General features: G+C 61.7%; 50 protein-coding genes and 2 pseudogenes (2 of these 52 cut by a window edge). 25 read left to right on the top strand and 27 right to left on the bottom strand.

Going from position 1 to position 57671, the window contains the following annotated elements:
• From IEW81_RS05465 to IEW81_RS05485, 5 genes are all read left to right on the top strand, one after another.
• Positions 1-283, top strand: partial view of a YkvA family protein gene (locus IEW81_RS05465; RefSeq protein WP_097060092.1) — the 3' portion only. It extends 146 nt beyond the left edge of the window; only the last 283 of its 429 coding nucleotides appear in the window; the start codon falls outside the window, past its left edge; it ends in the stop codon at positions 281-283.
• Between the two features lie 115 nt (positions 284-398).
• A complete protein-coding gene (locus IEW81_RS05470; RefSeq protein WP_097060091.1) occupies positions 399-764 on the top strand; it encodes an ArsR/SmtB family transcription factor in 366 nt (121 codons plus the stop codon).
• Positions 765-970: 206 nt separating this feature from the next.
• Positions 971-1870, top strand: a complete 900-nt coding sequence (locus IEW81_RS05475; RefSeq protein WP_373285381.1) for a cation diffusion facilitator family transporter — start codon at positions 971-973, stop codon at positions 1868-1870.
• Positions 1871-1935: 65 nt separating this feature from the next.
• Positions 1936-2289 carry a Cd(II)/Pb(II)-sensing metalloregulatory transcriptional regulator CmtR gene (gene cmtR, locus IEW81_RS05480; protein WP_097060089.1) on the top strand — a complete coding sequence of 118 codons (354 nt, stop codon included), beginning with the start codon at positions 1936-1938 and terminating at the stop codon, positions 2287-2289.
• Positions 2286-2972, top strand: a complete 687-nt coding sequence (locus IEW81_RS05485) for a cation efflux transmembrane domain-containing protein (protein WP_097060388.1) — start codon at positions 2286-2288, stop codon at positions 2970-2972. The genes cmtR and IEW81_RS05485 overlap by 4 nt, the downstream gene beginning before the upstream one ends.
• A 15-nt stretch (positions 2973-2987) precedes the next feature.
• Here the strand turns inward: IEW81_RS05485 and IEW81_RS05490 are convergent, their stop codons facing one another.
• Entirely contained in the window at positions 2988-3893 is a 906-nt protein-coding gene (locus tag IEW81_RS05490; protein WP_097060088.1) for a WD40/YVTN/BNR-like repeat-containing protein, read from the bottom strand.
• 541 nt (positions 3894-4434) lie between these two features.
• Positions 4435-4686, bottom strand: coding sequence for an SHOCT domain-containing protein (locus IEW81_RS05495; protein ID WP_097060087.1), 252 nt, complete (start codon positions 4684-4686; stop codon positions 4435-4437).
• A 524-nt stretch (positions 4687-5210) separates the two neighbouring features.
• On the opposite strand from IEW81_RS05495, the gene IEW81_RS05500 reads away from it, so the two are divergent.
• Positions 5211-6101 (top strand): hypothetical protein, encoded by an 891-nt coding sequence (locus tag IEW81_RS05500; RefSeq protein WP_097060086.1) that lies wholly within the window; start codon positions 5211-5213, stop codon positions 6099-6101.
• A 226-nt stretch (positions 6102-6327) separates the two neighbouring features.
• A complete protein-coding gene (locus tag IEW81_RS05505; protein WP_179691793.1) occupies positions 6328-6753 on the top strand; it encodes a sortase family protein in 426 nt (141 codons plus the stop codon).
• A 248-nt stretch (positions 6754-7001) separates the two neighbouring features.
• Here IEW81_RS05505 and IEW81_RS05510 read toward each other — a convergent pair whose 3' ends face one another.
• Complete coding sequence (locus IEW81_RS05510; RefSeq protein WP_097060084.1) at positions 7002-7586, bottom strand: helix-turn-helix domain-containing protein; 585 nt, start codon at positions 7584-7586, stop codon at positions 7002-7004.
• 128 nt (positions 7587-7714) lie between these two features.
• On the opposite strand from IEW81_RS05510, the gene speB reads away from it, so the two are divergent.
• The 7 genes from speB (at position 7715) to hxlA (ending at position 14954) form a co-directional block, all read left to right on the top strand.
• A complete protein-coding gene (speB, locus tag IEW81_RS05515; protein WP_097060083.1) occupies positions 7715-8674 on the top strand; it encodes an agmatinase in 960 nt (319 codons plus the stop codon).
• Positions 8675-8717: 43 nt separating this feature from the next.
• Complete coding sequence (locus IEW81_RS05520) at positions 8718-10166, top strand: purine-cytosine permease family protein (RefSeq protein ID WP_097060387.1); 1449 nt, start codon at positions 8718-8720, stop codon at positions 10164-10166.
• The gene (locus tag IEW81_RS05525) at positions 10163-10987 is read left to right on the top strand and encodes a nitrilase family protein (protein ID WP_097060082.1); all 825 of its coding nucleotides are present in this window, start codon (positions 10163-10165) and stop codon (positions 10985-10987) included. Before IEW81_RS05520 ends, IEW81_RS05525 begins: the two co-directional genes overlap by 4 nt.
• A 289-nt stretch (positions 10988-11276) precedes the next feature.
• Positions 11277-12068: an SDR family NAD(P)-dependent oxidoreductase gene (locus IEW81_RS05530; protein ID WP_097060386.1), complete on the top strand. Its 792-nt coding sequence runs from the start codon at positions 11277-11279 to the stop codon at positions 12066-12068.
• 194 nt (positions 12069-12262) lie between these two features.
• The gene (locus tag IEW81_RS05535) at positions 12263-13555 is read left to right on the top strand and encodes a helix-turn-helix transcriptional regulator (protein ID WP_097060081.1); all 1293 of its coding nucleotides are present in this window, start codon (positions 12263-12265) and stop codon (positions 13553-13555) included.
• Positions 13556-13678: 123 nt separating this feature from the next.
• Entirely contained in the window at positions 13679-14260 is a 582-nt protein-coding gene (gene hxlB / locus IEW81_RS05540) for a 6-phospho-3-hexuloisomerase (RefSeq protein ID WP_097060080.1), read from the top strand.
• A 70-nt stretch (positions 14261-14330) separates the two neighbouring features.
• Positions 14331-14954, top strand: a complete 624-nt coding sequence (hxlA, locus tag IEW81_RS05545) for a 3-hexulose-6-phosphate synthase (protein WP_097060079.1) — start codon at positions 14331-14333, stop codon at positions 14952-14954.
• Positions 14955-17025: 2071 nt separating this feature from the next.
• On the opposite strand, the gene IEW81_RS05550 is transcribed toward hxlA, so the two are convergent.
• Positions 17026-18495 carry a purine-cytosine permease family protein gene (locus IEW81_RS05550; protein WP_097060076.1) on the bottom strand — a complete coding sequence of 490 codons (1470 nt, stop codon included), beginning with the start codon at positions 18493-18495 and terminating at the stop codon, positions 17026-17028.
• Positions 18496-18656: 161 nt separating this feature from the next.
• Here IEW81_RS05550 and IEW81_RS05555 point away from each other — a divergent pair, with 161 nt between their 5' ends.
• Positions 18657-19505 (top strand): nitrilase-related carbon-nitrogen hydrolase, encoded by an 849-nt coding sequence (locus IEW81_RS05555; RefSeq protein ID WP_097060075.1) that lies wholly within the window; start codon positions 18657-18659, stop codon positions 19503-19505.
• On the opposite strand, the gene IEW81_RS05560 is transcribed toward IEW81_RS05555, so the two are convergent.
• Positions 19506-20414, bottom strand: a complete 909-nt coding sequence (locus IEW81_RS05560; protein ID WP_097060074.1) for a LysR family transcriptional regulator — start codon at positions 20412-20414, stop codon at positions 19506-19508.
• Between the two features lie 98 nt (positions 20415-20512).
• On the opposite strand from IEW81_RS05560, the gene hisD reads away from it, so the two are divergent.
• From hisD to IEW81_RS05580, 4 genes are all read left to right on the top strand, one after another.
• Positions 20513-21841, top strand: a complete 1329-nt coding sequence (gene hisD / locus IEW81_RS05565; protein ID WP_097060073.1) for a histidinol dehydrogenase — start codon at positions 20513-20515, stop codon at positions 21839-21841.
• A gap of 410 nt (positions 21842-22251) precedes the next feature.
• A complete protein-coding gene (locus tag IEW81_RS14755; protein ID WP_143544640.1) occupies positions 22252-22380 on the top strand; it encodes a LysR family transcriptional regulator in 129 nt (42 codons plus the stop codon).
• Positions 22381-23193: 813 nt separating this feature from the next.
• The gene (locus IEW81_RS05575) at positions 23194-23553 is read left to right on the top strand and encodes a hypothetical protein (RefSeq protein WP_097060070.1); all 360 of its coding nucleotides are present in this window, start codon (positions 23194-23196) and stop codon (positions 23551-23553) included.
• Positions 23554-23960: 407 nt separating this feature from the next.
• A complete protein-coding gene (locus IEW81_RS05580) occupies positions 23961-24239 on the top strand; it encodes a helix-turn-helix domain-containing protein (protein WP_097060069.1) in 279 nt (92 codons plus the stop codon).
• Here IEW81_RS05580 and IEW81_RS05585 read toward each other — a convergent pair.
• The 4 genes from IEW81_RS05585 to IEW81_RS05600 all read right to left on the bottom strand — a co-directional run bounded on the left by IEW81_RS05585 (position 24236) and on the right by IEW81_RS05600 (position 29099).
• Positions 24236-24514, bottom strand: a complete 279-nt coding sequence (locus tag IEW81_RS05585) for a cupin domain-containing protein (RefSeq protein WP_097060068.1) — start codon at positions 24512-24514, stop codon at positions 24236-24238. The two genes, IEW81_RS05580 and IEW81_RS05585, sit on opposite strands and share 4 nt — an antisense overlap.
• 486 nt (positions 24515-25000) lie before the next feature.
• A complete protein-coding gene (locus tag IEW81_RS05590) occupies positions 25001-26179 on the bottom strand; it encodes an acyl-CoA dehydrogenase family protein (protein ID WP_097060067.1) in 1179 nt (392 codons plus the stop codon).
• Positions 26176-27726: an aldehyde dehydrogenase family protein gene (locus IEW81_RS05595; protein WP_097060066.1), complete on the bottom strand. Its 1551-nt coding sequence runs from the start codon at positions 27724-27726 to the stop codon at positions 26176-26178. The genes IEW81_RS05590 and IEW81_RS05595 overlap by 4 nt, the downstream gene beginning before the upstream one ends.
• Positions 27723-29099, bottom strand: coding sequence for an aminotransferase class III-fold pyridoxal phosphate-dependent enzyme (locus tag IEW81_RS05600; protein ID WP_229671247.1), 1377 nt, complete (start codon positions 29097-29099; stop codon positions 27723-27725). Before IEW81_RS05600 ends, IEW81_RS05595 begins: the two co-directional genes overlap by 4 nt.
• A 148-nt stretch (positions 29100-29247) precedes the next feature.
• Between IEW81_RS05600 and IEW81_RS05605 the strand changes: the two genes are divergently transcribed.
• The gene (locus tag IEW81_RS05605) at positions 29248-30738 is read left to right on the top strand and encodes a PucR family transcriptional regulator (protein WP_143544639.1); all 1491 of its coding nucleotides are present in this window, start codon (positions 29248-29250) and stop codon (positions 30736-30738) included.
• Here IEW81_RS05605 and IEW81_RS05610 read toward each other — a convergent pair.
• The 10 genes from IEW81_RS05610 to IEW81_RS05655 form a co-directional block, all read right to left on the bottom strand.
• Positions 30735-31934, bottom strand: a complete 1200-nt coding sequence (locus tag IEW81_RS05610) for a CaiB/BaiF CoA transferase family protein (RefSeq protein WP_097060063.1) — start codon at positions 31932-31934, stop codon at positions 30735-30737. The two genes, IEW81_RS05605 and IEW81_RS05610, sit on opposite strands and share 4 nt — an antisense overlap.
• Positions 31935-34203: 2269 nt before the next feature.
• A complete protein-coding gene (locus tag IEW81_RS05615) occupies positions 34204-35073 on the bottom strand; it encodes an SMP-30/gluconolactonase/LRE family protein (RefSeq protein WP_097060062.1) in 870 nt (289 codons plus the stop codon).
• 122 nt (positions 35074-35195) lie between these two features.
• Positions 35196-35348, bottom strand: coding sequence for a phosphoenolpyruvate carboxykinase domain-containing protein (locus tag IEW81_RS14465; protein WP_229671248.1), 153 nt, complete (start codon positions 35346-35348; stop codon positions 35196-35198).
• A 73-nt stretch (positions 35349-35421) separates the two neighbouring features.
• The gene (locus IEW81_RS05625) at positions 35422-36372 is read right to left on the bottom strand and encodes a sugar kinase (protein ID WP_097060061.1); all 951 of its coding nucleotides are present in this window, start codon (positions 36370-36372) and stop codon (positions 35422-35424) included.
• Positions 36369-37004 carry a bifunctional 4-hydroxy-2-oxoglutarate aldolase/2-dehydro-3-deoxy-phosphogluconate aldolase gene (locus tag IEW81_RS05630; RefSeq protein WP_097060060.1) on the bottom strand — a complete coding sequence of 212 codons (636 nt, stop codon included), beginning with the start codon at positions 37002-37004 and terminating at the stop codon, positions 36369-36371. The genes IEW81_RS05625 and IEW81_RS05630 overlap by 4 nt, the downstream gene beginning before the upstream one ends.
• A complete protein-coding gene (locus IEW81_RS05635; RefSeq protein ID WP_179691792.1) occupies positions 36997-38037 on the bottom strand; it encodes a zinc-dependent alcohol dehydrogenase in 1041 nt (346 codons plus the stop codon). Before IEW81_RS05635 ends, IEW81_RS05630 begins: the two co-directional genes overlap by 8 nt.
• A gap of 25 nt (positions 38038-38062) precedes the next feature.
• Positions 38063-39322, bottom strand: a complete 1260-nt coding sequence (locus IEW81_RS05640) for a mandelate racemase/muconate lactonizing enzyme family protein (protein WP_097060058.1) — start codon at positions 39320-39322, stop codon at positions 38063-38065.
• Complete coding sequence (locus IEW81_RS05645; RefSeq protein ID WP_143544638.1) at positions 39319-40401, bottom strand: ABC transporter permease; 1083 nt, start codon at positions 40399-40401, stop codon at positions 39319-39321. Before IEW81_RS05645 ends, IEW81_RS05640 begins: the two co-directional genes overlap by 4 nt.
• Entirely contained in the window at positions 40401-41204 is an 804-nt protein-coding gene (locus tag IEW81_RS05650; protein ID WP_097060056.1) for an ATP-binding cassette domain-containing protein, read from the bottom strand. The genes IEW81_RS05645 and IEW81_RS05650 overlap by 1 nt, the downstream gene beginning before the upstream one ends.
• Positions 41205-41232: 28 nt before the next feature.
• The gene (locus IEW81_RS05655; protein WP_179691791.1) at positions 41233-42225 is read right to left on the bottom strand and encodes a sugar ABC transporter substrate-binding protein; all 993 of its coding nucleotides are present in this window, start codon (positions 42223-42225) and stop codon (positions 41233-41235) included.
• A gap of 304 nt (positions 42226-42529) precedes the next feature.
• Between IEW81_RS05655 and IEW81_RS05660 the strand changes: the two genes are divergently transcribed.
• Both IEW81_RS05660 and IEW81_RS05665 read left to right on the top strand, forming a co-directional pair.
• Positions 42530-43324, top strand: coding sequence for an SDR family NAD(P)-dependent oxidoreductase (locus IEW81_RS05660; RefSeq protein WP_179691790.1), 795 nt, complete (start codon positions 42530-42532; stop codon positions 43322-43324).
• Positions 43325-43451: 127 nt separating this feature from the next.
• Positions 43452-44168 carry a FadR/GntR family transcriptional regulator gene (locus IEW81_RS05665; protein ID WP_097060053.1) on the top strand — a complete coding sequence of 239 codons (717 nt, stop codon included), beginning with the start codon at positions 43452-43454 and terminating at the stop codon, positions 44166-44168.
• A 620-nt stretch (positions 44169-44788) separates the two neighbouring features.
• On the opposite strand, the pseudogene IEW81_RS05670 reads toward IEW81_RS05665, so the two are convergent.
• The 3 genes and pseudogenes from IEW81_RS05670 to IEW81_RS05680 form a co-directional block, all read right to left on the bottom strand.
• Positions 44789-45993, bottom strand: a pseudogene (locus IEW81_RS05670) (DDE-type integrase/transposase/recombinase).
• Between the two features lie 86 nt (positions 45994-46079).
• Positions 46080-47513, bottom strand: coding sequence for an L-fucose/L-arabinose isomerase family protein (locus IEW81_RS05675; protein WP_097060052.1), 1434 nt, complete (start codon positions 47511-47513; stop codon positions 46080-46082).
• 150 nt (positions 47514-47663) lie between these two features.
• On the bottom strand, positions 47664-48623 hold the full coding sequence (locus IEW81_RS05680; protein WP_097060051.1) for an aldo/keto reductase: 960 nt from the start codon (positions 48621-48623) through the stop codon (positions 47664-47666).
• Between the two features lie 48 nt (positions 48624-48671).
• On the opposite strand from IEW81_RS05680, the gene IEW81_RS05685 reads away from it, so the two are divergent.
• Positions 48672-49358 (top strand): FadR/GntR family transcriptional regulator, encoded by a 687-nt coding sequence (locus IEW81_RS05685; RefSeq protein WP_097060050.1) that lies wholly within the window; start codon positions 48672-48674, stop codon positions 49356-49358.
• Positions 49359-49362: 4 nt separating this feature from the next.
• On the opposite strand, the gene IEW81_RS05690 is transcribed toward IEW81_RS05685, so the two are convergent.
• Positions 49363-49971: a carbohydrate ABC transporter permease gene (locus IEW81_RS05690; protein ID WP_218839984.1), complete on the bottom strand. Its 609-nt coding sequence runs from the start codon at positions 49969-49971 to the stop codon at positions 49363-49365.
• Positions 49972-50230: 259 nt separating this feature from the next.
• Positions 50231-50599, bottom strand: a pseudogene (locus IEW81_RS05695) (carbohydrate ABC transporter permease); the annotation flags it as partial.
• Positions 50600-50651: 52 nt separating this feature from the next.
• Here IEW81_RS05695 and IEW81_RS05700 point away from each other — a divergent pair.
• On the top strand, positions 50652-50852 hold the full coding sequence (locus IEW81_RS05700) for a hypothetical protein (RefSeq protein ID WP_097060048.1): 201 nt from the start codon (positions 50652-50654) through the stop codon (positions 50850-50852).
• Between the two features lie 321 nt (positions 50853-51173).
• Here IEW81_RS05700 and IEW81_RS05705 read toward each other — a convergent pair whose 3' ends face one another.
• Together IEW81_RS05705 and IEW81_RS05710 are read right to left on the bottom strand one after the other, a co-directional pair.
• On the bottom strand, positions 51174-51422 hold the full coding sequence (locus tag IEW81_RS05705) for a hypothetical protein (RefSeq protein ID WP_097060047.1): 249 nt from the start codon (positions 51420-51422) through the stop codon (positions 51174-51176).
• A 20-nt stretch (positions 51423-51442) separates the two neighbouring features.
• A complete protein-coding gene (locus tag IEW81_RS05710; protein WP_188732675.1) occupies positions 51443-52678 on the bottom strand; it encodes an ABC transporter substrate-binding protein in 1236 nt (411 codons plus the stop codon).
• 1 nt (position 52679) lies between these two features.
• On the opposite strand from IEW81_RS05710, the gene IEW81_RS05715 reads away from it, so the two are divergent.
• Positions 52680-56156 carry a glycosyl hydrolase gene (locus IEW81_RS05715; RefSeq protein WP_097060045.1) on the top strand — a complete coding sequence of 1159 codons (3477 nt, stop codon included), beginning with the start codon at positions 52680-52682 and terminating at the stop codon, positions 56154-56156.
• Between the two features lie 348 nt (positions 56157-56504).
• On the opposite strand, the gene IEW81_RS05720 is transcribed toward IEW81_RS05715, so the two are convergent.
• Positions 56505-57671, bottom strand: the 3' portion of a protein-coding gene (locus tag IEW81_RS05720) for an L-fuconate dehydratase (RefSeq protein WP_097060044.1). 243 nt of this gene lie beyond the right edge of the window; only the last 1167 of its 1410 coding nucleotides appear in the window; its start codon lies beyond the right edge, outside the window; its stop codon occupies positions 56505-56507.

Consider the following 57671-nt stretch of genomic DNA (forward strand, 5'->3'; position numbering starts at 1 on the left):
CGCCCGCCTGCTCAAGCGCCTCGCTAGTGATCGTTCCGTCCCGATCTCAGTCCGGATAGCCCTTTTTGCGCTCCTCGTGTACCTGCTGTCGCCAATCGACCTGATTCCTGATTTCATCCCCGTGATCGGGTTCATTGACGATGCGCTTATCGTCGCGCTCGCGTTGCGTATCGTGACCCGACATGCCGGGGGTGAAGCAATCGAACGCCATTGGCCGGGTACACCCGAAGGACTCGCCGCCGTGCTCCGTCTTGCTGGACTGCCCCCACATTCAGGAATGTAACCAATCAACCATCCGAAGGGATTTAGCGCCTCGCGGGAGGTCGTGCCTGGAGCGAATATCCTGACTGCTCAGTTCATACCCAGCTACCCCTGATGCCCTATGCAATAATCTGCGTATGAATGCAGATGAGAAGATTTGCGGATTAGACCCCGACAGCCAGTTCGTCGAACTCGCCGTCGAAGTCTTCGCGATGCTCGCCGACGCGACGAGAGTGCGCCTGATCCTCGCGCTCAGGGATGGTGAGATGTCTGTAAACCACCTGGCCGGCATCGTGGACAAATCACCTGCATCCGTTTCTCAACATCTCGCCAAGTTGCGACTCGCACGCCTCGTCTCAAGCAGGCAAGAGGGCACACGGGTCTTCTACCGACTGCAAAACGAGCACGCTGGCCGACTGGTCACAGACGCGATCTTCCAGGCCGAACACTCCGTAGACGGAAACCCGCGCCACCACCACCAGGACGAACAGGACAAGCAGTGAGCACGCCACACGACCACACGCTCGAGCAGCACGAGCACGAGCACGAGCACGAGCAGCAGCATCACCAGGGTCATGACCATGACCATGACCATGACCATGAGGATCACGGTCACGAAGGGCACTCGCACCCGACCGGAATAAGGGGCTTCTTCTACGGCTTGTTCGTGCCGCACTCGCACGACGCGGCCGACTCGATCGACGACGCTATGGAGGCAAGCAAAGAAGGGGTCAGGGCGCTGAAGATCAGTCTCGTGATCCTACTGGTGACCACCGTTCTTCAGTTTGTCGTCGTGGTGATCAGTGGATCGGTCGCGTTATTGGCGGACACGATCCACAATTTCTCGGATGCGCTGACCGCTGTGCCGCTGTGGATCGCATTCATCCTCGGCCGGCGGGCGGCAACCCGTCGCTACACCTATGGTTTCGGTCGCGCTGAGGACCTGGCCGGTCTGTTCATTGTTGTCGTCATCGCGGCATCCGCGATCGTCGCGGCCTGGCAGTCCGTCGACCGCCTCATCAATCCGCAGCCGCTGTCCAACCTGTGGTGGGTTCTCGCCGCCGGCGTGATCGGCTTCCTCGGCAATGAGATCGTCGCGATTTACCGAATCCGGGTCGGACGGAAGATCGGCTCGGCAGCTCTCGTTGCCGACGGGGTGCACGCGCGCACCGACGGCTTCACATCCCTCGCCGTCGTCGTGGGTGCCATCGGCGTCATGCTCGGCTTCCCACTGGCCGACCCCATCGTCGGCCTCGTCATCTCGGCCGCGATCATTGTGCTGCTGTGGGGCACGGTTCGAAGCATTGGCCGCCGACTCATGGACGGGATCGAGCCCGAACTGGTCGACAAAGCCCGAGCCGCGCTCGAGAACACTTCCGGGGTGATCGACGTGCCGCGACTGCAGCTGCGCTGGGTTGGACACAGGCTTCAGGGGACCGCGACTCTCGTCGTCGCCGACCGCCCCCTCTCCGAAGTCGAGACGATCCTGCATGAAGCGGATCACCAGCTGGGACACGCCCTCCCGAACCTCGATGACATGGTTTTGCGAACCACGACCGCGAACACTGATGCCATTTCACACCCACATCCACACCCACACGATCACTAGTCGGCAGGAGCGGAGGGCTTTCGTCGCCGATCGCCACTAGACAGCCATCACTGTATAGTCAGCCTGTGCTGACTATTGCGAACCGTCTTGACGTGATGAACCGCCTCGGCCGCGCGATGGCTGACCCGACCCGCGCGCGCATCCTGATGAGTCTGCTCGAGAAGCCCGGATACCCGGCCGTGCTTGCCCGCGACCTCGATCTCACTCGCTCGAATGTCTCCAACCACCTCACCTGCCTCCGAGGCTGTGGCATCATCGCCGCCGCGCCAGAAGGTCGCCAAACCCGATACGAGATCGCGGATCCGCGCCTCACCCGGGCCCTCAGCTCCCTGGTGGATGTGGTGCTCGCCGTCGATGACGGAACCACGTGTATCGACGACAACTGCAACGACCTATGGTGCTGCGGGAGCTCCTCATGACCGATACCACGAGCGGGCCCCCGCGCATCCTCGGACCGATTCGCACGCGCGTTTTGCAGCGACGCATTCGAATCATCGTCGCGATCACAATCACCTATAACGTCATTGAGGCGATCATCGCTCTCGCTGCCGGCACTGCCGCATCCTCGGCTGCCCTGATCGGGTTTGGGCTCGATTCGATCGTCGAGGTGCTCTCCGCGGCGGCCATCGCCTGGCAGTTCGCGGCACCTGACCCGCAGAGGCGCGAAAAGGTAGCGCTGCGCGTGATCGCTTTCTCATTCTTCGGACTCGCCGCCTACGTGGTCGTCGACGCGGCTGTCTCGCTGCTGGGTTTCCGCGCAGCCGAGCACAGCCCGGTTGGCATCGCCCTCGCGGCGGTGAGCCTCGCGATCATGCCATTCCTGAGTTGGTTCGAGCGCCGTACCGGGCGCGAACTCGGGTCGGCATCGGCCGTCGCCGACTCCAGGCAGACCCTGCTCTGCAGCTACCTCTCCGCGGCCCTTCTCGTCGGTTTACTGCTGAACAGCCTCCTCGGTTGGGCATGGGCCGACTCGATCGCTGCCCTTTTTATCGCGGGATTCGCCATCAAAGAAGGGCTCGAAGCATGGAAGGGCGACACCTGCGCCGTTCCCGTCTCGGCACTGACGGGCGAACGCGAGGCCGTAGCCTGCGGCTGCTGCTAGCACGGCCCGGCTGGCCTACTGGGTCTTCAACACATCCCAGGTAGCGCCGTCGTCGTCGGTGAACGCGATCCCTCGATCGTCCGCGACATAGACGCGGCCATCGTGACTGGTAAACGCTTGCGCTACGCCGGTGACGGTTCCCCCGCGAATCCACGTATCGGTTGCGCGACGCCATACGCTGCCGCTGGCATCAACTCCGACGAGTTGCTGTTGTGCGGTGTCGATATCTATCAGGTACAGGTTCGGTGCTGCCGCGTCGAGGTGGAAGGTGACCGCATCATCTTCGCTTACGAGAACACCGGCTTCGGTGGTCGCGTAGAGCTTTCCCGGCACGATGGGGTCAGCAAGGATGTCTCGCGCGACGAGATCGGCACCGTCGGCCCAGGTCACTCCGCCGTCGGAGCTGCGCTGGATCGCCGGCTTGCTCGTATCGATGCCATATACGAGCGCCGCACCACCCTCACTGGATGGCGGACCGACAGCCAACGCGTGGAAGTCCGTCTGCCCGGTGAGGGAGATATTGGTCCACGTCATCCCATTGTCGGTACTCGAAATCAAGCCGAGGTTAGGCGTTCCGAAAGAGCCCGGCGTCGTCGGACCGGGATGTCCCGATGCGTACGTGGTATCCCCAGCGATGACGAAGCCCATGGGGTCGAAGTCGAGTCCAGCACGCGGACCCGTGAATGTCGCGGCTGCGTCAGATGCGATCGAGACGTCGTAGATTCCCTCGTGCGTGGCCACCACAAGAACGCCACTGCTGGCATCGACGGTCAACTCATGGATGTGCTCGATCGGCGTCGGACCCGCTGGCTGGGCCGGCTGATTCACTTGCGGGGTGGCGGAGCATCCGACCAGAACCGCTGCCGTGCCGAGCAGGGTGCCGACTGAGAGTAGGCCAGGTCGGCGATGGGAGGGTCTCATAGGTGGTGTCCTCAATTCTGGGTGGGCGCGGGTTCGAAGCGATGCTGTGGTGTCGGGGCGCACGCGCAATGATCACGACGTGCAGCCCGGCAGAGTTACCCGTCTTCTGCGGCTGGTTGCCCGGCACGTCGGCCATTTCCGTGTTCTCGACCGCGAAAGATGGTGCCGGTGAGATGCCGCGGTTCATCCCGCCTATCGTCGTGGTTGACGAGCATGCAGACAGGGCTATCGTGGTGGCGAGGACGCCGATCATTGCCGAGGTGAAACGTAATTGTTACATACGTACTTTCCGATTAGCCCGGGCGTTTTTGAGCGCACGGGAACGCGCAGAACGTCGGCTGGCTGAATTAAGTCCTGCCACCGTCGTCACCGACCGCGGTCACGCGCATGCGATGCGCACACAGCGGGCACGCAGCAGGCATCGCTGCTCGCGACAATACTCACGACAACGTGGGATCCGAGGCTGCAACTGGCTGACTTTGTACCCCTCAGGGGGAAGCAGGGAGGGCATCAGCAATCGAGATAGCCCGCCCGACGTGGATCATGCCGAACCCAGATGCTTGCCGCGCTCGAGGTACTCCTCGGTGGTGAGGTCGCCCCTCGCGTAGCGCTCATCCAGAATCTGGCGCGGAGTCGGACCGGTAGCCGCCGCCGACAACGGAACCGCCGCGGGCTGCCTCATCCGTCCCGGGATCAGAAGAAGAGCCACGACCACTGCGACGATCAACAGCAGCACAATCGCCGCCCCGATGAGCCATCCCCAGCCCATCATGTTGTATCCGTATCCCCACATGACCGCATCTCCTCGCTCTCGAAGCGCGCCCTGCGCGCCCTGAATCCCATGCTTCCATTCAGTCAGGCGAAGCCCCAGAGTCTTTGGTCCCAACATCAGACTGCCCACCTGCGGCAGGATCGGCTGACTCGACGCGTCCGATTGGCCCAACGACGGGAGGTCGATAGGTCAACTGCGACCGGTGAACCACAGCTTGGACTGACACTGGCTGCGACGAGTTGCAGAGGCGGCAACTCGACCCGAATTCAGCCGGATGCTTTTCGAAGTGTCGGCAGCGCCACCGGGTCAACCATCGACGCCTTTACCGCCAACTCGGACGCATCCCGCCCGTCGAAGCGGAGCAAACTTTTCGTGCACAACAATCTGCTTTTACGCAAGCTGACCGAGCCCAACCGAGTCGTCACCGAGCCCGAGGGCTTGCCAGGTGGGTGCAGCAAAACCCAGGGGCGACGCTGGATCCCCGATCACCGAGGCCCCACCAGGCCTCGAACTGTGATTATATGAAGAGCTAACAGAGGAGTGACATGGACATCGCTATAACTCACGGCGTGCGTACCAACGCTACCCATTTCGGCACTTCGCTGAAAAAATTTTTTGTCCTGCTTGCCGCACTACTGCTTGCGGTACTGGCACTGACTTTCGCCGCCCCGGCAAGCTCTGCTTCGGCCGCTGAAGTCGGCCAGTGCAACGGCATCGCGGAGGGCGGAGGACAAGGCGTCAACTGTGACGTGACTGTAGTCAACAATCTGGACATCACCACCGGGGTGGCGAGTTCCACGGTCACCACCAAAGTGTGCATCGGCCCGGCCAACACGGTGATACCAGGCTGCGACCCCGTGACGACATCGTACGATTCGCTTGTCACGTCGGTAAATCAGTGCAACGCCTCGGCAAACGGCCCCGGCTCCAGCGTGACCTGCAATGTTTTCGTCACCAACAACATCACCGGCGGTTCGTCAACGGGCGTCACCGCCGCAACAGTCAACCAGTGCAACAACACCGCAGGCGGAGGCGGCGAGTTCCTCAACTGCAGCCCACGCCCCGCCAATACGACGAACGCCACGATCACGCAGTGCAACTACTCCACCAACGGTGGCGGGGCTACGGTCGAGTGCTCTGTTTCCCCGTCTTTTGCGAGCGCGGAACTCCCGGTCCTCATCAACCAGTGCAACGACTCCACTAACGAAGGTGGAGGAACGATGCGCTGCACCGCCTCACTGACGAACAACGTGCTCGCTGCAACGGCACCGACACCACCCCCCGCAAAAAACGTCCTGAATGATGCCAGGACCGACGGCTTCACTCACCCGGCCTGGAACGACGGCTCTTCTGACTTCCTGGGAGTCGGCGTGCTTCTGGTCGCCGGTCTGTTGACGGCGGCATTCGTCACGCGTCGAATGCGTGCTCATCGCTAAGAAGGCGCTGCTCGGCGGCCTAGCAGCACTCGTTTGCGCGCTGTCATTCGGATGGGTCGTTCTTGCGCCAGTCCCAACCACGGCCCCACCAGCGACACCGAAGGCCACAATTCAACGGGCGGCACCGGCGGCGGCTCCTCCGTCGCCGGCGCCTGTCGCCGACCTCGTGGTCCCGGCATCCGCACCACTTCAACTAAGAGTCGCATCGATCGGACTCGATGGCGCGGTGTCTGAATACACGCAGGAGATGATCGACGAACGCGGCGGATTCGATCCGTCCGAACCCACGACGATCTCCTGGGACACGACCATCCCGGATGGGCTGGCCGGGACCGATGCGGCCAACACGGTTTACCTTTACGGCCATACCTGGATTGATATGGCCGTCTTCAACGGCCTCAGAGACCTGCAGCCCGGAGCCGTCGCGAGCATTGACACGGCAAACGGCACGCTCTGCTACGTCACACAGAAAACCCTTCTACTGGACAAGGCGGAATACAAGACCAACGATGAACTCACTAACGTCATCCCCAACCGTCTGGTCCTCGTGAGCTGTTCCCGACCCGTGGGTTACGATCCGGGAATTGCCACCGTGCAAAACATTGCCGTCGTGCTTCAACTGGATCAAGAACAGACGAACGCAGGCTGCTGACTGTCAGCGTAGGCGCCTCAACCCCGTGCGGGTGTGAGGATCGGTGCCAGATGCAGGGTTGAACGGCTGACGTGGCGGAGGGTGCTGGCGAACGGTATTCCACGGCCTCAAAACCGGACTGGTCCGGGTTGCAGACGTAACTCGTAACAGAATACTTCCGGCTGGGTTCACGCGGCGTTCATCGGTGATGTGCTCTCTCGCAGCATCGCGGGCTGGCAGCTGTCGGCGATTCTTGACGCCGGTCGGGATCAGGCTGAGCCGCTCCACGCGGCCGGCACGATTGTCCACATGACGTCGGCCTCCTGGGTTGATGTGTTTTCCCAATTGTGCGGCTCGCGTCCAGAAAATGTCAGGGTGTCCCCGGTCTTCATATCGACCTTCCGGTCGAAGAAAAGCATTGAAATAGTTCCCGCAACAACATGGACTACTTCAACAGCGCAGTTGATGGTGTACAGCGCGTCTCCGCCTGTGGACTGTGGAGCAAGGTGTGACCTGAGTACCTGCACCCCCGACTGGCTGCGTGGGGTGAGAAGCCGCTCGGTGGCTCCCCGGCCGCCCATGTTGATCAGAGGGGCGAGTGCCAATTCCACGACATCTGTGGTGATTTCTTCGAATAGAGAGCCGATGGGCAGCGAGAGAACCTGACATAACGAAACAAGAGTCGACACGCTCGGCGACGTTTCATCCCGCTCCACCCTGCTGACGAATCCGGTGGTCACGTGCGCGGCCTGAGCGAGTTGCGCGATCGTGAGGCCCTGCGCTTTCCGGCTCGCACGCAGTCGCGCCCCCACGCGGAGCTGGTTCTGGGACGCTGTTGGATTGATCGGTCGCATCGGGCCCTTCCTGGCTGGGGTCGCGCCTAGCTTGACAGAGTTCGATCGTCCACAGATACTGAGGTCAGTTCGTTTTACAATTAGGCAAACATTTATGATCATCGGTCATTCTTTCGAAGGCGAATAATATGTCGGACCAGCACGAGCCCGTGGGACCGCCGGATGCGAGCATCAACCCTCGATACTCCGGGTTCGCGACTTTCGCCCGGTTGCCTCGCCTTGACGAGGTGGTAACTGCCGACATCACCGTGGTGGGAGTTCCGTTCGACAGCGGGGTGAGTTTTCGGCCTGGCGCCCGGTTCGGTCCGGCCCATGTGCGCGAGGCATCCCGTCTCCTACGGCCATACAACCCGGCACAGGATGTCGAGCCATTCACGACGCAACAAGTCGCCGACGCCGGTGACATCGTTGCCAACCCATTTGATCTCGACGAAGCCATCAGCCAGATCGAAAGCGCTGCCACGGGCCTCACCGACGGCGGCAGCCGCCTCGTCACTATCGGCGGCGACCACACCATCGCATTGCCCCTGCTGAGGGCTGTAGCTAAAAAGCATGGGCCGGTGACCGTGTTGCATTTCGACGCGCACCTCGACACCTGGGATACCTACTTCGGAGCCCCGGTGACCCATGGAACACCGTTCCGACGCGCATCGGAAGAAGGTCTCATCGACCTGACCACCAGCCTGCACGTGGGCATCCGCGGCCCCCTCTACAGCCGACAGGATCTTCACGACGATGCGCGTCTCGGCTTCGCGATCATCAGCAGCGCCGAGATTGAATCGGAGGGCCTTGCCCATTCGATATCGCGGATGCTGGGCCGACTCAAGAACAGCCCGCTCTACATATCTGTTGACATCGACGTTCTCGATCCCGCGCACGCACCCGGCACGGGAACACCAGAGGCCGGTGGCATGACCAGCCGTGAGCTTCTGGCCATGATCAGGGCACTTCGCGGCCTGAACATCGTGGGAGCCGACATCGTCGAGGTGGCTCCGGCCTACGATCACGCACAGATCACCGCTGTGGCCGCCGCTCACGTGGCCTACGAGATCATCTCTGCCATGACCCCATCCACGCAATCCCGCTGATTTTTACCCTCGCCGCACCAGCTGCCATCAGAAAAGGACAATGATGTCTCATCCCGGTACATCCGAACGCGATTCGGTCATTGAACAGCATTCGATTGACTACGTGCCCGGTTCCGAAAGACACGGGAAGGTGTGGCACCAGGCTCCGTTCTGGTTCACCGGAAACTTTGTGTTGCCCACTATGGTGACCGGTTTCGTTGGTCCCGCAATGGGGCTGAGCGTCGGGTTCAGCGTGCTCGCTATCGTGGTGGGGGTGCTGTTCGGCACATTCTTCATGGCCTTCCATGCCAATCAGGGGCCGCGCATGGGCCTGCCGCAGATGATCCAGTCCAGAGCGCAATTCGGTAGCCGCGGAGCGGTTGTTCCCTTTGCCGCTACCGTGTTCGTCTACGTCGGATTCCTCGTTTTCGACACCATTTTGGCAACCCAGGGAATCCAGCTGGTTCTCTCCGGCGGGAAGTTGTTTTGGTACCCCGTCCTCATCGTGTTGGCCATCGTCATCGCGGTGGTCGGCCACGATCTACTTCACTTCATCCAACGCTGGTTGACCTACCTCCTGATCCTCGTGTTCGCCATCGTCACGATCGTTGCCGTTGTGCACTTCGCTACCGTCCCGATGGTCGAGGCTGCTGCTGCGGCAACGTCGGGATGGAACTGGACGGCATTTCTCGTGCAGTTCTCGCTCGCGGCCGGATACAACATCAGTTACGCGGTCTATGTCTCGGACTACACGCGATACCTACCAGCAAAATCCTCCGCACCGAAGCTCATCACCGCCGTCTATCTCGGCGCTGGCGTTTCTGCTATCTGGTTGATGTCGCTCGGCTCGCTCCTCGCCAGTTACATCCCTAACGCCGACCCGATCACGTCTCTCCAACAAATCGGTGACCTGCTGGTGCCCGGCTTCGGCACCTTCGCCGTGCTCGTCTCGGTCGTCGCGCTTGTGTCGATCATGGGAGTCAACGCCTACGGCGCGATGCTCACGGGAACCAGCGCGGTCGACGGATTCAGGGAAGTACGACCGACAGTTCGCCTGCGTGTTATCGGATTGGCAATCGTGGGACTCGTCTGCCTGGCGATCGCATTGGTCATCCCCGACGACTACCTGGCCAGCTTCAACAACTTCGTTCTACTGATGTTGTACTTCCTGGTGCCGTGGACCGCTGTCAACCTCGTGGACTTTTACCTCGTGCGCCACGGCAAATACGCCATCGCCGAAATCGTCAAACCCGGCGGCCTGTACGGCCGATGGGCCTGGCGCGGCGTCACCGCATACTTCATAGGTTTTGCGGCCATGATCCCGTTCTTCTCCACCAGCTTCTACGTGGGCCCCGTCGCCGAATTGCTGGGAGGGGCGGACATCTCCTTCATCTTCGGGTTGGTTGTTTCCGGCGGTCTTTACCTCCTGTTCTGCCGAAACCTCAACCGGTCGGCCGAGGCAACCGCCGAGGCGAAAAGCAACCAGGAGCTCGAAGGAGTAGCCCACCCGTGACCAACTCCGGCACTATCGTCGCCTGCTGCCAGATCGCGTTGCAGATCGGTGACCGGGCCGGGAATCGTGCCAAAATACATGCCGCCGTCAGTCGAGCAGCTGATGGTGGCGCGCAGGTCATCGTCCTGCCCGAACTTGCCAACACCGGGTATATGTTCTCGTCCCCGCAAGAATTGCACGCCCTCGCGGAGCCCGTCGACGGACCGACCATAGCCGGGTGGCAACAGCTCGCCGAGCAGCGCAAAGTGATCATCGTTGGGGGCTTTGCCGAAAATGGACACGATGGCAAGATCTACAATTCCGCCGTCATCGTCGACGAGACCGGACTGCGAGCTACCTATCGAAAAGCACACCTGTGGGACGGTGAAAAGTTGGGCCTGTTCACCGCAGGATCTGATTCGCCTCCGGTCGTCGACACAGCAGTGGGCCCAATCGGCCTGGTCATTTGCTACGACCTCGAATTCCCCGAATGGGTACGACACGTCGCCGAAGCTGGGGCAGCCCTGCTCTGCGCCCCGGTGAACTGGCCGCTGTACCCACGCCCCGCCGGTGAGAGACCCAGTGAAATTGTCCGCGCACAAGCCGCGGCGAGCAGCAACCGAATATTCGTGGCCATCGCCGACAGGGCAGGGACGGAACGCGATCAGGCCTGGCTCGGAGGGAGCGTGATTATCGACCCGGACGGCTACCCGACAACCACCCTCCGCCTCGATGAAGAGACGATAATTTACGCAACACTCAATCTGCCGGAAGCGACTGATAAGTCGATAAGCGCCGGCAATGACGTCCACAAAGATCGACGCCCAGACCTCTATACGTAACGCACGGGACTGCTCGAGCGCCGTGCGTCATCAGGTCATCGGGCATCCGGGCATCCGGGCAGTCGGGCAATCGCAAGACGGACACGACGATCAACGGGCTGACGTGAGTTCATCCCGCCAACATCGAGCAGAGGTCTCACCGCCACGAGTGCGGGAACTGTCAGCAATGTCGTGACGCAAAAGTGCTGTCGATGTCCTGAGACAGGACAAGGATCAGCCAACCTGCGCAAGCGGGGAAGCTCAGATCCGACTCGTGCCACCAGCACTCTGGCGGGTTAGCATGATCTGCATGACACTCCCCGCGGCATGGGATCTCACCGGTCGCACAGCTTTGATTACCGGGGCGGGAAGCCCGACCGGAATTGGCTTCGCTTCGGCCCGATCCCTCGGGCAACTGGGAGCCACCGTTGCGATCACCGGCACAACCGCGCGAATCCATGATCGAGTCGACGAGCTGCGTGAGCTCGGCATCGATGCCCATGGGTTTGTTGCCCGACTGGAGTCGGCGAGGCTCGCGGGCGAGTTGGGCGATGCACTGATGGGGGCATCCGTGGTGCCGAGCATCCTGGTGAACAACGCGGGTATGGTCTCAACGGGCGACACCGAAATGCTGTCGGGTGACGCGCTGATGAATCCGGATGATTGGGATCGCAGCATCGCCCTGAACCTGTCGAGCGCGTTCTACATGACTCGCCTCGTTCTCCCTCGGATGCGTGCTGCACGCTGGGGTCGCATTGTCACGGTAGCGAGCGTGACCGGGCCGGTGATGGCGTCACGTGGAGACATCTCCTACGCCGCAGCAAAAGCCGGGCTCGTCGGGCTCACCCGGGCCCTGGCCGTCGACGAAGCAGGTGCTGCGATCACGGCGAACGCGGTCGCTCCCGGCTGGATTTCGACCGGATCCCAGCTGCCGTCCGAAGCACTCGAAGGTGCGCATGTACCGGCGGGCAGAAGCGGGACGGCGGATGAGGTGGCCGCGGCGATCGTCTGGCTGGCGACCCCGGGTGCATCGTACGTGACCGGACAGGTAATCGTCGTCGACGGCGGGAACAGCGTCGCGGAACAGCGACTCGCTCCCTGATAAGGCGGCGTCCCCAGCCGACGGTGTCATGGGTCTCGGGAGGTGATGAACCGGGTCCACCGGGAAATGCCGCCATCGCAGCGGGCCGAGTGGGTTGTCTGACAGCTCGGCGTCGAGCCCTGCCCGCCGCCGTGGAGTGAAGCGAGGACTACTCGTTGGAGTGGGATTCATCGCCGCCCAATTATGTTAGGACTATGACATTGCCCAACCAACCCTCGTCGACCGCACTGGTGCGTGACCTGCACACCGTGTTGTCGAACCCACTTCTGGGCATCGCGCCCGCTCTCGCCGAGCTCCTGAGCCCGCTTGTCGGTCATTCCGCCCTCGTGATCTTCACCGAGGACTGCACCGGTCGTCCGCAAAAGCGCGCGGGCGAGCCGTCGATCGCCGATCACGTCACAGTCGCCGAATTGGACGTCATCAGAGAGACAGTGCGATCCGATAATGGAGCGAGTTGGGCAGCGTCCGGCATCATCGCCGGCAGTGATCGGCTCTTCGCTGGTTGGATCGCCTCCAGCGGTGCGCTGATGGTCCTGACAGACCCGATACTCGTTGCGTCAACAGCAGAGAAGCTGGACGAGGTGATGATCATCATCACGGGCCTGTGGGATCTGGTCGCGTTGAGCATCCGCCATCAGGTTGCGGCCGCAACTCCCGCCTACCTGTTCGATTCCCGGACGATGTCAGTGGAACGCGCGGCCATCATCGCAGAGCTATCGGACGCCCACTCCACCACGCTGGAGATGCTGCTGGCCGTTCTGCGTTCGCGTGAAGCCTCGGACGCAGCCGTCCGTCAGGCAGCCACAGACATTGCCGCCACCGCAATGGTCAAACTTCGTGCGGTGTCGGATCGGGATCGAAAGCTCTCCAAAGAGCCGGTTTCCCGGGCGTTTGAGAGCTTGCAGAACGAACTTCGCCCGCTCGCCCGCTTTGGCGATCTCGACATCCAGTTCATCGAGCCCCCGGTAAATGGACGAGCGCTTCCCGGAGAGGTCGCGCATGCGGGCCGCGCGATCGTTCGGGGTGCGGTTTTGGCGCTCGTCGAACAGTCCGGTGTGAGTCGTGTGCGTGTGCAGTGGGATTGCGACGGGAGCAACCTGTTGATCAACATTCGCGATGACGGACCGGGTGACCTCACGGTGGACACCGCCAATGTGTGGCAGCTCAGTTCGCGGGTGACCGCCCTCGACGGCACACTTCGAGTCGAAGCAACCGGCGGGTGGGGATCGGAAATCCTTGTTTCTCTGCCCCTGGATCCCGTCACGACTCACCTGAACATGGCTCCCCTGTGGGCACTGACACCGCAGGAAAGACGAGTACTCGAGCTCGTTGCCTCCGGTACTCGAAATCGAGCCATCGGGGATGCGTTGAACATCACCGAGAACACGGTCAAGTTCCATGTCGCGAACGTTCTCAAAAAAGTCGGCGCTTCCAACCGTGCCGAACTCGCCTCGATTGTCAATATCCGGAGCCTGAACGCCACGTAGTCGCCTGCACATCATTGATAAATGCCTTTATGGCCCCGGAAAATCAAAAACTGCTCTTTCGAGTAGCAGCTTCCATCCCTGCGACCAGTGACTGGAACGCTGTTACTGGTGTTCCGTTAAAAGATGGCAGTTGTTAATACGTTTCCTGTGCTCGACGCCCTGAACATCATCGCCCGCGAGGACGCGACTCTGGTTGATGCACTCGCGGATCTCAATCCGCTTTCGCTTGAGCGTGCCGTCGACGAGCTCCGCCAAGCCAAAAGCATCTTCGTTCTCGGAGCGGGACGTTCTGGTCTTGCCCTTCGCATGACCGCGATGAGACTGATGCACCTCGGGCTCACCGTGCACATCGTTGGGGAGGTTACGACGCCTGCAATCGGTCGTGAAGACCTGCTCCTGGTGGCGAGCGGCTCCGGCACAACAGAAGCCCTCGTGCGCTCGGCCCGGACTGCTATCGACGTCGGAGCAACTGTCATCACCCTGACTACCGCCACAAAATCTCCGCTCGCGAATATCTCATCGGTTCTTATTGAGGTTCCCGCTGCCGAAAAACTTGATCGCGCCGCCACCAAGTCTGTGCAGTACGCAGGATCCCTCTTCGAACAGGCTGTCGTCACGATCGGTGACGCCTTTTTCCACTCGCTGTGGATGAGGTCCGGGCAAAGCGCCGATGACCTGTGGCCCCGGCACGCAAACCTCGAATAGCCGCAGACCCCACACCTGTACTCACCCTGACTCGATCTCCCTTCCCCACCAACGAAAGAATGGAAACACCATGCAACTCCAAGTAGCCATTGACTTCCTCACGACCGAGGATGCCCTCGCTCTCGCGGCGAAGGTCGCCGACAGCGTCGACATCATCGAGCTGGGCACGCCGCTGATCAAGGCCGCCGGCCTTTCGGTCGTCACCGCGATGAAAGACGCCCACCCTGACAAGATCGTCTTCGCCGACCTCAAGACGATGGATGCCGGCGAGCTCGAAGCCGACATCGCCTTCACGGCCGGTGCAGATTTGGTCACTATCCTCGGCGTCGCCGGAGATTCGACCATCGCCGGTGCGGTGAAGGCAGCCCGCGCGCACGGTAAGGGAATCGTCGTCGACCTCATCGGCGTCAAAGACAAAGCCGCTCGCGCGAAAGAGGTGACCGCCCTCGGCGCCACCTTCGTCGAAATGCACGCCGGCCTTGACGAGCAGGTCGAAGCTGGATTCACCTTCGGCACGCTGCTCGAAGCCGGATCGACCTCCGGGGTACCATTCTCGGTCGCTGGAGGCGTGACGATCGCAACCATCGGTGCGGTTCAGGAAGCCGGGGCGCGTGTCGCCGTGGCAGGCGCCGCGATCTATGGTGCCGCAGACCCCGCTGCAGCTGCAGCTGAGCTTCGGGCGGCAATCAAGTAGTTCGATGCTGTCGAGAAGCCGGGCACTGAATGACAGTGCCCGGCTTCACCCGTTTCCCACTGAGGAACAGTGAGTTTTCAGAACGCGCTCCATCACTGTTCTTGTTTGTGGCTGTGTTCCAGCACGTTTTTGGCGCATCGAGACTCGACGGTCCGGCCCGAGAACTTGGTGTTTACATAGGGGCGTGGGTCATACGTAGGCAGATGAGAGTCGCGGCAACGCGGCGCCAACTGAAGCGTCGTACTTTGCCACCAAAAACCCCTGGCTGACCGAGGGTTACGAATCTCATTCGGTTGAGAGTCATCGGTGCGCACGAAGGGATTCGAACCCCCGGCCTATTGATCCGTGGCGAGCGCCGATCCCCCGGACTCATGCGGACGTCGCCGAAATTCCGCCAAAATGCTCGTGACTGGGCGTGACCTCGATGACGCATGCTGACCTCGATGTTCCCCACGTGTCGGTGAAGAGCGGGCAGACGCTCGTAGTTGTGCTGGTGCGACAGCAGCGATTGACCGGCTCCGACGGCTTTGGCGTCTCGAGAGTACCGGTGAAGAGAATCGTCGAAACTATTGCCACGGCTCGTGAATCGGGCCACTACCCGGATAGAAATCCCGCAGAAATCTCCGGCTTCGTCCAGTGTCGCGGTCTCGCACAAGCTCAGTAGCAGACGAATGTCGCGGGTATTGCGGCCGGGTCGGTTCGCACGCAATTTCATCGCCAATAATGCGTCCTTGGATGCGACCTGAATAACGATGCCGTCACTGGCGTAGGTCGTGTCCCACTTAACGGCGCGCCAGTGCGTGTGCAGAGCATCCGCCGTCGTGACCTCGAAGTTAGGCCAGGCTGAGTCCCAATCATGCCGCTGCGCAACTCGGGCCGCCGCTGCGGTGACCGCCTCGTCGCTTCCAGGGCGAACGTAAAAGGGGTCAAGTCCCTGCGCCGTCCCGCGATCAAAGAAGCGCAACGACAGGGCAACCCCACCGACTAAACGGATTCCTGCCACATCACCTGCCGCCCGAAGCTCGGCTATAAGTTCGCGGAGGTCAGGATGAGCCGCTGCCGCGGTCGAGGAGGGTTGGCGCGATCACACGCTTTCAAACGTTGCACGCCACGCCAGAACGCGCCGTTTGGCGAACTCCGCCGGCACCTCGGACAGCGGCGGCACAGGATCGGCCGCATCAGTTTCGGGAGTTCGTGGTCCAGCCAGAAATCGATCGGGGAGATCAACCGAGGTACGCGAAGGGATTCCCTCCTCGCCGATTCGCCAAGCCACGAGCGCTGCGAGCGCCGCATCCCAGACAAGGTCTCGAGTTGACTCCGGCTCGGCGAACCGGAGAATTCTACGCACGAGTCCGTTCTCGGCTACAAGATTGTCGTTCATCTGCAGTAGCGTGCGCAGTGTCCGGTCCGTGTCCCCCGCTGTCAGTTGTCGACGAATCTCCGCAGCTACGGTTGCGGCGTCGTCCCGCGTCGTCGGTGCCGAATATAGTCGGTGACCGGCTCCGCCGGGCAGTCGATCGACGATCTCAAAACTCGCATCGCGTCCACGCTCGGAGCGAGAGACACTGCCATGGTCGATGCGGGTGTCGCGAGCTGCTGGTGGGTGACTTGGCGACTTTTGCGGGCGGCGCCGATCAGCGTAGACGCATGTGTCATGGGTCTACTATCCCGTCATTCCGTGAAGTATGGCTTCCACGTCATATCCAGCATGCCCAGCCGCCAATAAGCGATCAGCTCGCCGCAACCCGGCCGTGCGGCATGCCGAGGTCACTGATCTCCATGAACTCGCGACGCAACACATCGACAGCGAGCTCATCGAGGCTGCCGAATTGGACATAAAGCGTATGCGGGCACGGTGTGCGAGGTTTTCGGGCTGATCCTGATCCTGATCCTGATCCTGATGGCCACAGTGGGTGTGTGCCGGAGATCTTCGCCACCAACATGTGCACTTCTCGGACTGTGTCCGCAAAATCGGGTCTCCCCAGGGCCATAAAGCTCGACATTGAGCATCCCCAGTGCCTGACCCCCGCAAGCGCCGGCGTTCTTGGCGACGCTCGCGAGACCGTGCCGACTACCGGGTGGTCGTTAGTCGACCAAACGCCACAGCTTCGTGCCCGGTTTCGATGCGATCCTGTGCTGCAACTGCGCGCTCGCGGGCGGTATCGAGCGAGTGGCTGAACAACAGGTACGCGATGGCGGAGGCCGCGAGACCGATAAACAGAGCGATGTCAGCGCCACCCAGGGCAGCAGCCACCGGGCCGGTGAACCAGACCGTCACCACAAAGGGGATCATCGCGATGATGCCGATGCCGTATGCGGCGAGGCCGCGCCATCCCCAGCTTCCGTAGACGCCATCCTGCTTGAAAATCTCGCTGACCGCATACTGCCCTCGGCGCACGAAGTAGTAGTCGATCAGGTTGATGGCGGTCCAGGGAACCAGGACGTACAACAGGATGACGAGGAAGCTGCCAAAGTTGCTCAGGAAGTCACCGGTGCTGAGGAGTGAGCCGATCACGGCAGCGGCGGCGATAACCAGGCACGCGACGACGCGTACAGTGCGGGTGGGGCGGATCGGCCGCACGGAATCGACGATGGTGATCAGTTCGAGGGATGCCGCGTAGATGTTGATCGTGATGACGCTGATGAGCCCTGGCAGCGCGGCAACGAGTAGCCAAATTCCGGAACCCGGCAAGAAAGCGTCCGCGGCATCCCTGACACCCTGCAGTGGTGCCGCGCCGACGAAGCCTGCAGCGATGAAAGCACCGAGCGCCATCAGCCAGACCGCGCCGACGAAAACTCCGCCGTAGGTGAACCCGAGAGCACGCGCCGGGCTGGTCTGGGGCGGGAGATAGCGCGAGTAGTCGGAGACATAGGGAGCCCAGCCGAGAGCGTAGGCGGCGGCCCCTCCGAATTGCACAAGGAAAGCGACCCAGTTGATGTTCGCGAGCGACAGCGCGTCGGCCGGCAGCGGCACGACGAAGGGCGCCACGACGGTGAAGACGCCAAAAGTCAGGAGAAAGAGACCAGTCAACCAGGTCTGCGTGCGATGAATCCATGAGTAGCCGAAGATGGCCAGAAGCACCGCGATACCGCTGATAAGGATGTACCAGCCGCCGCCAGCATCCAGCCCCGTCGATGTGGTGAGGATTTCAGCAGCCAGCATCTGGTTGAACATGTTGAAGCCGACCAGGCTGAAAACAACGATCGCGCAGATCAGAATCACGCCGCGATACCCGAACTGCGCGCGTGACTGGATCATCTGCGGCAGGCCGAGCTGCGGGCCCTGGGCTGAGTGAAATGCCGTGAAGACGGTGCCGACGGCAACACCCAGCACGATGGCCAAAAGGGATGCGCCGAACGTCGCCCCCAGGGCCGCGCCGAGCATTCCTGTGGTGAGGGTGGTCACATTCGCGTTCGACATGAACCAGAGCGGAAACAAGGTCCACGGCCGGCCGTGACGCTCATTGAGCGGAACCCAGTCAATGGAACGAGACTCCACAAGTCCCTTCGCGGGGGTGTGGCTGCTGGTCGATGTCGACATGAGGCTCCCATTGGGGATCGAGGCGGAAAGCTGGCGGGGACATCTGGATGATGTTGGTGAACGATAACGGCCACCGGAGTCGGGGATCAATCGCCTCCGGGCTATTGCTGGTATCGGAGAATCCAATGCCAGGCCCGAAACTGCGTCCGTAAGATCGCTGTATGTTCGCATCAACTGCTCCTGACGCACCGCGAGACCTCGTGGTGCGCGCTGTCGAGCTCGCTCCCATCCTCGGTGACCTCAGCGGCAACATCGGCCGGATCACCGAAGCGATTGCGCAGGCGGTCTCGGATGGCGTGCAGCTTCTGGTGCTGCCGGAGCTAGCCACCACCGGATATTACCTTGTAAGCCGTGAAGCCGCACTCGCGGCATCCCTTCGCACAGATGCCCCCCAATTCACGCGGTGGGCGGCTATGCTCGCGCCCGACACGGTCGTCGTGGTCGGCTTCGCCGAGCGTCGCGGCGACATCGCTTACAACAGCGCTGCGGTACTCAGTTCGGGAGGGCTGCTCGCGTTGTATCGGAAGGTTCACTTGTGGGACGAGGAGAAGTCGATTTTCGCCGCCGGGGACGAGACCCAACCCGTCGTTGAAACTCCGCTTGGTCGAATCGGCGTTCTGATCTGCTACGACCTGGAATTTCCCGAGGTGCCGCGCAGTCTTGCCCTCCGCGGGGCGGAATTGTTGGTAGTGCCGACAAACTGGCCATTGCTCGCACGGCCGGAGGGCGAGCATCCACCCGAAGTAATCCAGGCTATGGCCGCGGCCAGAGCGTCTGCAATTCCGGTCGTTTGCTGCGATCGGTGTGGCATCGAAGCTGGGAAGCTCTGGACGGAAGGCACAACCATCATCGGGTCGGACGGCTGGGCTGCAGGCGTGAGAAACTCCCACGTCGTCACGGCCACCGTTACCCTGAACGCTGGAGCCGGGCAGATCGGTCCACGAAACCATGTAATAGCGGACCGGCGTCCCAACCATTACGCAGCGCTTGTCACCGGCGACGAACAGTGATCAAGCCGGCTCGAGCCCTGAGTCAATAAGCATGCGGGTGGCCATCATCGCCAGCTCCTTTGTGACAGGCGACATCGCGCCGCCCTCCCGCTGGATCAGTGCGATGGTGTCGAACAGTGGCTCTTCGAAGCCGACGGTGTGAATCTCGGGCGGGAAGGTTTCGTGGCGAGCGACGGCGCCAGACACGATGGTTTCACCGATGCCCTGTGCGACCAGGGCCAGCGCAGAATCCACGTTCTCGACCTCAATGGATGGCGCGAGGTTGAGACCATGTCGCTGGGCAAGATCCCTGAGCTGGCTGCGGGTGGGGTCCTCCCAGCCGTAGTGTGCATCGTAAAGGATGAGGGGTCGTTGGGCCACATCGACGATGTCGAACGGTGTCGACACGCGTGCAGGCTCGGAACTGCCCCACAACACCTCATCGCGCACGATCGGATAAACGTCGAGGCCATCGGTGCGCACGGGGAGCACGACCAGTCCCGCCTCAAGTTCACCCGAACGGACGGCAGCAGCGACCTCAACTGAATTTTGCCCGACCAGCCGAATCTGCACGCCGGGCCGCTCGCGGTGAAATCTCATTGCGAGCTCCGACAGGAAGTAGAACGAGGCATTTCTCAGGAGCCCGAAGGAGGCCGTGCCACCGGTAACGCCGCGGAGTTCGTCCATGGCCCGCTGCGCATTGTCCAGGTCGTCGCGAATACGCTCCGCCCACGGCCAGAGAGTCTGGCCTGCCGCGGTCAGCACCAGATGACGGCCGGCGCGAACGAAAAGTTCGAGCCCGACATCGACCTCAAGCCGTTTAACGAGCTCAGAAACACTGGGCTGGCTCATTCCCAGCTCGTGAGCGGCCGCGGTGAACGATCCGGCACGAGCAGCCCAGTAGAAAGCAAGCACCTGTGAGTTTCTCATGAGCGGCACCCTATCGCGTTGGCAAAGGGTAAGCCTATGAGCCACTATGGATACGCCCTTGTTGTGCGATATAGGTTCAATTCCTACGATCGATGATTATGCGCTTTACTCCCTCCGTCCTGGCCAAGCACCGCGGCAACTTCCACTTCATCAAAGCCCCGAGCACCAGCCCGTCCGCACAGCGCGACCCCGAGGTCATGCGGACTGTCAGCGAGATGCTGCTCGACATCGAGCGATACGGGCTGGACGCGGTCAAGCGGTACGCCAGGAAGTTAGATCGGTGGGACGGCGCGTCTTTCGAACTGACCGCCGAGCATATTGCGACGAGCGGGTCACGCCTGCCAGACGCTCTTCGCAGCGCCATCGAACTGGGCTCTCAGCGAACCCGTCAGTTCGCTGCCGAATCCCGCCGTCACCTCACCGATTTTGAAGTCGAGCTGGTGCCCGGCGTCATTGCCGGAGTCAAATACGTGCCGGTGAGCAGGGTAGGCGCGTATCTGCCCGCCGGTCGCTTTCCCCTCACCGCGAGCGCGTTTATGACCGTAGGGGTCGCCAAGGAGGCCGATGTACCGAATGTCATCGCCGCGACGCCCCCGCAACCCGACGGCGCAGCCAACGACGCTGTCCTGTACGCAGCCCATCTCTCCGGTGTCGACCGCGTCTTCCTTCTCGGCGGAGTGCAGGCTCTGGCGGCGATGGCGTTCGGCCTCCTCGACGAGCTGCCGGTCAACATGCTCGTGGGCGCCGGAAACGCCTACGTGGCCGAGGCTAAGCGCCAGCTTTTCGGCGCGGTGGCGCTCGACCTCCTCGCCGGCCCCTCCGAGGTAGCCGTTATTGCCGACGAAACCGCCAACCCCGCCATCGTCGCCGCCGACCTTTTGGGCCAAGCCGAGCATGGGCCCAACTCTCCGGCCGCCCTGATCACCACCTCGCAAGCTTTGGCTGACGCCGTGGCGATCGCCATCGACTACCAGCTCACCGGTTTGTCCACTGCGTCTATCTGTGGGCCGGCCTGGCGCGACTACGGATCCATCACGGTCGTCTCCAGTCGCGAGGTTGCCATCGAACTGATGGATGATCTGGCCCCGGAGCATCTCGAGATCATCACGTCGGACGACGATTACTATCACGCCAACCTCACCAATTACGGTTCGCTGTTTCTCGGCCCATGGAGCACGGTCGCGTACTCAGATAAAGGAATGGCAGGCACAAATCACACTCTGCCCACAGCCGGCGGGGCGAAGCACAGCGCCGGCCTTTCGGTATCGCGCTACCTCAAACCCCTCACCTACCAAAAGGTGGCCAGAGAGGGCACTATGGCTCTGGCGCCTGCGGTGCAAGTCATCTCCGACTCAGAGGGGATGTCGGCTCACGCTGCGACAGCCACCATGCGGATGGAGCTGTACCGCGACAGCGAGCACGAGTAGCGCCGTGACGTCGAGCTGATCGCACCGAGCCACACCGCGGAGGCCGCCGAGATGAAGGCTCGCAAGCCGAACGGGTCGAGAAGGAGGGTCATTCGGCCACCAGCGGCCTTTGCGCGGATGCCATCTCCGACTGCGGTGTACCTGCGAAGCAGCATCCGCGTCAGCGGATGATAGGTAGCTTGGTCAGCTATCGCTGGATGCTGGTATCCGTGCCGGGACAAACAGCACGACGGCACGCGCCGCAACCGTCATTGCTCGGAATGGGCTCACCCGCAGGGTCACGACCCCAGACCGCTGTTGCTGCCTTCGGTAACGTCATACCCAGAGCTTGCGTCTCTGAATGGCTCATGCCTCTTCAATTTTTCGTAAAGCGCAAAGATCGCTCTGGTCCAGACATCTGACAGTTGGGCATGCGAGCCGAACTCGATCGTCTGGGCACTATTGCGGCAGCGGGGAAGCCGCTCAACCTCACTCATCCAGGCATATCGGTGCAGCTTTCAAGTCTGGGACGAGAACTCGGCGTCCAACTGACGGCTTGATTGACCACCACCTCGCGTTCAAGAAGACGGCCCGAACCTCGGTGCTTCCCAGCCTTGACGGGTGAATGTGGCGTACTGAACCTTGACGTCTAGAACAGTCGCATTGATGCTCATGAAATGTCCCACTGCTGGCTTGGTAGTTTTCTTCACTGTGAGCGCTTTGGCCGTTGGGCTTGGGGTTCCCGCTCATGCGGATGAGCCCCTGGGCGCGGTCGCGGAGTACGGCATGGAGAGTGTTTCTAACGTCTCGGGCGCCCTTGCCGCGAAGGTAGCTACGGGAGTTAGGGTTGGTTTCTCTGGCCTTGCGGACGCGATTCCTGCGGAGGTATCTAATGTCATCGAGCAACCGCAGGTCGCTGTATCTGACGGGTCGAGATCCCTCCAGCCATTGGAGGTAATGACATGCCGCCGGTGGATCCAGGACAGGAGATTGTGCCGTCGCCTCGATCCAAGGGTCCCGTCATTCAGGTAGCTTCGGCGATTCGCAGGATCGCGCTGCCAGCTCTTCAGCTGGTTTCGGGCCGGTTGAGAACGAGCCCATCTGAGTACATTCCGCACGGAGGGGCATCTCGAAAAACCGAGCGTGGCCGCAGCCTGCGGGTTTCAATGTATGTAGCCGCGAGACCACATGCATTCCCGTCGCCCGGCGTGTAGTAGGAACTACGATCAACCCGAACCAGTTTCGGATCCGGGTCGAGCGGCGCGCCGACACCCGCACAGGAGAGCAAGCGGGACTCCATCAGACCCTCACCGCGACCTGCTTCCCTGCTCGCTGCCTCACACGAAGCCGACGAACGTCAACTAGCTGCTGCAATGTACGACCTCCCTGAAGATCTCGTCGAGCTGCTTGCCAAAGATGATGTGCCCGAGGTCGTTGAAGCCACACTCATGCAGCGGGCAGCGAGCGGCGAGGTCCACGCTGATACCGTGGTCAGGTACCCGGGACTCGCTCAGCAGGTTTCGCTGCATGACAACGCGCCAGCATCGCTTGTCCGACTCAAACCGCTTGCTTACGCGGACGATGCGCAACTAGACCGATTCCTCGAGTCAGTTCTGGCGACACACGATGAGAGCGCCCAACTGAACCTGCTCGCTCGCGCACTCGACCGAGATCATGACACTACCGAGCCGGTCGAAAGTGCGTGGCTCGCCATCTCCGCCAAGCGAGACTGACGCAACACCGAATCTGGCCGCTGATTCGACTCGACCGGCCGACAGCTCAACGGACGGGGGCATCGGGCTCCGAGAGCCCGATGCCGAATGGATCTCGATGATGATGCCACTGAACGTGAGGCGGTCGACCGGGTTATTTTCTTTGTGTTCGGTAACGGCTTGGAAGAGGGGCTCCGCGCCTCTTCGGTCGAGACCCGTGGCGGCAAATCACCCATCGAACGCCGACCCAACCTCAACGAGAAGAACTCGGCGGTGCTCACAGCCTGGTTGGCGCTCGCCGGTGGCGAACTCGTGGTTGGCGCATCCGAGCCCTTCAGCGAGCTGACCCCACAGTTGTCCTCCTCGACGAGGTCGATCTGGCCAGTTGGCTACTGGCCCGACGGGAGGCACCGCAGCTCGAGGACAAGATGCTTAAGTTCGAGGCATCCATGCACCTGAACAACGACCACATCGAGACTCTCGTCGTCTACCTCGCCCACGATCAGGATGTCGGCCGCACAGCTCGCTACCTACATGTGCACGCAAACACGGTGAGGTACCGGCTACACAAGTGCGAAGAGATCCTTGAGACGTCACTCCACGCTGCAGCGACGATCACTAATCTCTACCTGGCCTTCCAAGACGATGTTCTTGCGCTTCAGGACCACATCGCTGCCGCGGGAATCGCTGGCGGCCCCGGTCGCTAGAGAAGCTTCTCGATCTCGACGAACTCGATCGTGCCGCTACCGCGATTGGCCACCGTGTGCTCTGCACCCGCCGGACGCGTGTAGCTCTGGCCGATGCGAATCTCCGCCACGAGCTCCGAGCCGTCAGAGTTGGTCACGTGCATGATGTCATTGACGAGTGGCACCACCACGTACTCGACATCGTGCACATGCATCGGGATCGCGTCGCCACTCTCGATGGTCCACTTGGTGACCCTGAAGATGCCATTGTCGATCTGGGTTTCGCCGGTTGCCATGACTGCTCCCCTGCTCGTTCATGGAATAACGACAATACTCAGGGACGATGCTACTCACGGGGAGAGGCCTCGAAGGCGATGGACCGGGCGACCCGCTCGACGGCCGGATCGGCGCTGCTGTAAGGAGGGTCACACCGCGCTCGATCGAGTGGCTGCGCATGTGGTGCGAGGCCGGGTTCAATCAATTGGCGAGGCTGTCGGGAACCACGAGCACTCCGACACCCGTAGGGATGGGGGCAGCCGCGGGAAACAGCGGGCCACTCGAACCTTCTATAACTACGCACGATATAACCACGCAGGATTTGGCCCGGGCGGTATTACCCCGTGCAGGACCGCATCCGCTGGGGCTGGGCATCCTCCAGCGAGCTCGGCCGAACTGTGGCCGCCCCGCTCACGGCTGCGGATGCGAAGGCCTGTCGAGAATGAGCAACGTGCAGCCAGAGAGCTGACGTCGAGTTGGGGTGACGACCGTCACCTGCTCGGAACTCAGCGGAATGCGGGGATACCGGTGATGTGGTGCCCGATCACGAGGGTGTGCACCTCGTCAGTGCCCTCATAGGTGCGCACGCTCTCGAGGTTGTTCGCATGCCGCAGGGGCGAGTAGTCCAGCGTGATGCCGTTGCCGCCCAGGATCGTGCGCGCCTCCCGCGCGATGGCGATCGCCTCGCGGGTGTTCGAGAGCTTCCCGACGGAGATCTGGTGCGGTTGGAGGCGTCCCGCGTCCTTCAGCCGGCCCAGGTGCAGCGCCAGCAGGGTTCCCTTTTGAATTTCCACCGCCATATCGACGAGCTTCTGCTGGGTGAGTTGGAAGCTCGCGAGGGGCCGGTCGAACGGCAGCCGGGTCTTTGAGTATTCCAGTGCTGATTCGTAGCTGTCGCGGGCGGCGCCCATGACGCCCCAGACGATGCCGTACCGGGCCTCGTTCAAACATTCGAATGGGCCGCGCAGACCTTCCACGTTCGGCAGGAGAGCCGTGGCGGGCAGGCGCACGTCGGTCAGGATGAGTTCGGTCTGGATCGAAGCCCGCATCGACAGCTTCTGCTCGATGAGCTTCGCCTCGAACCCGGGGGTGTTCGTGGGAACGATGAAGCCACGCACACCCTCGTCGGTCTGGGCCCAGACGATCGCGACATGGGCAATGGTGCCGAGACCGATCCAGCGTTTGTGGCCGGTGAGGACCCAGTCGTCGCCATCACGTCGGGCGAACGTCTTCATGCTCGCGGGGTCCGAGCCCGAATCGGGTTCGGTCAGGCCGAAGCAGCCGATCGTGGTTCCCGCGGCCATACCGCGCAGCCATTCGTTCTTCTGATCCTCGGAGCCGTGCTTGTAGATCGCACTCATTGCAAGCGACCCCTGCACACTCACGAAGGTGCGGAGTCCGCTGTCGCCGGCCTCGAGCTCGAGAGCCGCGAGGCCGTAGTCGACGGCGCTCTGGCCCGGGCAGCCGTATCCCTTGAGATGCATTCCCAACAGTCCCAGTCGAGCCATCTCGGGGACGATCTCGACCGGGAACACGGCCCTGTCGTACCAGTCGGCGATGTTGGGCCGAACAACGGTATCGACGAAGGAGCGCACCCGGCCGCGGAGCGCGATCTCCTCGGGGGTGAGGAGGAAGTCGATGTCGATGAGGTCGTCGTGTTCGATCTGGCTGGGGGCGTCGGTCATGACAGGTCCTTCGAGGCGGAGAGGGGAACGGCGGAGGGAACAGGAAGGGTGAGCACGCCGTCGATGCGGCGAGGAATGTGCCACGGGTTCTCCGGGGCGAAAAACACGGGGAGCGTCCGGGGGTCGGCGTTCTGCAGCGCAACGGGCTGAACGAATCGGGAGAGTGCTCCGGCGCCGACACTCGTGGCCTCGGGGCGACTCGTCGCAGGCCAGGGTCCGCCGTGTTGCTGCGACCAGGTGTTTGCGACGCCGGTCGGCCATGCGTTCAATGCGACGCGGCCCACCTTCGGCAACAGGCGAGCGAGGATGCCCGCTGTCTCAGGATCGGTCGATCCGCCGGTGAAGACCGATGCCGCGAGCGAGCCCTGCAGACCGGCCAAGGCGTCTAAGGCCGCAGCACCGTCGTCGTATTCGCAGACGAGCGCGACGGGGCCGAAGCACTCCTCGAGCAGCCGTGACCCGGGAATGAGATCGGCGATAGCCACGCGGAAGACCTGTGCTGCTGCAGCGTAACCCTCCCCAACGAGAGCAGCAGACGCAGCTGAATCCCCGGCGGCAGCAGCGAGCTCGGCAGTCCCGGAAGCGAAGCGGACGGCGATCCCCGCGGTGAGCAGCGGTGCGGCCGGAACCTCGGCAACGTGGCGGGCGACGGCGTCGAACATGCCCGAGCCAGCCGGGGCGAAGATCAGCCCGGGCTTGGTGCAGAACTGGCCGGCACCGAGGGTGAACGATCCGACGTACCCAGCGGCGATGGCCTCGGTCCCAGCGGAATCGGCAACAGCCGCGGCAGTCACGAACGCGGGATTCACGGTGCCCATCTCGGCAAACACAGGGACCCCGCGAACCGCGGCGCGGTCTCGGAGAGCCATGCCGCCGCGCTCGCTACCCGTGAACGCGATCGTCTTGATCGCAGGCGAATCGACTAGTTGCAGCCCGGCGTCGAAGCCGACGACCAGGTCGTACGTTCCGGCAGGCGCTCCGGCCGAGAGAAGCGTCTCGCGGACGATCCCGGCAATCCGCACGCTGAGTCGAGGGTGCGCGGGATGGGCCTTTACGATCACGGGACAGGCCGCCGACAATGCCGAGGCCACGTCGTGGCCGAAGACGCCGAAGCCGAAGGGGAAGTTGCTGGCGCCGAAGACCGTGACAGGCCCAACGGGGATGTTCCAGCGCGCTAATGAGATGCTCTCGCTGACGAGGTCCGAGCTGGCGCCGAGGTAGCTGCCCTCGACTGCAACGCTCGCATAAAAGAGTGTGCTCCGCGCGGTTCCCGCAAGCTCTGCGCGGAGCCGGGGCAGGCCGAGGCCGGTCTCCTCGTCGGCAAGAACTGCGAGTTCCTCCTGATGCTCAAGCAGCGCACCTGCGACCGCACTCAACCAGCTCTCGCGCGTTGCCGGAGACGTCGCCGCGAGCACGGAACCCGCCCGGACGGCGAGCGCCAGCATCCCCTCAACCTCAGCCGGTGACGTGTGATCCACACCGCCGCGCTCAGCCCCGGTGTACGGATCGAAGCTTGCGTCGACTGCGGTCAAGACGGAATCAGTCATGCGGCAACGGTCTCAAGTAACGCGGCCTGGGCCGCGGCATTCACCTGCTGAATCACATCGCGAAGAACGTTGAGGCCGTCGGCAAGGAGTGCCGTTTCGATCACCAGCGGGGGCAGCAGGCGAATCACGTTGCCGTAGCTTCCACAGACCAGCACGAGCAGGCCCTGGGCGTGACACCGTGCGGCGATATCTTTCGCGAGCTCCGACCTGGGCACGAGCGTCCCCCGGTCGGCGAACTCGACGGCGAGCATCGCGCCCCGGCCTCGAACTTCGGCCACGATGCTCGTGTCGGTGAGCAGCGGCTCGAGGATTGCGCGAGCGGTGGCTTCGATCTGGCGGGCATTATCGACGAGCGTGCCATCTGCGAACGCCTCGAAGACGCCGAGGGCAGCGGCACAGGCGAGAGGGTTTCCAGCGTAAGTGCCGCCAAGGCCACCGGCGTGCACGGCGTTCATCAGCTCGACGCGACCGGTGACCGCGCTCAGCGGCAGGCCGCCAGCGAGGGCCTTGGCGGTAACGGTGATGTCGCCCGCGACCTGTTCGTCGTTGCTCGCGAAGAGGGTACCGGTGCGGCCCATGCCCGCCTGGATCTCATCCAGCACGAAGACGATTCCATGCCGCGTTGCGATCTCACGAAGCCCGGGCAGGAACCCGGGTGAGGGAACGATGAAGCCACCCTCACCCTGGATCGGCTCGATAACCATTGCGGCGAATGTTTCGGGGCCCTCGGCGGTGAGAATGCGCTCGACTGCGGCGAGCGCCTCGGCTGTCGCATGTGAAGCTCCAGTCGGCCAACGCAGCGGTGCTGCAAAGGGTGCGCGATGCACCTCGGCCGGGAAGGGCCCGAAGTTGAGCTTGTAGGGGTTCTCCTTGGCTGTCATCGCCATCGTCAACAACGAGCGGCCGTGGTACGCGTCATCGAAGACGAGAACCTTTTGGCGGCCGGTGGCCGAGCGGGCGATCTTGATGGCGTTCTCGATCGCCTCGGCCCCGGTGGAGAACAAGGCCGTGCGCTTCTCGAAGTCGCCAGGGGTGTGCTCGTTGAGCCAGCGGCACACCTCGGTGAACGAGTCGTATTCGGTCACCATGAAGCAGGTGTGGGTGAATCTGGCCAGCTGGTCGCCAACGTGCGCCTGCACCCTGGGGTTGCTGGCACCCACGCTAGTCACGGCAATGCCCGAGGCAAAGTCGACGATGCGGTTTCCGTCGACGTCCTGAAGGATCGCACCCTCGGCCCGGTCGATGAACACCGGCAGCGTAATGCCAAATCCACTCGTGACATGCTTTAGCCGTTCGGCATGCAGCTCAATGGAGCGGGGCCCCGGAATTGCTGTGGCGAGCAGACGGGATTGGGGAACGGATACCAGTGTCATGCTCATAAATTAGCAACGAGCCCTCAGGGCAGCATTAGCTGTATTGACCAACCGATCCTAATTTCTGGTTAGAATATCCAGCAAATCACCAGCCGGGCTGGAGAATCGATGTGTCGCTGTGATCAGCCTGACCCAGCTCTGCGAAAAAATGGGCAATAGACTCCGCCCGATCAACGGCGATCCGGTCGGCAGGGTCGAGCTCACCGGAGTGCACATTTCAGAGCTGGACGACCCGACACCGTACCTGGAGGGCGGGGAACTCCTCCTGACCACGGGCATCCCTCTCGCCGGCGAGCGCGAGACTGTTCGCGACTACATCAACCGTCTGGCGGCCCGGGGTGTCGTCGCCCTCGCCCTCGGCCTAGGTGCCGGCACTGACGCTGTGCCGGCGGGACTCGAGGCCGCCTGTACCGATGCCGGGCTGATCCTCCTCGTCGTTCCAGAGGGCATCCCCTTCATGCATGTCTCCAGGGCCTACTGGGATCTAGTGGGCGAGACCGAGCAGGCCGATCTCGCGGCGAGCCTCAGCCTGCAGACGTCGCTGACCCAGGCGGCGACCCGGCCCGAGGCCGTCGCCGCAGTCGTGAAGGTTTTGAGCACAGCTCTCGGCGGCTGGGCCGTCTACCTCCCGGCCGATGGCTCGGCCGAGACGTATTGGCCGCCAGCGGAGAGCCGAATTCTGCCCCAGCTGCGCGAGGAGACGGCACGCCTCGGCCTGGCGGGCACCCACTCGGCAGCCACTTTTCCGCTTCAAGGGATGGATGTCATCGAGTACTCCATAATCGCCGACCGGCGAACCGCTGGCTTTCTGGCCGTGTGCGCTGGCCGGCCCCCGCGAAAGGCCGATCGACAGCTGATGCTGACGGGCTGCATGCTGCTGGCTGTCACAGCCCGGCGCGAGTGGCAGCTCACTCGAGCGAACTCGATTCTGAGCACCATGACCGCGACCCTCGCCATGAGCGGCTTCGTCGATGCTGCCCGTTTCGTGGCCGGGGATCTCACCGGCCCCCCGCTTGCCGAACGGGTGCAGCTGCTCGCCGTTCGGGGCGACAACCTTGAGTCCCTGTCGACCGCAGAACTCGCGGAACAGGTCGCGGCCATGCTGACTGGCGAGTCGGCCGCGAAGCTCGGTGACAGCATCCGTCGGTCTCGCCTTCGTTCGATGAAAGACGGCTTCTGCTACCTGATTCTGGAGTCGCCGGCCGACTCGGGTCATGGCGTCAGGGACCCTGCCTCCGTTGAGACTGCGGTCTCGCGGAGACTGGGCAGGCCTGCCCAGTTCGCCGCGGCGCTGACTCGACCGATGCCGCTCAGCCAGGTGGCAGAAAGTCTCGGCGAGCTGCGGCGGGCGTGCGAGGTCGCGCCGATCGGGCACCTCTCAACCGGCCAGAGCCTGCTCGATCCGCGCACGGCGGAGTGGGTCGTGCAGCTCACGGACTACCGGCGCGCCGATCTCGTGGGCACGGTCAGGAGCTACATTCGCCATCAGGGCCAGTGGGAGGTCGCCGCGCGCGAGTTGGGAATTCATCGCAACTCCCTGCGACACCGTATCGGCATCGCATCGAAGCTCATCAACGCCGATCTCGATGACCCAGACGTATCGGCGAACCTGTGGCTGGCGCTCCGGAGAGTCAGCTAGGAAGCACCGAGCAGCGGGCTCCCGACTGATGAGAGCCAGTCGCGCACAGCGGCACTGTGCTCCCCGAGGGCGGGCGGCGCGGCAGTTCGAGGGGCGAGCGGCGGCGACCATGTGATGGGATTGCGAATCTGGGTGCCCACAGTCTTACCCGTCGCATCCTGCACCTCGATGGTCGGTTCAAGCCCGAGCGACGCGGCCAGCTCGAGCCCGTCGGCGATCGTGCCGACCTGGCCTGCAGGCACGCCGACAGCGGTGAAGGCAGCCTGCCACGCTGACGCAATACGGGTTCTGAGCCGCACTTCCAGCATTGCGACGAGCTCTGGCCGATTCGTGACGCGCGCACGGTTGGTCGTGAACCGCTCGTCGACAAGATATTCCTCGAGGGCGAGCACGCTGAGAATCGCCCTGAACTGGCCGTCGTTCCCGCAGGCGATAGCGAGCTGCCCGTCGGCACAGTTGAGCAGTTCGTAGGGGGCGATCGACGGGTGAGCATTGCCCATCCGCTCTGGAACGACGCCAGCACCCAAGTACGCCTGGCCCTGGTTCGCGAGTGCACCCTGAAGGCTTGACAGCAGGTTGACCTCGAGGTGGCGGCCAAGCCCAGTCTCGTCGCGAGCGTGCACCGCGGCGAGAATGCCGATGGTGGCGTCTTTTGCCGTCAGGATGTCGACGAGCGCAACACCCACCTTGATCGGCGAGCCCGCCGCATCACCCGTGATGCTCATCAGACCGCCGAGCGCCTGCACAATGAAGTCGTACCCCGGCCGCTCAGGCCCGCCGACACTGCCGAAGCCCGAGATCGAGGCGTAGATGAGGCCCGGGTTGTCCCGACTGAGGCGTTCATAGCCGAGCCCGAGCTTCTCCATCCCGCCGGGCTTGAAGTTCTCGACCACGATGTCGGCCCGTAACGCGAGCTCGAGTGCAACATCGCGGTCTGCCTCGTTCCCGAGGTCGAGGCAAATTGACTCCTTGTTGCGGTTCACACTCTCGAAGTAGGTCGATCCCGTACCAGAGAACGGCGGTCCCCACTGCCGGGTGTCGTCACCCACGCCGGGTCTCTCCACCTTGATCACCCGTGCGCCCAAGTCAGCGAGCGTCATGGTCGCGAGTGGACCTGCCAGCACTCTCGAAAAGTCGGCAACCAGCAGCCCTTCGAGGGGCAAGGCCTGCGATGCACCCGTGGTGTTCTTCGTCATGGGCGCTCCGTTCGTCGGCGTTTGATGGTACCTAACGTATGGGCGCGGGTGTTGGCGTCGCATTGGACATAATCACCATTCCATGGCCGAAATCGCTAAAAGGGACAGCTGTCGGCTTGATTGACGCCGTGACGTGTGGGTCACCGACGGGGCCTTCGTTTAGTGCCATGCTGCCGTCGCCGACGACCGATACCATCATCTGGCCATGATGGGAGATGACGGGCAGGTCCTTCCGTCCGCCAGTTCGAGCCGGAGACGGACGAAACCTCCAGCCCGACGCTCACGCCCAGTCTGCTGAGCGGAATGCTCGCGATGCTCGCCTCGCTGCCCGTCGAGCTCGCAGCTGGCTGATCCGCTCGAGGCATTTAATAGAATGTCCGCTTACCGCTGCGCAGCTCCGATAGATAGGCACCATTGACCGTCTAATCAGGAGCCAATAGGTCAACTTGACCCGCTGGGCCCAAACCCAGACAAACGCTGGACTCGGCAGAACCCGACAGGTCGCATTTCGGCCCGAAATGGGCCTGAAATGGGCCTGAAACTGTTATGAAGCGTGGGCAGAAACCACGACGGGTCGGACAGCACTCCGATAGAGATACCGGTCAGGCTTATTATTTCTGGTGCACCCGGAGCGATGTGAAACCCTCGGCCCATTGATCCGTAGTCGAGAGCCGGATGCCCGGAGTTATGCGGAAGTGGCCGAAAACCTATGAAAACACTGGTGACAGGGCTCGACTTCGGTGACGCGAGTTGACCAGGATGCTGCCCAAGTGTGGGTGAAATGTCGGCATGGTGTTTTCTGAGAAATAATCAGTGATGCGTCTATTCGACCGAGGACCCATCACGTTCGGACGAGTGCCACGGACTACGTCAGAACAGCACCATGCCATTCCCATCTGAACCATCTCTCCACACCTGAATACGCGGAACACTCTGGGCAAACATTCATTTCGGCCTAATCTTCACACCGAGACAATGACCAAACCGCAGGGCAGGGCAGGGCAAAACTGTCACCTATCCGTGCAGCAGACCCGTGTGAGGGATCTCATTCCGGTCTGGTAAGACCGAAGTTCAAAACAAAAGCTTGCGCACACCCTCAACGAGAAGCCGACACACGTTGCTCATAAGCCCGCATCGGTTTAGAGCGGGATTTCGCATCGTCTCGTAGAACGATCGGTTTACGTACAGACGCTAGCTGTGCAATTGACTTTGGAGGGGAGGATATCGGCGAGTCCCAGTCGACCGTCCCGTCTTGGAAAGACCTGCCGCGACTTGAGAGACACAAGATGCAACGAGATGGCTTTATGGGACAGCAACTCCCGCCGGAAATGCTGGGGGCCTCGGCGCAGTGGGGCCAGCTGCTAGTGCCTCGTTAATCTTTAGATTTTCGAGATGCGGGCCTTCTGAGGGTTGACGTGCCCTCTCGCCCTCGGTGTGCACACACTTCGCGTGGCCGAGGCCAGGCCTACTAGCCGAAACTATCGCCACAGGCGATCGCGCTCAGAACCTGACCTGCGGGGCCCACTCACGCCAGAAAAGATTTCAGCCGCAGCCAAAGCGGACCGACTGTCTTTCCAGCTCAATCGCTCACACGAGCCCACGGGACTGTCTCAAGTGCGGCCGAACCGCAGGTACACGGCTATGAATTGTGCTTCTGACCAAAATTTTTGGCGGAACCGGTGGGATTTGAACTCTTATCCGGCCCCAGCAATCCAGCGATCGCAGCCAGAGAACCCAGTGTTTTAGAGCGATTAAGGCACTCTGAGACCCATCACGACACTGGTCGGTTTCAGGCGGTTGCGGGGTTTCTGTGGGGGCTGGGAAGTCCTGATACATAACAGCCCTGATACATGACATAGCGCTGTACTCGTGTGATGTATCAGGACATCGGTGGCACTTTGTTCATCAAGACATCGCTGACACTCGAGGGTGCGAGGTTGCCGCCCTCAGGGTCGGCCGGAGCTGACGTATTCGTTCCCAGTCTTGGCCAGCGGTGCTTCATAAGCTTGGCGCCTTGGTCGCCGAAGTCGATCAGGTGCTGGTCGGTCTCGACGAGATAGACGCTCTGGCCGAGGAGCCGGGTGACATGGAACTGTGCTTGCCGGACCTGGACGATTCCGTTGGCGGCGACCGTGGTGCGGCGGATGCCATCCCAGCAGACAGGACGGATTTGGTCTCCTGGCCTCCCAAGCCTGCATCGAGGCCATCCCCAAAGACCTCATTTTGTCCCACCCGTCAGCCGATTAACCAACTTCCATGGGCAGTACAACTAGAGAACCGAGGATGTTAATTCAAACCCGCGAAAGTCGGTATCTACCGAGAAGACTGCTCCTGCGAGCGAATCCCCCTCAGCCGATTCAACTTGAGAGGTTGTGATAAACAAAGTTGACCGGTCCAGACCACCGAAGGCACAGGAGCTCACTTGAGAGGTGGGTAGCGCTATGACGTGGGTCAGCGACCCGGACGGATCGTATCGCTGTACCCTGCCCGATCCCCAGAGCGCGGCCCATACCCCGCCATCTGTGTCTACGGCCAAGCCATCGGGGGTTCCATCGTCCGCCTCGAACATGACGAATGGCTCACGCGTGGTGCGGCCGCCGTCAACCGTGAGGATGTCTATCCGCCGAGTTGCGCTGTCGACGTAGTAGTTTCCAACGCCGTAAGGACGCGGCACAAATCCGTTTGAAACCGTAACGTTTGTCAAGATGACTTCGGGTTTTAGGTGTTGGTCAATTCGATATAGTGCCCCAAGACTTGGCGTGGCGTCATTGGCCATGGTTCCGGCATACAAGATCCCGTGCTCGTCGCAGCCGCCCTCGTTGAATCTCGTTCGTCGGTCATGAAGTATCTTCCGCCGATCGACTACCGCGAATTCCTCGTTAAGGATCAGAATTGAGTTGGCTGACCCCGCAACCCATCCACCGTCTCGTCGCGGCCTTATAAACGCGAGCACGTCATCGACATGAAGAATCGTCGTCCGTGGGGGACGATGATGAGCGATGCCATCGATGATCACAAGATTGCCCTCAAGCATGTCCACGAAAAGCAATCGGGACTCGGCCGCATCCCAAACTGGACCTTCCGCATGCTGGAATCGGTCCTGGGTTAGTGGGGTCGCGTCGGTCAGCACGGTCGGCATCGACTAGCCTGCCATCCCGCCGAAATTGTGGGGGAAGCCAACCCGAGTCCATCTCACCGGGGTGCCTTCGGCGGCCGCGCTGCTCTCAGACGAGACTGTGACACCAAGAAGCACGTGCACTCTCATTCCCGTGCCTCCACCACTAGCGGCACGTTGGTCGCATCGCGGCCACCGAAGTTTGTCGCGACGATGATTACGCCCTGAGGGGTCTCCGTGGCGGAATCCTTGAGTGGCCACCGAGAGATCCGCCGGTTTGTTTGAGAATTCGCGCCCATGGCCCTACCGCAGATGCTTGTCACGGACGCTCACTCTCTGATGTCCGTGGGTGGAATTTGGATTGTGAATTGGTCATCGACTCACCCATTCGTTGGCATTGGCGCTTTCGACGTCGCTCCATCGGGGAGCACCACCCCAATCGCCAGGTGTCATGCAGACGAAGCCTGCCACGATCGCCGCGGTCTCGAGCCACTGAACGGGAGCTCCGCCCTTGGCTCGCGCGGCGAGGTATCCGGCGGCAAAGGAATCGCCTGCGCCTACGGTGTCAATGACGGGGACTTTGTAGGCCGCGACCTCTATGTACTTGCCGTTGATGACGGCATCGGCCCCATCTGCGCCGCGTTTGATGATCACCTCGGGTATCCGAAATTTCTCGGATAGTCTTGCCGCCAACATGTTGTCGGTGGTACCCGATGGCGCGATCATTCTGGCCTCATCGATTCCGGCAAACAAGATCGACGAACGATCGGCAATATAGGTGTACTCGTCGCGCGCGTCATCGCGGCCCCAGAGTGATTCACGATGGTTTATGTCGAACGAAAGCGCCGTCCCAACGCGGGAAGCGAGGTCGGCGGCGTGGCGTACCGCGTCGCGCGCTGTATCTGAGAGTGCGAGCGTTATACCGGTGAGGTGAACAACCTCGCTGTCTGCAATCGCCCATTCGTGAACATCGCCAACGTTAAGTCGGGATCCCGCACTTCCTCGACGGTAGTAGGACACCTTGGTGTGCTCGACGCTCCGCATCTCTTTGAGTAGGAGGCCCGTGGGGGCGACCGCGTCCACCGTCACCTGCGCGTGGACCCCTTCGCCGCGCAATTCCTTGGTTATGCGACGGCCAAGCGAATCATCCCCGACACGACCGACCCACATGACATCAAGCCCAAGACGTGCTGCCCCAATTGCCACATTGGACTCGGCACCGCCGATGCTGACCTGACAGGTGGACGCACTTTCGAAGAGGGTTCCCGTGGGGGTTTGGATGACGCCCATGCTCTCACCCAAGGTGTAGAGGTTGTAGGTCACGATACGAGGTCCGAGACCGAGGCGGATGCTCGCGCGTAAGTTGCGCCAATTTCCGCAAATCGGCGTTCAATAATCATTGCTCGCGGTGCCAACCAGGAAGCCCCAACGGCTACGACTGACTTGATTGCCAGGTATGCCCGGACATCGGCCTCGGCGATGCCGCCGGTCGGCATGAATCTCGTATCTGGAAAGACCTCGGCGAACGCTCGAAGGGCAGCAACTCCTCCGGTCGCAGCCGCCGGGAAGAACTTCACCAACGTGACATCATTAGCGGCGGCCATCATGATCTCGGTCGCAGTCGCAACACCGGGTATGGCCAGGACTCCGAGATTCTGGGCCTCTGTGACAATGTCAGATCGGAACCCGGGCGACACGGCGAAGTCGACACCGGCCGCACAGGAGCGCCGGAGATCCTCAACGTTTGTCACCGTCCCGACACCGACGGAAAGCCCACCCTGATTGATGGCTGACTCGATAGCACGGAAGGCGTCCGGAGTACGAAGGGTAATTTCGATTGCCGTCGCCCCCGAATCCGCCAAAACGCGCGCGAGTTGCGCAGCGGAACGAAAATCGTCAATCACCACAACGGGAATCAACCCGACCGGATATCCGCTCCTTCCCGCGCTATCCATTGGTGCCCATCAGCGGCAGAGCAACCATCATGCGCTTGACATAGGCATCGGGCTGCGCCATCACACCGGCAAATGCCAGAAGAGCGTCTTCGAGGGGGAACAGCTCCAGCGGAAACGCGCTCACGTCAATCGCTCCCGAGACTAACGCTTCAACCGCCTCGGCAAAGTCCTTCATGGTGTGTGACTTGGAGGCGATCAGCGATAGCTCGCCCTCCACCAGACGCCACGCGCTGAGTCCGAGATCTCGAGTGCTCACACCCAGGAGAACAACAGACCCGCCGGGTCGTGTCGCATCCACGGCGTCGCTGATGGCACTCGGGTTTCCTGTTGCTTCGAAACAGGCATCGAACTCTGCTCGTTTCTGCCCGGCGAGTTCCGTATCAATCACATGAAACCCGAGCTGGGAGGCGAGTTCACGTCGTGCGGCCAAACATTCCACCAGCGTGACGCTGTGTCCGCTATTTCGAAAGAGAAGCGCAAGCAGAAGGCCGATTGCACCGGCCCCGAAGATCGCGATCGAGTCACGTGGTTGAAGGTTTATTCGCGAGACCGCGTGAACCGCCACCGCCAATGGTTCGGCGAACGCTAATACTCTCGGGTCAACCGACTCAGCGACGGCGATACAAGAGGATGCTGGAACGACGACAAATTCTGCCAGCCCACCATTGTCTTGTAGCCCCAAAGCCACTACTGAGGGACAGTTGTTGGATCTCTGATCACGGCATGCCGCGCAGCTACCACAGGGGATGTTGACTTCTACAGCGACGAGCTGCCCCCGCTCGAAGGGGGCATCTCTGCCGGCGTCGATGACTCGTCCGCAGAATTCGTGGCCGAGCACCAACGCCCTTTGCGCCTCCCCCTGAACAAATTCTGCGGGAATCGCGATCGGACCTTCCCGCCATTCCTCGATGTCGGTGCCACATATTCCACACGCCTCAACCGCAAGAAGTACGTCGATCGGCCGATCAACAGCCGGGATGTCGACAATGTCGAGTCGAATGTCTCGCCTGCCATGCCACCTGAGCGCGAGCATCTTGTTACCCAGCTCAGTGAATTCGCTAGAGATTTGAGATCCTTCGAATCGTTGCGGGTGAAGAAAGAAATTCGTCGCGAAGCACCACACCGTGGCCGGCTGATTTTGCGGGAGTGATTGCACCATCCGCAATCACGGGCAGTCCATCGGCAATGTCGTGATACCAGCCGTGGTAGAAAGCGCGTGCAACCTCCTGGACGTATCCGTTGGGTATTGCGGTCACGAAGTGGGTCGCGACCGCAAGCGCAACGGGTCCTGTGCAGTCGTGCGGTGCGATCGGAATCCCGTATTGTTCCGCAATTGATGCGGTCTTCAGACCTGGAGTGATTCCACCGCTCCACCCGAGATCGACAATGGCAATGTCAATGCTCCGAGTGTCGAGCAGTGCCCGGTATGGACTCAACCCACCCCCAATGCTCTCTCCGACCGCGATGGGAATGTTTGTCGATTGCTTAAGAGAGTGCAGGGCGTGGGAGTGGTCTGCTCGAAGCGGATCCTCAATCCATGCAAGTTCGAAGGGCTCAAGTGCCTTGACGAGGCGCCCAGCGCCGCGAAGTGTCCACAACGAGTGCAACTCAAGATAAAGATCCATCGCATCACCCACCGCGTTTCGAATTTCATCCAGAACGTGCAGTCCGAAGTCGAGAGAGGTCTTGTGATCGCCGGCGCTCGCCTCCGCTGCGAGGTCGAACGGCCAAACCTTCATTCCTGTGTAGCCCTCGCCGAGGAGCTCCTGGGCTAGCTCACCCGGCCGCGTGAGGAAGGCCTCAAGGTCTTCGTAGCGCTTCCCCGATCCTAACCCGATCCCCCAGTTCGATGAGGATTGACGCGACTGCGCGTTGACGTAGTCGTTACCGGCGCAGGTGTTGTAGGTGGAAATACTCTCTCGAGTCGGCCCGCCAAGCAGCTCCCGAAGGGGAAGAGCAGCACGTTTTGCGAGAAGGTCCCACAGCGCGATGTCTATTGCAGAATTGCCTCTGACTTCAGAACCAGAGCCGGAATAGCCCACATATCCAGAGAGCAGCCGCGACGTCTTTGCCGGTGAAGTCGGGCCACGATGCTCTCTGAGCAGCGGTACAGCAACGTCGTGAATGTACGCTTCAACGCTTGTGGATCCATAGAAGGTCTCGCCAAGTCCAGTGTTTCCCGCGTCATCGTGTATTGCAACAAAGGTGACGTTGGATTGCAGCGGAGTGCGGATGGTCTCCACCGCAGTGATTCTGGGCATCATTGCGGTGCTGATTTCACTTGGCAAGACTCCAGCCATCTCGTCGTTTTCGATCACGAGCTGACCTTCCTTGATGCTGCCGTCCGTTTTGCCGAGACCCTGAACATCTGGCGGCGACGGAACACGTCCAGACCCGCCGCTGCAACGAGGACAACACCGATGACGAAGTTCTGCCAGGTAGGGTCAATTTTCAGCAACACGAGCCCATTGGACAGGACACTGAGCAGGAGGGCACCGAGTGCGGCACCCGGGACGGTGCCGATCGCACCGTAGATGCTGGTGCCACCGATCACCGCCGCCGCGATCACTTGAAGCTCGTATCCTTGGCCAAACGTTGGTGATCCGGAGCCGAGTCGAGCTGCGAGGACAACCCCAGTGAATGCGGCCGCCGTGCCGCTGAGTACATAAACCGAAATGGATACCTTACGAACGGCTATTCCTGCGCTTCGTGCCGCAATGAGGTTGCCTCCGATCGCCCTGATCGACCAGCCATAGTTGGTCTGACTGAGCACAATGTGTGCGGCAACGACGGCAACGAGCCCCACCATGATCACTATCGGGACACCAAAAATGTCGCCTTGGCCCCAGAAGGTGAAGTCATCGGGAAGTGGGCCGATGGGGTTGCCTCCCGTTGAGGCAACTACTGCTGCCCGCACGGCGAACAGCGAACCCAGGGTGACGATGATCGGCGGAATCTTTGCGAAGTTGACGAAGAATCCGTTGATGAGTCCGATTACGGCCCCGACAACTGTCCCAGCGAGAAAGGCCGTCCCGGCTCCGAGCCCGGCACTAGCAACCGCTGCGGACGCCATTGCCCCTGCAACGAGCACGGATCCGACAGACAAGTCGAGTCCGCCGCTGACCAGAACAATGCAGGCAAATGCCGCAGGCATTGCGATGAGTGTGGCATCCCTCAATATGTTGATCCATGCTTGCGGGTTTGCGAACTGTGGCGACTGGGTGAGCCCGAAAATCACGAACAAGCCGATGGCCACGCTGAGCGCGAAAGACGGGCTCATAACGACACGCTTGATCAGGGATACGTCTAGGTCTGCCAAGTCGACGTCGGACGTGCTGAGGGTAGGCGCGAGCGCATCCGTTGTTGTCTTCTTGTTCTGCTCCTGTGGTGTTGACATCACTCACTCACCTCGCCATCGACGTCACGGGCAATTGCTCCTGTGATCAGCGACACAATTTCGGTTCGGGTTGTTGCCGAGACGTCGCGAACACCTTGAACCTGTCCCAAACGCAGGACTTGAATTCTGTCGGCGTGAGCGAAGATGAACTCGAGGTCGTGGCAGACCAGAATGACGGCCTTACCGTGTTCCCGAAGGGATCGGATGATCTCGCCGACTTGGGCGGTCTCACGCACACCGAGGGCAGCTGTCGGCTCGTCCATCAAGATAATTGGATTGTCTTGACGAACCGCCCTGGCGATAGCGACACCCTGCCGCTGGCCACCCGACAACTCGCCAGCGGCCACCCTGACGCTGGGCACCCGCACTTTCAGACTGCGGAGGATGGCAGCAGATTGGGAAATCATCTGCTTCCGATCGGCGAAGATACCAAACCGCCGAAGCGGTTGGCCCAAGAATACGTTGGCCGCGATGTCGAGGGTCTCGACGACCGCGAGATCTTGGAACACTGTTGAGATTCCTCGTGAGCGGGCGAGACGCGGGTCGGCGCGTTCCAAGGGGACTCCGGCGATGGTGATATTGCCGGAGTCCACTGGGTAAACGCCAGACAGAACTTTGACGAGAGTCGACTTGCCCGCTCCATTGTCTCCAACGAGGGCAAGCACCTCCCCTCCGCGGACAGTCAGTGACACCCCGCGCAAGGCCGACACATGCCCGAAACTCTTCCATGCGTTGGTTATCTCGAGGGCTGGGGGTGCTTCTTCGGCTACCTGTCCACCCGTGCCTTGCGTTGTGAGTGTCATCTGACTGTCCGCGATCTTTCTTGGTGCGTTAGAGGGAGGGGATCAGGGACGGCGGGCATCCCTTGTAAGGCAGATTCGCGGTTGCCACCTGGTCGACCCCGATACCCCACGACTGCTGGGGGTTTGCGTTCCCGCTGGCCTTCGCCTTGATAAGATCCGTGGCCAGCTGCGTTGCGTCGAACCAGCACTGGTTCAGCGTTGCGCCGAGCCAGCCATCTTTCAGCGCTGCCAGAGTCGTGTTGACGGTATCGATACCGAGGACGTAAATGTCGCCGGGCTTCTTGCCAGCCTCCTTCAGGCCCGTGGGCACGCCACCTGGGCACTGTCCTTCAACGCACCACACCGCATCGATCGACGGGTTCGCCTGAATTGAAGCCGTGATCTTTTGCGCGGCCACCGAGGTGTCGGAGTTGTCCGACTCCCATGCAGCTACCGTAATCCCCGGGTATTTGTCAGCAATCGCTGCCTTGAATGCGTTGACCTGCGCGAGCTGATTCGGCGTCGTCTGGTCGGTCGAGATAATCGCTACGACAGCGTTCTTCCCAGCGCCAGCGGCGATGGTGTCTGCCGCGGTCTCTCCGAAGGCGACGTTGTCAGTTCCAACCGAATAGTCGGAGACGTCATCGATGCAACCGATAGTCACCATGACGACACCAGCAGCCTGAGCCTTCTTGATAGTCGACGCGAAAGACGTCGGGTCGGTGTTGCAGAAGATGACGCCATCTGCTTCGTCCGCGATAGCCTGCTCGATTTGGCTGACGTTGGCGGCGGTGTCCAACTTGTTAGGTCCGACGGCTGTGGCCTTGTAGCCGCCAGCGGCTGCCTCGTCCTCAAACTTCTTCATCGAAGCTGCCCATGCCGGGTAGGACGTCAGCGGGTTGACATACCAGATGTTCAGTTGCTTATCTGCATTCGTCGTCGAATCCGTGCTCGCCGAACCGCCCGAGCTAGTCGAACATCCTGCGAGGCCGGCAACGAGCGCAAGGCCCGCGACCAGCGAAATGACTGATCTCTTCTTCATGGTGGCCTCCATTAGCCATGTAGGTGGTGCACTTTTGTGATGGTCGTCGATGCTGACAATCCATTGGGAGTGCTGACCACAGAAGATAAGCGAGGGCACAACCCTAGATTTGTCAAGGAGAAATGGATCAGCAATGGCCTGTCAGTCCGAGTAGAAAGATCGGCGCGCGCGGCTGTCGCGTGGCGCGCGATCGTCAGTGTGTGCTCCATTGCAGCTCCCTGTTAATCTGGTATGACATGTATGATCATTTCAGGTAACGGAATTTTGTCAAGTGGTAATGCCGCCACATCTCGAGGGAAAATTAATGACGAACGAGTCAGTCCAGTCCGGGCCCCATGGGACGAAGCAGTTAGCTCTGATTACTGGTGGGCTTGGCGACATCGGACGTGCGATTGCAAATTCGTTGGCGAGGGACGGGTTTGATTGCCTGCTTGTGGATGTAGTGGATCCGGAGGTTGGCATAGCGCAGAGCGCAGAAATCGCGGCATCTGCCGATGTCGGGCCCGAATCGTTGACCTACGCCCAATGCGACGTCCGAAATGCGGCAGCACTCGAGACACTTATCTCCGGACTGCCGCGCCTCGACGTTGCCGTTGTGAATGCGGGCGTCGTGCAGTCGAGCCCGTTCCTGACTATTAGTGCCGACTCCTGGGAACGGCAAATTGGTATCAACCTGACTGGCGCGTTTTTCACTGCACAGAGCGCGACTCGCAAGATGGCAGCAGACGATCGGTCAGGGCTGGTGATCTTTATGAGTTCCTGGGTAGCATCCCGCCCGTGGCCCGAGATTGCTGCTTACTCTGCATCGAAGGCCGCGCTCGATCAGCTCATGCGCCAAATTGCAATGGAATTAGCGCCTTTGAAGATTCGTGCAATGTCGATCGCGCCAGGCATCGTACGAGCCGGAATGGCTCGCGATCAGCTGGAAAATGAACCGCAATATGCGGCGCGCGTTTCGCGGTCAATTCCGCTCGGCGAACCGCAGCAAGCACAAGACATTGCTGACGCTGTGGCATTCCTCGCGTCCCCCCGAGCGAAGACCATGACCGGGAGCGTCCTGCTGGTTGATGCCGGTTGCTCGCTTGGGGCAGCCGAATAGTCGACCAAGGCAAGACACTGGTCTATTCTGATCGGCAGGTGATGGCTCACATTGCAGGATTCGAGTAGATTGCACCATCCAAGATTGAGGAGTTTCAGCAATTTCCGGCATAAGCAATGGACCAACCGTGATCGGTACTCGCGCGGAGTTAAGCAAGGATCTTGAATCACAGTTGATTAGCGGTGTTCTGCAACCCGGACAGAAGCTGCCTTCCGAGCGCGAGCTTGGAATCACCTACCGAGTTAGCCGGACCGTGGTTCGTGAAGCGCTCAGTGGACTGGCGGAGCGAGGCTTCATCGCGATCTACCCTGGGCGCGGCTCTTTCGTTAGGGCCCCTCAAGCACGAGACCTTTCCCAGCCCGTCGTTCGGATTGCCACAAACGCAGGCGTTACGTCGCGCCACCTTGTGCGCGCACGAGAACTGATCGAGTGCGCTGCCGCGCGAGGAGCAGCGCTTGAAGCAAACCCGGGCGATATTGCGCAGCTACGTGAACTACTCAAGCACCACACGTCCGCAACAACTTTGGCCGACCGGGTAAGCACGGACCTTGATTTTCACCAGCGGATCGCAGACAGCTCGGGGAATCCGGTATTGACCCTCATGTTCGGCGCAATATCGACGTTTGTGATCGACCTGATGTATCGGAGCCACAGCGATTCGCTCGTCCGTGAAATCGGCGACCCTCTTCACATTGAAATCGTTGACCGAATCGAAGCACGAGACCCAGACGGCGCCGAAAACGCTATGCGCCGCCACATCGTCCTTGCGCTCGAAATGTTCGGTGACGACGTGGACCGACCCCTAGCCGATGTTGCACGCGACCTCACTGGTAGAGATAACTAGTGATCTGAACGGAGTGTCCCGTCGCAAGCGTCCAGCCGCTAATTGGTGGGGATTCTGTAGGGTTTTGCCATGCCAAAGGAACACAGAAATACTTGTGACCGGCATAAATTTCGCGGGACCGGTGGGATTTAGCTCTTATTCGACCCGCGTGATCCGGCGACCGCCGTCAAGGTTCCCAGTGTTTTGAGGGAAATTGGACACTCATCGACCCATCTGGATACTGCTCGATCTCGGGCAGTTGTGGGGTTTCTGTGGGGGCTGGGATGTCCTGATGCATAACACTCTTGAGTAAGCGGCAGGCCCAGAACCGTTTGACGCCGGAAACCAAACACTCCCGGCTGACAGGGGTTTTGAATCTCATCTGGCTGAGAATGATTGGTGCACCCGGAGCGATGTGAAACCCCGGCCGATTGATCCGTAGTCGAAGATCGTATCCTCGGAAACCTACGGAAGTAGATGAAATCCCGCCAAAACGCTGGTGACAGCATGCGACCCTGGTGCCATGGGTTGACCACGATGCCGCCCGAGTGTGGGTGAAATGTGGGCAGGGCTTTTCCGGAGAAATAATCGGTTATTGTGATGCCTTAGGACATCGGTAACACTTCGCCGGCTTTGCGTGGTCAGTGTGGGCCTTTCGGTCTGCCGCCGCCGACGTATTTGGTTCCGGGTTCCGGCCACGGGTGTTCGATGAGCAGCGTCCCTTGGTCGTCGAAGACGAGCAGCGAGGTCTCGGTCTCGACGAGGTAGGCGAGGTTGCCGGCCAGGGTCCGGCTGACGTGGAACCGGATCCCCCGCAGGAAGATCGTCCCGTTGCCTCGAACACGCGTCATCCGAACATCGTCGGGCAGTGCCCGCGCAGGCCTGGGCGTCGGGCGGGGCGGTTCAACTTTCGGGGTCGCATCCCACGCTCGCTGCGGGGTGACTCGGCCGGACAGACCCTGACGCGGACGCTCGGTGTATGGATCTGGTCGAAGCGGTCGATCTGCAGCTGCAACTGCAGCTGCTCGAGGGTGCCGGCGAGCGGTTGCTCGTCCAGGAATCGGAACAGGGTCTGGTGGAAGCGCTCATTCTTGCCCTGCGTCGTCGGCTTATAGATTTTGCCGGTGATCGGCTCAACCCCGAGCGAGGTGACATAGGCGACGAGCTGGCCGAGGACTCCGCGGCGGGACGGGTTCAATGCGGCACCGTTGTCGCTGAGCAGCCGCTGGGGAACACCATGAGCGGCGATGCCCTTGGACACGACTGCGATCGCCCCGGCCGACGTTTCACCCCACGCAACGTGGGAGGCGACTGCGAGCCGGGAGTGGTCGTCGATGAGATGGAAGATCACACGTTTGCGACCACCGGTCAGAACATATTCGGCTCCATCCAGCCGCCAGCAGGTGTTCGGCGCCGGATAGACGAACCGACGGTGAAAGGCCCGCGGTGTCTTCTTCGGCTCGAACCGGGCAACCCCCGCGTCGCGGAAGATCCGCGCCAACGACGAGACCGCCGGCACCGGCTCCATCCTCAGAGCGCGCATCTTGTCGTGAACACTGATCGGGCCATGATCGAGCCCCGATTGCTCCAACGCCGCACGAACCCCAACAGCCTGAGCCTTCACCTCATCGGAGATTCGATTCGGGCTCCTCGACGGCCGACGAGTGCGTGGCTGAAGCGCTGCAGCCTGGCCCTCCAGCTGCGCCCGTTTGCGGATCGCATAAAACGTCTTGCGCGAGAGATCGTGCTCAAAACAGAAGGTCGTCACCGACCCGCGCGGCGCATCACTTGGCCACTGGGAGATCGCGAGACGGACACGAGGATCAACAGGCTGAAGTAGGCTCATCCCTCAAACATCGACGAAGAAGTGTCACCACGAAGAGCCCCAGAACCGTCACCCATGCCCTGAGACTTAACAGACGGTTAGCGACATTAGACCTGCCGGAAGTCGATGCCGAGCAGGTTGGCGGCGGCCTTGTAGTCAGCGGCGCGGTGCCCAATGGAGAGCGACCAATGGTGGCCGATGCCGGTCTGGGACCACTCGTCGACCCAGAGGCCGGGATCCATCCCAAAGTCGACGCGGGATGTCGTGTTGCCGATCGCCAGGAGAGGCCCGTCGACGACGACCCCCTCGGAGGCGATGAGCACCAGGGTGCCATCGCGGTCCTGGCCGAGGCCCAGCGTGGTGACAGGGCCGTGCTGCACGTCGAACTCGACGCTCACGCCCCATCCCCGCTTGCCGTGGTAAATCCCGAGGCCGCGCAAGAGCGGGTCTCGGGCGCTCACGGCGAGGTCGGCGGGCCCATCATGGCCCATCTCGACCACGCCGTCCTCGAAGTTCAAGGCTTGGATCTCGGTGAACGAGCCGCCGGCCCCGACGCTCTGGGTGATCAACTGGGCGACCGTGGTACGCAACTCATACTCGCCAGTGACGGGTACCCCGCGCGCGGTGAGCAGCGACGCCCCGAGGATCATGCCCGCCCCGAGCCGCTCATGCTGCTCGCCAGCGAGACCGCGGTGATAGTAGGCGAGGGTGTCGAGATCAAAGTCGTCGACCAGGCGATCGAGGGCGACGGAGACTTTCGCGCCCCACGCAAAGTCCTCACCCTGCACGGAGTCGTCGAGGGTGAAGACCTCACGCGCCAGCGCCATCCGATCGTCCACCTGCGCGTCGGTTACCTCCTCGACGCGCACGCGGAGGTCGTCGAACTCGAGCACCTCCACGTGGGAGCCAAACGTCACCGGGAGAAGGGTGAGGTCGGTCGAGACGTCGAGCATGCCGGGATAGAGGTGGCCCATCAGTCCATGCCGAGCGTGCCGGAGGGTGGCGCGCACGTGGGCGGCGCGGATCCACTGACCGATCCGCTCCCACGCGGAGTCTTGCCGGAGGTATCCGGACACGGATCGAAACGGGATACCCGCCCGACGGAACACGTTGCCCACCTCCGGCACGGAGCACTGGCCGCAGTAGGCCAGCCACTCCCCCGTGCCGAAGGTTGCATGATCCATCTTCGCAGTCGGCTGGAGGTCGATCACGAGCACTGGGGTCTTCGAGCGCTGCGCGATCGGCAGCACCATCGACGACGTGAGGTAGGTGGTGATGAACATGACGATGAGGTCGCAGTCGGCGGCGCGCAGCCTCTCCGCGGCGATCGCGGCCTCCTGCGCGTCGGAGACGAACCCGACGTCGGTGACCTCGGCATCCATCTGCTGGAAACGCTCGACGACACAGGCGGTCGACTCCTTCAGCTGCGGCAGCAACTGCGGGAACTGCGGCCAGTAGGCCCCCAGGCCTCCGGCCACCAACCCGATCCGGGTCTTGCGTCGGGTCTTTGGGGGCAACAGGGATGCCGTCGTGTTGTTCATGGTGTCCAGATCTTCAGGTCGCCGCGTCGATGCAGAAACATCGGATGTCTAGGGGAAGAATACTCCTAAAGCATCCGTGATTGGCTGGATTTCGCGTCCAAACATCTGATTCGTCGACCGTTCAAAGCTCGTGCGGTCTGGCGCCGGCGGCTATATCAAGTCTCTGTCCTCGAGCGCGCTCCAGAGGGATCGAGGAAGCGCAGCCTCCGCGAGCTTCACGTTGTGAGCGACTTGCTGGGCGTTGCGCATGCCGAGCACGACGCTGCACACTGCTGGGTTGCGCAGCGGAAACGCGAGTGCTGCCTGGGGCAGCGTCACGCCGTGTCGCTCGCAGATGTCGGCAAGGACATTCGCTTCACGAATGAGCTGTGGGTTCGCGGGCTCGTAGTTGTACGTCGCACCGGGGCACGGACGATCATTCGCCAACAGCCCCGAGTTGAATACGCCCGCGCTCACGATAGCGCGACCTCTCGCTGCCTCGAACACCGCGTCGGCGCCTCGGGGTTCCATCAAGGTGTAGCGGCCGGCTAGCATCGCAAGATCGATGTCTGCCCGGGAGAAAAGTTCAGCGACGGCCTCGGATGAGTTGGAGCCAATCCCCACTGCCCCGACCACCCCCTGGTCTCGCAATTCGATAAGCGCCGCAGCCCCGGTCTCGGCCGCCTTCTCGATTCCCGATACGTCCGGATCGTGAAGGAGAAGAATGTCGATTCTGTCCGTCCTCAGACGAACCAGGCTCGACTCCACGGAGCGCAGGACCCCGTCGCGCGAGAAGTCCCACTCGCGGCGCCAGTCGCCCGGGACCACGAACATCTCCGGGTCGAGTTCGGTCGGCGGCACCTGGGGAATGAGAAGGCGTCCGACCTTCGTCGAGATCACGTACTCACTGCGGGGCCGGCTCGCAAGCCCGGTTCCGATGCGCCGCTCGGATAGACCCAGCCCGTAGTGGGGCGCGGTGTCGAAGTAGCGGATACCGCTCGCCCACGCCTGGTCGAGAGCGCTGTCGGCGTCCTCCTGAGAGGTCACGCGATAGAGATTCCCGAGACTGGCACCGCCGAATCCCAGCTGGGTGAGACTCACCCCGGTCGACCCGATTTCACTGCTCAGCATCGATACCTCCTACGTGGCAATGGTTGGGGCCGAGGATAAGATATCCGCATGGCCGTTACAGATGTCGCGATCCTCAAGATTAAGGAGATGATCCTCGACGGCGAACTTGCCCCCGGGGACCGACTGCCCCCGGAGAAGGAACTGAGCGAAAGTCTTGGTCTCTCCCGCAGTTCGATGCGGGAAGCCATCAAGGCTCTCGAAGTTATCCGGGTCCTCGATGTTCGGCAAGGTGACGGGACCTATGTCACGAGCCTCGAACCACGTCTTCTGCTCGAGGCCATGTCCTTTGTGGTCGATTTGCACGACGACGCGTCGGTGTTGGAGCTCTTTGCCGTGCGTCGACTTCTTGAGCCCGCCGCGACAGCCTTGGCCACCGCGCACATGACGCCGGACATCATCGAGAACCTTCGCCAGCAGATCAGCTCCGTGGACGACAAGACGAGCGTGGAAGGTCTAGTCGCTCACGACTTGGAGTTTCACGGTGCGATCGTTCACCTGGCCGGCAACTCCTACCTGACGACACTTCTCGAGTCGCTCTCGGGGCACACCGTTCGTGCCCGTGTTTGGCGGGGGCTGACGGAGGAGAACTCGGTGGCGCGAACACTCGCGGAGCACAAAGCGATCGTGGAGGCGCTTGCGATCGGAGACGCATCTCTTGCCGAAGCGTTGACCATCGTGCATGTGTCGGGGGTAGAACAGTGGCTCCGCGGCTGGAGTCAGGCCAGCGAGGCCTAGTTTCTCAACCCTTGGTCGCACCGCTGGCCGGTCCCGCGACGAACCGGTCCTGCATGGCGAAGAAGAACGCCAGCACCGGGAGTGCGGCCAGCAACGTGAATGCAAACATCGCTCCGAAATCCGCCTTGTATTGGCCGATTGATCGATAGATGCCCGTCGTGATTGTGCTGCCTCCACCCGGATCCAGAATGACCAACGGGCTGAAGAAATCATTCCAGATCCAGATCCAGACGCCGACGAAGATCAGCACGCTGGCTGTCGTCGGACGCAGCAACGGGACGACCACCTGAACGAATGTTCGCAGGTGTCCGGCACCGTCCAGCGCCGAGGCCTCCTCCAGCTCGCACGGATTGGTCTTCATAAACCGGGCGTAGACGAACCCGTCGAACGGAACGTAGAACGCGATGTTGAACAGGATCAGACCCAGGTACCAGCCCTGGAGCCCGAGGGTCTTGAGAATCACCGAGAGCGGAAGCAACAACATCTGGAACGGCAGCATGAGACCGATCAGCAGCAGACCCTGCAACAACCGCGACGTCAGACCGGTCGATCGGCCGAGGCAGTAACCGATCATTGAACCGAGCACGACGGTTCCGGCAAGTGACGGGACCACGATGAGGAAGCTGTTGAGCAACGGCCCCCGAAGTCAGGACCGTTTCCGCTGAGAACCGTGATGACATTGTCCAACGTGACGGGAGCCGGAAGCGCCGCGGGCGCCGACAGGATCTGTTCGTTGGTCTTGAAAACATTGACCAGAGCCAAGTAGAGCGGAACCCCTAACAGGGCTGAGACCATGAGGGACACAGCGAGTCAGATCAGGGTGGCCTCCCGAGGAGTCCTCCGGCGGCGGGCACGTGCGGCGGTTCGCTGGATCAACTGGACACCTCCCATCGTTGCAGAAAGCCGACAACGAGGGCCGTGGCGACCGCGGTGAAGATCAGCAGGATTATGGCCATCGCTGAGGCTAGGCCAGCGCGGTTGAGCGTGAACCCAACGCGCATTACTTCCGGGGCGACCGTTGCTGTCGCCCCGCCAGGACCGGTCCCGGTCAGCACCGTGGGGATGTCGAAAGCCTTGAACCCATTGATGAGGATCAGCGTGGCGTTGATGGTGAGCGCCGGGGCGATCAGCGGCCAGGTCACGTTGCGGAAAGATCCGGTCCAGCCGGCACCATCGATTCGTGCGGCGTCGATGAGCTCCTTGGGAACGGTCTGCAGGGCAGCCACGTAGACCACGACGGCGAGCCCGGTCGCCTGCTACCCGGTCACGAAGACCACCGAACCTTGTGCGGTGATGGGGGTTCCGAGCCAGCTCAGGGGCGATCTGCTCAAAACCGAGGGATCGAAGCAGGATATTGAGCACGCCATTGTCCGTGAGCACTCGAGACCAGATGAAGGCGACGATCACCCCGCTCAGCGCGACCGGGATGAAGAAAACGGTGCGCATGACGAAGTAGGCGCGGTTTATCTTGTCGAGAAGAAGCGCGACCGCTAGAGCGAACGCGTTCACGCGGCTGAGCGTCAGTATGGTGAGCCCAGCGGTGAAGGCGAAGCTGGAGAGGAACGTGGCATCGGCGAACAGACGGATGTAGTTGTCCAGACCGACAAACTCAGCTGGGGGGAAGAGCAGATTGCAGTTCGTGAATGAGTAGCTGAGGCTCAGGTCCAGTGGGGCGAGCACGAGCACGCCGTACACGACCAGTCCGGGAAGAGCGAAGGGGCGCCCCGAGCGGGGTCCTGCGAGCGGCTTCCGCCGCCAACCCCGGCTAAGGAGGCCAACGGCGGGAGCTTTGACTACAGAAGACAAGGGTTTCGCTTATCCCTGGGTGTTGAGGTCGTCGAATGCAGCATCCAGATTCTTAAGGAAGTCCTGCACCGAGATCGAGCCAGACAGGAGCTGCTGTGCGCCCTTGTCGAACTCAGCAGAGAATCCGGACGGCAACGCGCGGCCTCCCTGGGTCCAACCGAAGGGATCAACGTAGGTAGATTCTTCCGTGCGGCATGCAGAGACCGTGTCGAGAATAAGCCCCGCGGTGTCGCTGGGAATCTCAAAATCCTTCACCACGGGAATCAGGCTGTCCGAATTCAGTTGAGCGAGGTTGGGGCCTTTTCCGATCGCGCGAGCGACTGCGAAGGCCTTAGCCTGGTGGCGTTCTTAGTGGTCGCCGAAACCCCGAGCGCCTGCCCGTAGTTGAGGCCCTGAACGACATCTCCTGACCTGCTCGGCAGCGGAAAGACGCCCACCTTGAAGTCAGCCTTGGTGGTACCGGCCCAGATGCCCATCGGGTACATAATGCCGTCGCCGGCCGCGAATTTCGCCGACAGCTGGCTGTAGTCAATGGTGAGCGCGTCGGCGTTGAAGTACCCCGCCGCGCAGAGCGCATTCCACTTCTCCACCGCGGAGGCGAACTCCGGGTCCGTGAATGAAACCTCACCGGCCTTGCGCCGCTCAACCCAGTCAGGGTTGGCTCCGACTGCATCGGTGGTGATCATTCCGTCGAGGACGATCGTGGACGCCCACGTGTCAGCGCCTCCACCAAGAAGGAACGGGGTCAGACCTGCCGCCTCGATCGTCTTGGCCGCGGCGGTCAACTCCTCGTATGTCGTCGGGACCTCGATACCGAGGTCCTCGAGCACATCCTTGTTGTAGTAGATCATCGGGATGACCTGCGCGCCGAGGGTGAGCGCGTAGTGCTTGTCTTCCACGAGACCCGCGGTGTCGGGAGCATCGATGTCGGCGAGGTCCGCCACGTCGTAGGGCAGAAGCGCGCCCGCAGTGACGAAGTCCTGCAGCGGAACATCCCAGATCACATCAGGCAGGTTACCCATGGCGAGAAGCTGTTTAGCATATCCCTGACAGTCGAGGTTCGGTGTGTACTGGATCGTCACCTTCAGGTTCGGAAATTCTTTCTGAATCTCGGCGACCTGCTTGTTCCAGAATTCCTTGGTGAGGTTTGGGCTCTGGAACGTGAGGAAGGTGATCTCAGCGGTAGCCTGTGCGTCGCCTCCTGTTTCGGGGCTGGGGCGCTGCAGCCGGTAAGGGCGAAAACGGACACCGCCGCCAGGGCGATGGCACTCCGCATGACGTGCTTCTTCTTGACACTTCTTCGAGTCATTGTGAACAGAATTGTGGCGAGGGATCGATGATGATGCTGTGCCGCCAACGTCTCGACTAGCTCCGAGGAAGCGTCGTGTCGACGGTGACTTCCCTGCTCTAAACGTCGGAGGTTTACCTGTCAACTCTGATGGTCTCCTGGGTCTGAAGCAATAAATTCTCGAAATAACGAGAAGATACTTCGGATGTTTAGGATAGGTTGTCACTGTGACAGCATGGACCAGCCCCCGAATCCTCTCGATTGCGGACGCCTACTCGGCATTCGTTGAACCCCCGGCCTCAACCCACCCCACTCCTTTTTTTTGGTGGAGCGGCGCAGACCTCAGTCGGCCGCGGCTGGAGTGGGAACTCGATCAGCTGAAGAACAAGGGCATCGGGGGCACGATCGTTGGGTACAGCCACCTCCCGGATGGACGCCTGGATCACGGGGATCCGGCGCCGTTCACCGAGGAGTGGTGGGAGCTGTTCAGGTGGTTCGTGGACGCGAGCGCTAATCGCGGCATGACCACCGGCATCCAGGACTATGGAGTCATTGGCACCGTTCTCAAGTCGGTTGCGCCGCAGACCTCGGGGTTAAACGCAGGAACCTTGAGCAACGTCATGACGGACATCGAGGCGGGAGAGCCCGCCATCCTGGACGCGAGTGACGGTCAGATTATCTCTGCGATCGCGTGGCCCGCTTCTCTCAGCATCGGGCAGGCAATTGCTTTGGATCCCGTCACCCTTTCCTCTCCCGCTGTCGAGTGGGAGGAACGCACCGAACCCTGGCACCTCAGCGCCGTGGTGCGCACTCGAGGCAAGATCGGGCTCGACTACACGGACTTCGATCCTTTGCACCCGGACTCGGGGGCCGCGGTCATCGACACCTTCTACTCGAATTTCCAACGCGAGCTCGGTGACCTGTTTGGCACTAGTTTCCGGACGTTCTTCCAAGACGAGCTTGATCTGGGCATCACTATGCCGATGTGGAACGATGCAGTGGCCGAAGCCCTGTCGATCGAATTCCCCGAGCCGCACCTGATCCACGCGCTCTGGCATGACCTTGGCGAATGCAGCACAGCCTTTCGGTCTCGATACAGGGACACGATCGTCGATCTTCTCGTGTCGAACTACTTCCGGCCGATCTACGAATGGTTGGACGCTCGTGGTGTGCTCTTGGTTATGGACCAGATCAGCCGGGGTGACCTGAGGCTCGGCCACACCCACTACGCCGACTTCATGGAAACGATGCAGTGGTATCACGGCCCCGGCAACGATGATCCGGACCTTCGAGGGCCGCGCGGGACGGCGGCGTTCGCGATCAGCGCGTCGATCGCGCGGGCCGCCGAGCGCCCACTGGTGGTCAATGAGGCGTTCCACAGCAGCGGATGGGCCGTCACCCCTTCCGAGATCATCACCGGTGCCAACGTCGGTTTCGTCTCCGGCGCCAACCATCTCGTCATGCACGGGTTGAATTACACGACGGAGGCAGGGTGGTGGGAGTGGGCCTCGCCCGACTTCCACTTCAGGCAGCCGTGGTGGGTGCATTCCGCACCGCTGTGGAAGTACTTCGCACGCGTCAGCTCGATCCTCCGCTGCGGACTCGACGCTCAGGAGGTCGCAGTCCTCGACCCAAGCGTCGACCTCGACCTTGACCCGGACACGGGGTCTCCTGAGATCGCGCGCGAGCTGCTCACCTCTCTGCGGGCGGCGGGGCTTCCAGCCCTCGCGATCTCCCAGAGCACGCTTGCCGCCGCACCCGTGAGTGATCACGGTCTCCAGGTCGGCGGCATGCCACTGCGCGTCATCGTGTTGCCCGGCATGCGGACAGTGCGTGACTCCATCCTCGGGATCCTGTCCGCTTTCGTTGCAAGCGGTGGTCAGGTCATTGCCGTGGATGACCTTCCTCGGCGCACCGAATCCCGCTCACTGGGCGTTCATGACACCGCCGGATGGACGCTCGCGAACTCGATCACGGACGTCATCGCAGAGTTGCGCAACAGCCCGGCAGTCACCCCGACCGCGCCAGGTTTGATGGTTGCCCACCGTCGGCTGGACGACGCTGATATCTTCTTCATCGTCAACTCGACCGATGCGCCGATCGAGGCGCCGTTCATCCTGACCGATGCCCGTCGCCTGGTCGAGAGCTGGGATCCCTGGACGGGTCGGGCGACAGCAGCCCGGCGGTCGGACGGAGCCATCACGCTCCGGTTGGAGGCGGGTCGCGCGGAGGTCCTGGTCGTGCTTGACCAGAGCGATGATCTCGCGCTGGAAGCGATCGACCTGCCAAGCCGGACCTCCCCGTTGCCAGACGCCTGGACCGTCGAGTACCTGTCGGGGCTTGCCAACAACTACAAGGACTTTGCGCTCGATGAGCGACTGGATTTGGGGATCGAGACGGTGCGGTTCACTGTCGAGAACACTACGAAACCCGCAAGAGCTGACGTCGGCACGCGGTTCTTCGTGCTGGGCCCCGTGCGTCCCGAAGAATCACTGACGGTTGAAAAACGGCTTCTGATGAGCGAGCCCGACTTCGAGACGCCCATCGGAAATCTGTCTTGGCGGCCGTACGACTTCTCGCCCAGTTGGGGCATCGATGACGACCCTTTGCAGCGAGACCTCATGATCGGCCCCCACGGCCTCAAAGGTGCGCGGGATGACTTCCTCGATCCCCTCGTGCTTGACCCGATCATCGCCCCCGGATCGCTGTATTACTTTTGCTCGCGTGCTCCGACACCCGAGGGCAGCGAACTCCTCCGCGCAGGCAGTCGCGCACGCTTCACCGTATGGATCGACGGGCGGTTGGCGATTGACAACGCGATCGAGGAACCCGCCGCGTGGTACCCACCATGGTCCTTGCGCGATCTCCGGATTACCGGATCGTCCACTCATGTCGACACACCCCATGATTTCTCGGTCGTGCTGATCAAGCTCACCGTCTCTGCCGATCAACCAACGCGCGGGTACGTCGTGCTCGGCGGGAGTGAGACGGCATCCCCGACCCTGGCCACCATGCGATGGTGGGAGGGGAGCGATCCTGCACGCATGTTTCAACCACGGGCCAAACACGCCGGTGGCGTGCGAGCCTCGCTCACGATGCCTCCGGGCAGCCGCAGCGCAGAGGTGAGAGCGATCGGCCCCGTCGTCACCGCCACCGTAAACGGATCCGAACTTCATGTCGTGGCGATGGATGCGAGCCCGGCGCGTGGTGAACCACTGGTTGTGTCAACGATCACAATTCCTGACGACCTGAACGGAATGCTCGATATCACTGTGCGGGGAGCCGTCGATTTGGGGAATACGGGAGGCATCTTCACGAGCCCGATCCGCTGGACCACTGCGCCCCAGCGCGTGCCGCTGGCTTCGTGGGCGAACTGCGGGCTCGCGGACTTCTCCGGACGGATGAAGTACACGACCACGTTCACGTGGACCCGTCGCCCCGGAGGCGTAGGACTCGGGCTACAGGGTCTCGTCGGCTCGGCTGAAGTGACTCTCAACGGCCAGACGCTCGGGATCCTCTTCGATGAATCGACGACGCTCGACTTGTCCGGTGCCGTTCTCGACGGCGACAACGTCATCGAGATCGAATGCGCCAACACCCTCGGCAATTACTACGGGCGGTGGCCGACGCCATACGCCTCCACCTCGGATGCGGGAGGCGGCTTTCGTGCGGCGGTGCTGGTGTCGGCGGAACTCGACGGCTAGGTGTGCCACTGCCGGCGGCCTTCGACGGAAGAACTTGCGCGCACCCGGAACGACGGGTTGCGCGCCGCAATGGGTCTTGCGTGGTGGCTGAACTCGCCGATGTTGTGTGAGTAACTTCGGTCGCTTCCTGCGGACCATCGCACGATGGCTTCCTTCGGCAATCAGAACGGGATCGATCCGGACTTCGAACCGTGGGCGAAGGGTGAGGCCTTCACGCAAGTACTGAGCAATTGCAATCGCGGCCGACACGGGCGGCAAACTCAACTGGGCCCTGTCCGCGGACTCGATTCGCTCATATCCATCAAAATCGCGCGACACCCCAACACCACGCAAGATATTCTTCTCAAATCACAAAACCGGCCGCACCGTAGCCTCTGAGATTGCAGAACCGGCCCGTCCCGGAGCCAGCCGCACCACCACCTCCCCGTGACTCGACACGTGCTCTTGCAACACCTGATAGGGGCGCTGGGAAGGTGTGAACCGAGCGTGAAGGTGCTCGCGTCGGCTCGTTTCGATCATCTCGGCACCCGACCCAGGGGCGACCGGCGGCCAGTAGCGGCCGCCATGGACGTCGACCGGGGTGACGAAGTGCTCGTGGAGATGGTCGACGAACTCAATCATCCGGCCCTCGCTGCTGCCGGAAACAGCCACCGCATCGAACATCGACAGATGCTGCACGAGTTCGCACAAGCCGACTCCGCCCGCGTGGGGACAGACAGGTACATCGAAGCGGGCCGCGAGAAGCAGGATCGCAATGTTCTCGTTGACGCCTGCGACACGGGTCGCATCGATCTGCAGGACCTGCAGGGCCCCCGCTTGGAGGAATTGCTTGAACATGACCCGATTGGCCATGTGCTCACCGGTCGCGATCCGCACGGGCGACACGGCCTGCGAAATCGTGGCGTGACCAAGCACGTCGTCCGGACTTGTGGGCTCCTCAACCCAGGCGACGTCGAACGGGGCAAGGGCCTTGATCCAATCGACCGCCACGGGTACATCCCAGCGCTGATTGGCATCTACCGCAATTCGAATATCGGGCCCGACGGTCTCGCGGGCGATCTTCAGTCGGCGCACGTCATCGTCCAGGTCGGCACCGACCTTCAGCTTGATCTGCGTGAAGCCGTCCGCGACAGCCTCACGGGAGAGACGACGCAGCTTGTCGTCGTCATACCCCAGCCAACCGGGAGTGGTGGTGTAAGCCGGATATCCTCTCGCGTGCAGTTCAGCGATCCTCTCTTCTCGCCCGGTGGCGGTGCGTCGCAGGATCTCCAGGGCTTGCTCGCGAGAAAGGGCATCGGTGAGGTACCGGAAGTCGACGAGCTCGACCAGCTGCTCTGGAGTCATCCGGCAGAGCAGAAGCCAGAGAGGTAGGCCGGCTCGTTTCGCTTTGAGATCCCATAGAGCGTTGATCACTGCGCCGATCGCCATATGCATGACGCCCTTCTCAGGGCCTAACCACCGCAACTGGGAGTCGTGCACAAGATCGCGCCAGGTCTGACCCATTGATGCGAGCAA

The sequence above is a fragment of the Salinibacterium xinjiangense genome, assembly GCF_014645015.1.
Taxonomy (GTDB): Bacteria; Actinomycetota; Actinomycetes; order Actinomycetales; family Microbacteriaceae; genus Rhodoglobus; species Rhodoglobus xinjiangensis.

What these genes read in the sequence shown, in the direction of transcription:
- IEW81_RS14755 (WP_143544640.1), top strand. Translation starts at nt 22,252, where the DNA reads ATGCGAGCCGAACTCGATCGTCTGGGCACTATTGCGGCAGCGGGGAAG.
- IEW81_RS05675 (WP_097060052.1), bottom strand. Translation starts at nt 47,513, where the DNA reads ATGAACAACACGACGGCATCCCTGTTGCCCCCAAAGACCCGACGCAAG.
- hxlA (WP_097060079.1), top strand. Translation starts at nt 14,331, where the DNA reads ATGCAACTCCAAGTAGCCATTGACTTCCTCACGACCGAGGATGCCCTC.
- IEW81_RS05700 (WP_097060048.1), top strand. Translation starts at nt 50,652, where the DNA reads ATGGGGGTTCCGAGCCAGCTCAGGGGCGATCTGCTCAAAACCGAGGGA.
- IEW81_RS05650 (WP_097060056.1), bottom strand. Translation starts at nt 41,204, where the DNA reads ATGACACTCACAACGCAAGGCACGGGTGGACAGGTAGCCGAAGAAGCA.
- IEW81_RS05600 (WP_229671247.1), bottom strand. Translation starts at nt 29,099, where the DNA reads ATGACACTGGTATCCGTTCCCCAATCCCGTCTGCTCGCCACAGCAATT.
- IEW81_RS05535 (WP_097060081.1), top strand. Translation starts at nt 12,263, where the DNA reads ATGACATTGCCCAACCAACCCTCGTCGACCGCACTGGTGCGTGACCTG.
- hxlB (WP_097060080.1), top strand. Translation starts at nt 13,679, where the DNA reads ATGGCAGTTGTTAATACGTTTCCTGTGCTCGACGCCCTGAACATCATC.
- IEW81_RS05680 (WP_097060051.1), bottom strand. Translation starts at nt 48,623, where the DNA reads ATGCTGAGCAGTGAAATCGGGTCGACCGGGGTGAGTCTCACCCAGCTG.
- IEW81_RS05485 (WP_097060388.1), top strand. Translation starts at nt 2,286, where the DNA reads ATGACCGATACCACGAGCGGGCCCCCGCGCATCCTCGGACCGATTCGC.
- IEW81_RS05530 (WP_097060386.1), top strand. Translation starts at nt 11,277, where the DNA reads ATGACACTCCCCGCGGCATGGGATCTCACCGGTCGCACAGCTTTGATT.
- IEW81_RS05475 (WP_373285381.1), top strand. Translation starts at nt 971, where the DNA reads ATGGAGGCAAGCAAAGAAGGGGTCAGGGCGCTGAAGATCAGTCTCGTG.
- IEW81_RS14465 (WP_229671248.1), bottom strand. Translation starts at nt 35,348, where the DNA reads ATGGGCGCGAATTCTCAAACAAACCGGCGGATCTCTCGGTGGCCACTC.
- IEW81_RS05655 (WP_179691791.1), bottom strand. Translation starts at nt 42,225, where the DNA reads ATGAAGAAGAGATCAGTCATTTCGCTGGTCGCGGGCCTTGCGCTCGTT.
- IEW81_RS05635 (WP_179691792.1), bottom strand. Translation starts at nt 38,037, where the DNA reads ATGCTCGCGCTCAGGTGGCATGGCAGGCGAGACATTCGACTCGACATT.
- IEW81_RS05510 (WP_097060084.1), bottom strand. Translation starts at nt 7,586, where the DNA reads ATGCGACCGATCAATCCAACAGCGTCCCAGAACCAGCTCCGCGTGGGG.
- IEW81_RS05495 (WP_097060087.1), bottom strand. Translation starts at nt 4,686, where the DNA reads ATGTGGGGATACGGATACAACATGATGGGCTGGGGATGGCTCATCGGG.
- IEW81_RS05685 (WP_097060050.1), top strand. Translation starts at nt 48,672, where the DNA reads ATGGCCGTTACAGATGTCGCGATCCTCAAGATTAAGGAGATGATCCTC.
- IEW81_RS05490 (WP_097060088.1), bottom strand. Translation starts at nt 3,893, where the DNA reads ATGAGACCCTCCCATCGCCGACCTGGCCTACTCTCAGTCGGCACCCTG.
- IEW81_RS05605 (WP_143544639.1), top strand. Translation starts at nt 29,248, where the DNA reads ATGGGCAATAGACTCCGCCCGATCAACGGCGATCCGGTCGGCAGGGTC.
- IEW81_RS05615 (WP_097060062.1), bottom strand. Translation starts at nt 35,073, where the DNA reads ATGCCGACCGTGCTGACCGACGCGACCCCACTAACCCAGGACCGATTC.
- IEW81_RS05500 (WP_097060086.1), top strand. Translation starts at nt 5,211, where the DNA reads ATGGACATCGCTATAACTCACGGCGTGCGTACCAACGCTACCCATTTC.
- IEW81_RS05560 (WP_097060074.1), bottom strand. Translation starts at nt 20,414, where the DNA reads ATGAGAAACTCACAGGTGCTTGCTTTCTACTGGGCTGCTCGTGCCGGA.
- IEW81_RS05595 (WP_097060066.1), bottom strand. Translation starts at nt 27,726, where the DNA reads ATGACTGATTCCGTCTTGACCGCAGTCGACGCAAGCTTCGATCCGTAC.
- IEW81_RS05575 (WP_097060070.1), top strand. Translation starts at nt 23,194, where the DNA reads ATGTACGACCTCCCTGAAGATCTCGTCGAGCTGCTTGCCAAAGATGAT.
- IEW81_RS05590 (WP_097060067.1), bottom strand. Translation starts at nt 26,179, where the DNA reads ATGACCGACGCCCCCAGCCAGATCGAACACGACGACCTCATCGACATC.
- IEW81_RS05630 (WP_097060060.1), bottom strand. Translation starts at nt 37,004, where the DNA reads ATGGATAGCGCGGGAAGGAGCGGATATCCGGTCGGGTTGATTCCCGTT.
- IEW81_RS05550 (WP_097060076.1), bottom strand. Translation starts at nt 18,495, where the DNA reads ATGTCGACATCGACCAGCAGCCACACCCCCGCGAAGGGACTTGTGGAG.
- IEW81_RS05580 (WP_097060069.1), top strand. Translation starts at nt 23,961, where the DNA reads ATGCTTAAGTTCGAGGCATCCATGCACCTGAACAACGACCACATCGAG.
- IEW81_RS05585 (WP_097060068.1), bottom strand. Translation starts at nt 24,514, where the DNA reads ATGGCAACCGGCGAAACCCAGATCGACAATGGCATCTTCAGGGTCACC.
- hisD (WP_097060073.1), top strand. Translation starts at nt 20,513, where the DNA reads ATGCGCTTTACTCCCTCCGTCCTGGCCAAGCACCGCGGCAACTTCCAC.
- IEW81_RS05520 (WP_097060387.1), top strand. Translation starts at nt 8,718, where the DNA reads ATGTCTCATCCCGGTACATCCGAACGCGATTCGGTCATTGAACAGCAT.
- IEW81_RS05645 (WP_143544638.1), bottom strand. Translation starts at nt 40,401, where the DNA reads ATGTCAACACCACAGGAGCAGAACAAGAAGACAACAACGGATGCGCTC.
- IEW81_RS05610 (WP_097060063.1), bottom strand. Translation starts at nt 31,934, where the DNA reads ATGACGAAGAACACCACGGGTGCATCGCAGGCCTTGCCCCTCGAAGGG.
- IEW81_RS05660 (WP_179691790.1), top strand. Translation starts at nt 42,530, where the DNA reads ATGACGAACGAGTCAGTCCAGTCCGGGCCCCATGGGACGAAGCAGTTA.
- IEW81_RS05470 (WP_097060091.1), top strand. Translation starts at nt 399, where the DNA reads ATGAATGCAGATGAGAAGATTTGCGGATTAGACCCCGACAGCCAGTTC.
- speB (WP_097060083.1), top strand. Translation starts at nt 7,715, where the DNA reads ATGTCGGACCAGCACGAGCCCGTGGGACCGCCGGATGCGAGCATCAAC.
- IEW81_RS05555 (WP_097060075.1), top strand. Translation starts at nt 18,657, where the DNA reads ATGTTCGCATCAACTGCTCCTGACGCACCGCGAGACCTCGTGGTGCGC.